The sequence below is a fragment of the uncultured Polaribacter sp. genome, from assembly GCF_947497125.1.
Taxonomy (GTDB): Bacteria; Bacteroidota; Bacteroidia; order Flavobacteriales; family Flavobacteriaceae; genus Polaribacter.
The window spans coordinates 115,343-173,013 of record NZ_CANMFI010000005.1; the positions used below are offsets into that span (position 1 = coordinate 115,343).

A 57,671-nucleotide genomic window follows, 5' to 3' on the forward strand; every position below is an offset into this window, starting at 1 on the left:
CAGCGGATTTTCGAGTAGAATTGGTGGTGGTTTAGGTTACAAGATTCCAGATATTTTTACAGAAGAGGCTGAATTTATCAATTTTGAAAATGTACTTGGCATTGATAAATCTTCATTAAAAGCAGAACGTTCTTATGGTGTAAATCTTGATTTCAATTATCAAACACGTTTATTTGAAACCATTGGTTTTTCAATTAATCAACTCTTTTATGTTACAGCAATTAACAACGGATTGTTATTAAATAGTACAAATAACGGTTTGTTTGCATTTGAAAATGCAACTAACGAAATTTTAAGCAAAGGAGCAGAAACAAATATTAAGTTTACTTATAAAGATTTTAGATGGTTTTTAAATTATGCTCTTATAGATACAAAATTGAACTATTTGGCAGGAAATCCACAAAAACCACTAACCGCAAAACACAATGCAGGAAGTGTATTAATGTACGAATCTGATAAATGGCGAATTGGTTACGAGACTTTCTATACAGGAAAACAGTTTTTATCAAACGGAACAGAAACCACAGATTTTGTAACTATGGGTTTACTTTTAATGAAAAATTTTAAATTTGGTAGTGCTTTTGTGAATTTTGAAAATTTCACAGACAGACGACAAAGTAGGTTTTCGCCTTTGGTTTTGCCACCACACGAAAACCCAGAATTTCCAGAAATTTATGCACCAACAGACGGATTTATTTTTAGCGTAGGAATTATTATTAAACCATTTGGCAATGAAGAACATTAAAAAATTATGCAAAAAATAGAACAATTTTTAGACTCAAAAGATATTCGAGTTACGGCAATGCGATTATTGATTTATAAGTTTCTTGCCGAAAAACAAGTTGCTGTTACATTAAGCGATATTGAAAATGCTTTCGAAAAAGCAGATAGAACAACTTTGTACAGAACGATAAAGACGTTTGAAGAAAAAGCAATTGTACATAAAGTAGATGATGGAACAGGAATTACGAAATATGCACTTTGCGAACAAGGATGCAATTGCGAGATTGAAACGGATTTACACTTGCATTTCCATTGCAATAATTGTAATGAAACTGTTTGTTTGACAGAGCATAAAATTCCTCAAATAAAAGTTCCTGACGGTTTTGTTTCAGAAAATGTAAACTTGGTTGTAAAAGGTATTTGCGATAAATGTAGTGGTCAATAAATGCACTTCCATTGCATTGGTTTTTATAGCATTTTTACATAAAATTAGAAATTATGTTGCTATTCGCTTTTCTCATATTATATTTTTTGTTGGTTTTTGTTTTAAGGTCTTTATTGCTTTGGAAAAAGACAGGAATAAATCCGTTAACGTTTAAAAAAACAGATAACGCTCACGATTATAATGGTAAGGTTTTCACTTTTATCACAGTTTTTGAGCTTATTGTAATTGGATTCTATGCTTTCAAAAATGAATGGTATGAATATTTACTTCCATTTTGGTATTTAGAAAATCTCATTTTACAAAAAATTGGTTGGATATTTTTGTTTGTATCGTTAATTTTAGTTTGGATTTCTCAAAGCCAAATGGCAAATTCTTGGAGAATAGGAATTGACGAAAAGAACAAAACTAAATTGGTAACAAAAGGTGTTTTTTCAATTTCAAGAAACCCAATATTTCTCGGAATTATGATTGCCAATATTGGATTATTCCTTGTCATTCCAAATGCGTTTACTTTACTAATAGTCTCATTATCTACTTTAAGCGTGAATACACAAATTAGATTAGAAGAAGAGTTTTTAAAGCGTGAATTCGGAAATGAATATATAGAATACTCTGAAAAAGTAAGACGCTGGATTTAGTTATAGAATTAAAATAGTTAATCGGAATTGCCAACGCACAAAGCCATACACATTTCCAGTCGCATCATCCACGCTTCGCCCAAACTGTAAAAGAGTATGTCTTGCCAACGCTCACATCTGAACTAAATAACAAACATCGGAAAACCAAGCTGAACGTGAAAAGCACTATGCACAACAATGTATATAAAACATAGCTAATATAGGCTTTCCGAGAGGTTTTTGTATATTTACTAAGTCCGCCAAATTTTTATTTTTGTATATTTAGAAATTAAAAGATAAATAGAAAAAATAAAAAATCGGCTCGTGTTTAATCCGAAACGATAGTGTCTTTTTACACGCTACGTTTCATATACGGAGACGTTGGCAGTAATTAAAAACCGAAAATCACGTTAGAAAATTAAGCTTTAAATAATAAAAATTGAAAATTATGAAAACCATTAAAAAAGTATCTCTAATTATTTGTATATCTCTTTTATTAGCTTCTTTTACAGAAGAGAAAGGTAATTCTTTTATTTTCCCAATTAACGAGAAATTTAATCCCAAAATTACCTCTGAATTTGGAATTAAAAAACATCCAATATTAAAAGTTGAGAAAATGCATAAAGGAATTGATATTATCGCAGATGAAAATGCGAACATTCAATCTGTGGGAAAAGGAAAAGTTATTGAAATATCTGAAAATGATAGCAAATATGGAAAATATGTGATTATTGAACATAAAAATAAACTTAAAACGTTTTACGCACATTTGAATTCAATTAGTGTTGAAAAAAATCAAACAGTAAATTCTGGAGAAAAAATTGGAATTATAGGAAAAAGTGGACGTACAATATCTGAACAGTTACATTTTGAAGTTTTGAAAAATGGAAAAAGCTTAAATCCATTAGAATTTATAGTTGTGAAAAAATAACTACTGCCAACAACATATATAATTTATTGCTGGCTTTTTGCTTACTTACGAAAATCCTCGCGGATTTTCTTTGTCTGTAATTATTTACTAAATTAGTGCTAAATTCACGCAACAAATCATATATAAACACGTTGGCATTCATTGATAAGCAAGATTCGGAAAAAAAATAGAATATAAATTTTAGAATTAAAATATGATAACTAAAAAAAAAATATTGCGAATAACTCTTTTGACAATGTTATTATTTTTCTTTTTGCTATTAAAAGGTTATCTAGTTGAGATTCCTTTTGGAACACATCAAGGAGGAATTATCACTATGAAATATGGAGGAATAATACTTTTTATGGGAATTATTTCAGGAATATTAATTAAGAAATATTATCCAGAAACTTCGGAATAATTTAGAATTCAAAATTCCAGAAATTGCGAAAATCTTACTCAAACGGAATTGAAAAATATTGCGGAATAAAACGTTGACTAAAAAAACTTTATAAAAATGAAAAAATACTTAATATTATTAACCTTTATTATATTCTATGGATGCACAGATAAAGATGAAATTTGTACATGTGAGTATGAAACACATGATGCGCACGGAAATACGTTTTTTCAACAAGTAGATTATCCTTGTGAAGTTTCTCCTTCTCCATGTGAATAAACTTCTAGTTGAATTTTAAAAAGATTAATGGCCGAAAAACAACGAAATGCCAACACCGTATATAATTTATTGCTAGTTCTAGCTTACTTACGAAAGTCCTCGCGGACTTTCTTTCCGGTTTTTATTTGCTAAATTAGGTGCTTAAAACACGCAACAAACCATATACAAGACCGTTGGCATTCATTGACGAACGAACTCAAAATAACATTATGAAAAATATAAAAGAACTAAATAAACTGACTAAAAAAGACCATTTAAAAATTCTGATTTTCGTTGTGACGGTCTTAATCGCTCGAACTATTTTTTCAGATTGGGAACATTTTAAAGCAGGATTATTTGGATTTTAAAATGACACCTTCGACTTTTAGTTCGCTTGCGGAATCAGAAACTGAATTGAAAGAAAAACGGGACTAAATGCGGAATTTAGCCAGTTGCGGAATTGCTCACTCAATCGGAATTGAAAAAGTTTACGGAATAAATCGCTGACCGAATTTACTCAAACGCAGGAAAATCTGAAAACGGAATTAAGCCTAATAATTAAAAGTCTGAATAAAACAACGAAATGCCAACACCGTGTATAAAAAATTGCTAAATTTAGCTTAATCAAAAGTTAGTGCTTTTTTATGTACTACTGATTTTCCGTTGGAAAATCCTCGCACATAAAATAGCAACTTTCTATACACAAACACGTTGCAAAACATTGTCGAGCAAGTTTTCGGAAACAACTCAAGTTCGTAAAATAAGGAGGAAAATGTTGAGTTTTTATGGTTTAAAAACTGAATTTCTGAAACACTCTCTCGCTAATCATAAATTTTATCATAATGTGGAATTGAGAAATTTTGTGGAATTAAGCAGCTTTCGAAATTGAGCAAGTTTGCGGAATTTTTACTCGAATGTAATGATCTGAATTTATGTTCCATTATTACGGAATTGAGCTACTTTCGGAATTAACAATCGCTCGGGAAATTAGCTGTATGGAAAATAAAAAAACAACGATTTTGCAACAACGTGTATAAAAAATTGCTAAATTTAGCTTAATTAAAAGTTAGTGCTTACTTGCAAACAACAATTTTCCTGCGGAAAATGGCCGTTTGCTTTAATCGCAACTTTCTATAACACAATCACGTTGTGCGTCATTAAACACTGAACCTATGAAAAACATTTTGAATATTTTATTTTGTGTATTAAGTTTAATTGGATATTCACAGGAAAATGAAAGTTTATTTTTAAAAAATGGAATTTATAAAACATTTTTTGACTTCAAATCAAAAATTGCAAATTCTGAAATTGAATTCTCTAAAAGTCAGTTAAAAAACAATCTATCTCCTGCATTTCAACTTAGATATAAAAATGGAAAAAGAGTAAAGAATATTTTTTGTGTTTCGAATGGAAAGGAATTATTTGTACGTGGAAAAGGAATAAAAAAGAACTTTAAGGAAAAAAAGCGTGGAAAAATAGTTATTGACCCCAATGATTATCTTTTAGCATATTTACAAAATAATAAATTCTTATATTTTGAGCACTTTTTCATGAGTACAGGAAGTGCATTTCTTCCTATAGGAAAAATGTATATGAGAGGAATAATATATGATTCTACAATCGAGAAATTTATCATTTTCAAATATGGAACTGATGTCAAAGAATTCTTGAATAGAAACAAAATCTCTCTATTAAAAAAATATAATCTGACAAAAGAAAAAATCGCCCTTGAAATAGTTAGAGAAATAATGTTAGAAATTTTTAATAAAGAAGGAAAATAAAACAATAACGAACGCACAACACCGTGTAAAATTAATTGCTAGTTCAAGCCTGCTTACGAAAATCCTCGCGGACTTTCTATCTGTGTTTTATTTACTAACTTTAGTGCTTAAAACACGCAACTAATCTTACACAAACACGTTAGCTGTAATATGCCCCAAACATTATGAATAAAGGAACAATTCAAACACTTTCTAATATTTTTCCTTCGTTTTTTGCGAAAAAATTCTATAATAGACTATTACATCCTCAAGTAAAAAAAATACGAACTAACGAACTTGAAACTTTAGAAAAAGCGGAAAAGGAAGTTTTATCAATCCAAAATAATAATATTCAATTATATAAATGGGGAAATGGAGAAAATAAAATTCTTCTTGTTCACGGATGGGAAGGTCAAGCTGGAAATTTTTCTGACATTATTGAAAAATTATTAGTTGAGAATTTTACCATTTATTCTTTTGACGGACCTGGACACGGAAATAGTTCTGGCGGAAAAAATATAATGTTTGAATATCTTGATACGGTTGACAAAGTAATTACAAAGTTAGACATCAAAAATATTGTAAGTCATTCATTTGGAAGTGTTGTAACTACATTTGCATTATCTCAAATACCAAATCATAAAATAGAGAAATATGTTCTTTTAACAACACCTCATACTTTTAGGAATTATGTATTAAATATTTCAGGGAAAATAGGAATTAGCAACAGAGCTATTAATATTTTTTTGAAAAAAATTGAAAAAGAAAGGAACGAAAAAATAGATGAACTTGATGTATGTAAATATGTGCAAAAAGCAAACGTAGAAAAAGCAATAATAATTCACGATATAAATGACCGAATAATACCAATTTCAGAAGCTAAAGAAGTTGCAAAAAAATGGAAAAAGGCTGAATTGGTTGAAATCACGAATACTGGACATTTTAAAATGTTAAGAACACCAGAAATTGCAGAAAAAATAATAGAATTTATAGGAAATAAAAATACTACAGCTAACACCGTGTAAAAAAAATTGCTGGTAAAAGCCTACTTACGAAAATCCTCTCGGATTTTCTTGGTTTGTGTTTTATTTACTAACTTTAGTGCTTAAACCACGCAACTTTCCTTACACAAACACGTTGTAAACAATTAAAATTGAATAATTATGAAAATAAATTTAAGTCTATTAGCAATTATAATGATTGTCTTTTCTTGTTCTACAAATGAAAATGGCTCGAACATAGAAGTTTTACCTGTACCTCCATCGAACTTATCAGGCGAACTTTCTGGAGACAATCAGGTTACACTTTTTTGGACTGACAATTCAACTAATGAAAATGGTTTTAAAATTGACCGTAAAGAAAATAATAATGACTATTCACTAATTGGAACTGTAAACACTGATATTACGAGTTTTATTGATAATGAACTTAATATCAGCACTTCCTATACCTATAGAATATATTCTTTTAACGATGTTGGAAGTTCATTGACCTATTCTAATCAGATCACTATTAATACTGACGAACCAATAGCATTACCTGTTGTTACAACCAATGAAGTAACAGAAATATCATACACTAATGCTTTATGTGGTGGTAATATTACTTCTGATGGAGGAGCTGTTATAACAGAAAGAGGTGTGGTTTGGAGTACTTCTACGAACCCAACGATTAATTTGGATACAAAAACTATTGACGGAAATGGAGATGGAGAGTTTACTAGTAATTTAACAGACTTAATCGATGGAACTATTTACTATATCAGAGCTTATGCTAGCAATAGTGAAGGGACTTCCTATGGTAATGAATTAACTTTTACAACTGTTGCTGTCACAATACCAGAATTAGCAACTAATGATGTCTCAGAAATCACTTCCACTACCGTAGTTTCTGGTGGTAATATTACTTCTGATGGAGGAGCTGCTATAACAGAAAGAGGTGTGGTTTGGAGTACTTCTACGAACCCAACGATTAATTTGGATACAAAAACTATTGACGGAAATGGAGATGGAGAGTTTACTAGTAATGTTTCGGGATTATCTTTTAATGTTGACTATTTCATTAGAGCATATGCAACTAATAGCACAGGTACAGCTTATGGCAATGAAATAGCCTTCACAACCACTTATGGCATAGGAGAAGTAGGACCTGCTGGTGGTTTTATTTTTTATGACAAAGGCTTTTATAGTGATGGATGGCGCTATTTGGAAGCAAACCAAACCGATTATTCTACAGAAGGTGTGGTTTGGTGGAATGGTACTTGGAATTATCAAAATGAAACAGGTATTTCTCCAAATTCTAATCTAGGAGATGGTAAAGCCAATACTCTGCTTATCATTGCAGCCAATAATAATCTAAATAATGCTGCAAAAGTTTGTAACGATTTTATAAATAATGGTTATAGTGATTGGTATTTGCCCTCAATTGGTGAATTAGAGTTAATGTGCCAAAATCTTTACAGTGAAGGGATTGGAAATTTTGCTGATAGTTTTTATTGGAGTTCAACAGATACTAATCAAATTCACAACGCACATTGGATCCAATTTCCACATTCACCTGAACCTAATTGTATTCTTCGAACTGATGTTGGTAGAAATATGGCAAATTTAGTGCGTCCTATAAGACAGTTTTAATTCACTCAATTATGAAAATCTACTTTTTATTTTTAGTCTATAGTTTTGAGTTCTTTCTGATTCAAACTTAATATAAGATAGGTTTAAAGCACAAATGAAACTACATAATAATGGCAGTTATTAGAAAAAATAATTACTAATTTTATAGAGAATACTAAATAGGCTATTTATGATGTTGTGTTTGAAAGAAAAAAATTAAATAAACTGTTTACAACAATGGCTATAAGTAATTGCTACAAATCGCTTACTTTGGACATTCCACAGGAATTTCCAACTTGGTGTGTACTTGCAAAGTTAAGTGCTAAAACACGCAACTACTCATAGCCGAGACCGTTGGCATTCATTAATAAAAATCGCGTAAAACAATCATGAAAAAAACACTACTTTATTTATTTCTGACAATAAATTTCATTGGAATTAGTCAAACTCTTGAGAAAAGTTATAGAACTGAAGGAGAAAGCAATAATCATATAAATTATTCTTTTATTAGTGAAAACAAACTTTATTATGTAACTTTTAATACTTCTAATCGGGGCATTAATATTTTTGATAGGAACCATTCTTACTATAAATCCATAAGCCCTTTGGAGTTACCTCAAAATTTTTTATTTGATAAATTTTATTTTATAACAGATAAATTATTTGACTTAAATCTAGAATTTGAAATTCTTTTGGGGGCTCGAAATAACACAACTGGCGAAAATAAAATGCTTTTATTTAATGAGAAGGGTAATATTATTTTTGATTTTGGAGATAAAAATGAGGCAAATGTATTTAAAGATGTTCAAGATAATTTCAAATTAATGACATCTTTATCACATTCACCCTACAGTGGATATCAAGTTGTTGATTATGACATATATTCTTTAGATGGAACTCTTTCAATAAGTCAAGAAAATTTTTTAGCAAAACAAAAAATTATTGGCTTCCCTAATCCAACGAAACAAAAAATAAATATTACAAATCCATTTAAAAATAATGAAAATGAAAAAATTGAAGTTTATGACATTAATGGAAGAAAAGTACTTGAAAAAGAATTTGTTGGAAATGGAAAAAGTATAGAATTAGATATTTCAAAATTAAGTAAAGGAATTTATAATTATAGAATTCGTGAATTTGGAAATAAATTTATAAAAAAGTAGAAATAACGAAATGCCAACACCATATATAATTTATTGCTAGCTTTTTGCTTACTTACGAAAATCCTCGCGGATTTTCTTTGTTAGTGCTTATTTATTAATTTAGTGCAAAACCCACGCAACAAACCATATATAAACACGTTGCAAGTAATAGCGGAAAACACTCAGACCGAAAAAATTGCGGTTTTAAACTCTTGAATTAACTGTTTCTAAATTTGGAGAAATTCGTGAAAAATGAGACACTCTCTCGCTAATGAAAATTTTATCAAAATGCGGAATTTCCAATATTATGGAATTTAGCTACATTCGGAATTGAGCAAGTTTGCGGAATTATCTCTCAAGCGAAAAACTTTTACTGTATTGCCTAAGTTTTCGGAATTAATCAGGTTTACGGAATTGAAAACTATTAAATTAATATGAAAAACAAAGAATGTAATGGGTGAAAAAACTACTACTTGCAACAACGTGTATAAAAAATTGCTATATTAGTCTTAAACTAAAACTAATTGCTTTTTTACAAACAACAATTTTCCTGCGGAAAATGGCCGTTTGCTTTAAACGCAACTTTCTATAACACAAACACGTTGTGCGTCATGTAAAACCAACCGCGAATGAAAATAGAATCTATACGAATAGAAAACTTTAGAGCATATAAAGAAGAATTTATTGAGTTTGATGACTATACTACATTTGTTGGTCCAAATGGAGTTGGAAAATCAACAGTATTTCATGCTCTAAACCTTTTTTTCAGACAAAATAAAGACAGTCAAACAGATTTATTAAAATTATCCGCAAATGACTTTCATCATTCTGATACAACGAAAGATATAAAAATAACTGTTACTTTTTCTTCTCTATCAGACGAAGCTAAAGAAGAATTAGCAGATTATGTAAGACAAGACAAATTAGTTGTAACTGCAATAGCAAAATATGATACAGTTACAGAAAGAGCTGACGTAAAACAGTTTGGTAATCGTCTAGGAATGGAAGAATTCAGAAAATTCTTTGAAGCCGATAAAAATGGAGCAAAAGCAACCGAATTAAAGGCTATATTCAAATCTTTTAAGGACAAATATCCTGAAATAGCTTCTGCTAGTTCTAAAGCTGATATGACTTCAGCTTTAAATACATTTGAGGCTAATAATCCAGAAAATTGTGTTTTAATCCCTAGCGAAGACCAATTTTATGGAGTTTCAAGAGGTGTAAATAAACTTGAATCACATGTTCAATGGATTTTTGTTCCTGCCATTAAAGATGCGACCGAAGAAAGTGAAGAATCATCAAAGTCTGCTCTTGGACAACTTTTAGCTAGAACAGTAAGGTCAAAAGTTTCTTTTGATGATAAAGTTAGAGATTTAAGAAACAATGTTCGTGCTGAATATCAAAAATTACTTGATGCTGAACAACAAACATTAGATGACATTTCTAGTTCACTTCAAAATCGATTAGCTAATTGGGCTCACCCAAATATAACCGCTTCAATTCAATGGAAACAAGACCCAGAAAAATCTATTAAAATTGAAGAACCATTAGCAGGACTAAAAGTTGGAGAAAGAGGTTTTGAAGGCGAGCTTTCGAGATTCGGACATGGTTTACAACGTTCATATATGTTAGCTTTATTACAAGAGTTAACAAGTTTTGAATCAGAAAATGTTCCGACTTTGATAATGGGTATTGAAGAGCCTGAATTATTTCAGCATCCACCACAGACAAGATACCTTGCAGAAACTCTTTTTGATTTATCTCAAACAAATTCACAAATAATAATTTGCACTCATAATCCATTATTTATACCAGGAGATAGCTTTGATAAAATTAGATTAGTTTGCGAAGTTGGAGAACCAAGTGAAACAAAAGTAAAAAGATTATTCTATCAAGAATTAGCAGACCAATTACATAATGTCGGAGAAAAACTAGTTAGCGAAAATGGTATGGTTGCAAAACTATACCCTTCCTTAAATCCAGTAATTAATGAAATGTTTTTCTGTAAAAAATTAATTTTAGTAGAGGGACATGAAGATATAGCACATATAAATTCATATTTACTACTTACGAATAAGATGATAGAGTTTAGACGACATGGTTGTCATATAGTTCCTGTTGAAGGTAAACACAAACTAATAAAGCCTTTAGCAATGGCAAAACTGCTAGATATTCCAACAATGGTTGTTTATGATAGTGATACAGATAAAACTAGAGAACATGAAATTATTCAACATAAGAAAGAAAATAAAGCGATATTAGAATTAATGAATCTTAATTCCGAAAGTAATTGGCCAGAAAACTCTATAATAAAGGAAAATTTAACTTCATGGAAAACTAATTTAACAGATGAAATCTCTGTTGAATTTGGAGAAAACTTAAGAAAATACGAGGATAAAGCTATTGCTTTTTATGGAAATGCTGGAGGACTTAAAAAAAATCCTTTAGCTATTGCTAAAATGTTGGAATATGCTTGGATTGATGGAATTAAGTCTCAACAATTATTAAACTTGACTGATAGAATAGTTGAATTTATAAATAAGTAGAAAACACGAACGCACAACACCGTATATAATTTATTGCTGGCTTCTCGCCTACTTACGAAAGTCCTCGCGGACTTTCTTGGTCGGTTTTTATTTACTAAATTAGTTGCTTAAACCACGCAACAAACCATATACAAACACGTTGCAAAACATTGTCGAGCAAGTTTGCGGAAACAACCCAAGCTCGAAAAATAAGGAGGAAAATGTTGAGTTTTTATGGTTTAAAAACTGAATTTCTGAAACACTCTCTCGCTAATCATAAATTTTATCATAATGTGGAATTGAGAAAGTTTGTGGAATTAAGCAGCTTTCGGAATTGAGCAAGGTTGAGGAATTTTCACTCAAATGTATGATCTGAATTTATGTTCCATTATTACGGAATTGAGCTACTTTCGGAATTAACAATAGCTCGGGTAATTAGCTGAATGGAAATAAAAAAACAACGATTTTGCAACAACGTGTATAAAAAATTGCTAAATTTAGCTTAATCAAAAGTAGTTGCTTTTTTATGTACTACTGATTTTCCGTTGGAAAATCCTCGCACATAAAATAGCAACTTTCTATACACAAACACGTTAGCAAACAGTTGACCACACCAACAAAATTAGGAAATACATTGAAATTTTTGCTTATTAAAAACTTGAAATAAACATAAATTGAGTAAACGCATTGTGTTGGAATTATTACTCAAACGGAATTAATAACGGAACAAGAAAAAATACTAAACAACGGAATTGTTACACACGAAAATTATAATCGGAATAGGAGTTCTAATTGGACTTTTGCTTTTCAATAAAACTAAACCTGATTTTCTAAAAGTTATTTTAATTGGACTTTCAATATGCTATGGACTTGGCTATTTTGCTGAATTTCCAATTGGAACTGTAGCCTTTATGTCATTCGGAATTTTAGCATTAGTGTTTGCAATTTGGTGCGGAAAGAATAATAAATGGATTGGTTTTATAATTGGTGCATTTACTTTTCTATCATATGTCTGGATGTTTTTGAGTTATCCATATGCGAACGAATTGAAATTAATGATGTTAATACCAATAATTTGTTACGTTTGGACTTTAATAAAATATAGGAATTATGCAAAGAAGATTTCTGTCTTGACAATATTAGTGAGTTATGAAATATCTGAATTTTTAATAATAATCGGAACTTGGATAAAATAAAACCGATTTGCTAACACCGTATATAATTTATTGCTGGTTTCTCGCCTACTTACGAAAGTCCTCGCGGACTTTCTTGGTCGGTAATTATTTACTAAATTAGTTGCTTGAAACACGCAACAAACCATATACAAACACGTTGTAGCCAATTAAAAAAAAACGTAGCGGAAAAATGAACATATTTGAAACCGAAAGATTGAGTGTTAGAAGTTTAGAAAATGTGGATAAAAAATATTTCGCTGAACTTTTTACTGACCCAAAAATTTTGGAACTAATTCCTCAAAAAGCATTTACAAAAGACCAAATAACAGATAGATTTAACAAAAGTCTGAATTTAAAATTGAGTGATTTAAAAGACCAAAAACGTGCTTGCGGAATATATGAAAAAGGGAAATCTGAAATGATTGGACTTGCCTTATTTCTAATTAACGAGGATGGTGAAAAGGAATTAGGATACCGATTTCGAGCGAATTTTTGGGGAAAAGGATACGGAACAGAAACTACGAAAGGAATGTTGAAATATTATTTTCAAGAAATGAACGTGGATAAAGTTATGGCTGATGTGAATATTGCGAATATTGGTTCGGTTAAAATTTTAAATAAATTTATGAAACCTGTGAGCGAATTTTTTAACGAAAGAGATAATTGTACAGATAGAAGATATGAACTTTGGAAAAATAACTGGCTACAACAATGTATATAAAACATAGCTAGCTTGTGCTAAATTCAAAGGTTCGTGCCTGTTTATGAAGTTCGCCAAATCTGCGATTTGGCATTTGAGAACAGAAAAAGAAAAATACCAAATCGCAGATTTGGCTAAGTGATAAACCCGAAATTTATCGTATTTTTATACGCTACGTTTCATATACTAACCGTTGTAGCTAATTTTGACCCGTCCTGAAATAAGGCTACATAATTTTAAACATTATGTATAGAAATGACAAGGTCTAAACTGGCAAAATTTGGAAAGAAATTGAAAACAAACATATAAATATGACTTCGACAAAATCCTTTGGAGTTGAGAGTTTTTAAGAGATGTAATGTCTTATAGGTAATGCGAGTAAAATATTACAAACCTGAATTTAAAAATATTCACAAAAAAGTAATTGAAATTTAAAAACGTGAATAAAAATATTTTCAAGTAGTCTTATTAAACCAAATATGATTTAATAAGTCTAAAAGATAAATATTTGGTCTGTAAATGAAATCTATCCATATAACTTTAACCATAATAATAACATTAAATTTCTCTTATGCTCAAAATAATAAATCTGCACCTGATTTAGTGAATATTAAATATGGGCAACATGAGCGAAATATTCTTGACATTTGGTTTGCAGACAAAAGCAAAATAACCCCTTTAGTAATTTATATTCATGGCGGAGGATTTAAAGTCGGTAGTAAAGAAAGAATAAAGGCAAACGAATTGACAGAACTATTAGAAGCAGGAATTTCGGTAGCATCTATTAATTATCGATTATTATCAAACGCTCCCTTGCCAGCGGCCCATTTAGATGCAAAGCTTGCGCTACAATTTATACGTTCAAAATCTTCTGAATGGAAAATCGACAAGAATAAAATAGGTTTATTTGGCGGATCTGCTGGTTCACAAATTTGTATGTGGTTAGCCTTTAGTAATGATATGGCTGATTCGAATAGTAACAACCCTATTGAGCATGAATCGACAAGAGTTACTTGTGTAGCTCCTATTGGTGGACAAACAACTATGAATTCTGAATTTTGGATACGCCTCGCTAGTAAACACTTGAAAGATGAAAATGGTTCAAATTATACCTCAAAAATTTTTGGAGATATTTCTAGAAGAGATAATATACGTATGGCAATGTATGATTCCAAAACACTTAACGAAGCCAATAAAATTGCTGATGAATTGTCTGCATTATCATTAATATCGGCTGATGACCCTCCTGTTTTTATGAGTTACTTTATGTCTCCTAAAGCAAAGACTCCCAGCAATCCAAAAAAAATTAGAGGTTGGCTTGTACATCATGTAGATTTTGGACTAGCACTTAAAGAGAAAATGGATGAATTAAATATTGAAGCCTACTTAAAATATCCAGGTAATAAAACAAAATACAATTCATTCGTTGAATTTTTTATAGATAAATTATTCGAAAATTAAAATTGTTTAGAATAGAAAAAATATTAGCAACTATTTTTTCGAGGTAAAGAGCCATTTAATTTTAGTGTAAAGTTTCTGTAAAAAAACTACTACAAAAGTAAAAAGCTTCAAAATTTAAATTTTGAAGCTTTTTTTGTTGGCCTACAAGGACTCGAACCTTGAATGTCGGTACCAAAAACCGGTGTGTTACCAATTACACCATAGGCCAATGCTTTAACGCGGGTGCAAATTTAATGTATTCTTTTAATCTTGCAAACATTTTTTAATAATTTTTATCTTTAACAAAGTTTTGTGATGAAAATCATACTTTTAAAAGTAAAACTCAACTATTTTTATTCATATTTATTAGTAAATTCGCCACATATTATTTTAAGACTATGACAGCAAACAATTTTAATAGATGGAACATCATTTTAGGATGGGCTACATTTACCATTGCTTTAATCACCTATTCACTAACGCTAGAACCAACAGTAAGCGCTTGGGATTGTGGCGAATATATTTCTACCTCAGTTAAATTAGAAGTTGGTCACCCACCTGGAGCTCCTTTATTTCAAATGTTAGGTGCCTTTTTTGCAATGTTTACATCAAGTTTAGATCAAATTGCTAAAATGGTAAACTTTATGTCGGCACTCGCAAGTGCATTTACCATATTATTCATGTTTTGGACCATTACCAACCTTGGAGAAAAATTAGCACTAAAAGCTAGTAAAATTTCCGAAGGTAGTTACATTGCCATTCTAGGCAGTAGTATTGTTGGTTCTTTAGCGTATACTTTTTCAGACAGTTTTTGGTTTAGCGCCGTAGAAGGAGAAGTGTATGCAATGTCTTCTTTTTTAATGGCTTTACTATTTTGGTTAGGTTTAAAATGGGAAAGTGAAATAAACACACCCAGAGGCAATAAGTGGTTACTAATAATCAGTTTTGTAGTAGGATTGTCTTTTGGCGTTCACATACTTTCTTTACTTGTAATACCAGCAATTGTTCTATTGTATTTCTTTAAAACCTATAAAAATATCAACTTAAAAACTACTGCAATTGCAACCGTTTTAGCAGTATTCATATTGGCTTTTGTATTCAAATTCTTATTTCCATTTACACTAAAGTTCTTTAGTGCGTCTGAGCTGTTTTTTATAAACACCATTGGCATGCCTTATAATTCTGGTAGTATCATTGCAGCCATCATTTTAGTTGGGTTGTTTTACTTCGGATTAAATTACACGCGTAAAAAAAATAAAATACATACAAATACACTTATATTATCTGTACTTTTTATAATGATTGGTTTTTCTTCTTGGATGATGCTACCAATTAGAGCCAATGCAAACACAACCATTAACGAAAATAATCCTTCTAGTGCACGCGAATTATTGGCATATTATGAGCGAGAACAATATGGTGATGCAAACGTTTTTTACGATACTTATTACTCAAATACATACGATAGAGAACAAGATGCAAATACTCCCTATAAAGATGACAAGCCAAAATACGAGAAGAGAAATGGAAAATATGAAATTGTAAATAACTACAAGAACGTTGTTCCTAACTGGTCTGGTAAACACAAAGGTTTTATTCCTAGAATGGTGAATCCTGCATCAGAAAAAATGTATAAAACGATTGCTGGCATTCCTCAAAATAGTAAAAGAAGACCAACCTTTGCAGAGAACATTACCTTTATGATGAGCTATCAATTTGGCTATATGTATGGGCGTTACTTTATGTGGAATTTTGTAGGAAGACAAAATGATATTCAAGGAAATTTAGATGTATTTAATGGAAATTGGATTAGCGGAATTAATTTTATTGATGAAGCAAGACTAGGTTCTCAAAAAGAATTACCAAGTCAAGTACTAGAAAACAAAGGAAGAAACACTTATTATTTTTTACCCTTAATTTTAGGACTTATCGGATTATTTTATCAAGTAAAATGGGATAAACAAAACTTCTTTACACTTTTTATATTTTTTGCATTTACAGGTTTTGCCATCATTTTTTACACAAATCCCAAACCTTTTGAACCCAGAGAAAGAGATTATGCTATTGTAGGTAGTTTTTACATTTTTGCCATCTGGATTGGCTTTGGAGTACTTGCACTTTACGAGTATTTAAAGAAGTTTGCAAATAAGAAAACCATTGCAATTGCTGTTACAATTGTATCCCTAATTGGCGTTCCTGCTTTAATGGCCTCAGAAAACTGGGATGATCATGACAGATCTAATAGATACACAACCCATTTAAATGCACAAGCCTATTTAGAAAGTTGCGACCAAAATGCCATTATGTTTACAATTGGTGACAATGACACCTTTCCGCTTTGGTACATGCAAGAAGTAGAAGGCATTAGAACAGATATAAAATTAGTAAACACCTCTTTATTTGCTACAGATTGGTACATCGATCAAATGAAAAGAGCAACCTATGATGCTCCTGCTATTCCATCGCAACTAAAACATGACCAATATAAATATGGTACACTAGACGTTGCTTATTCTATGGATCATCCTCGCTTTAAAGACTCTGTAATGACCATCAAAAACTTTATGCGCTGGATTGCTTCTGATAGTGATGCAACTTATGTAGAAACAGAAAATGGTAGCAGAGAAAAGTTTTATCCAACAAATAGAATTAGAATTCCTGTAAACAAAGAACAAGTATTAAAAAACGGAATTGTAGCTCAAAAAGATGCTGATAAAATTGTACCCTACATAGACATTACTATTGATGATAGAGCTCTTTTTAAGAATCGTATTTTAATGTTAGACATTCTTGCTAATAACAACTGGGAAAGACCTATTTACTTTACCGGAGGCGCAAATGCAGATGAAGAATATCTTTGGCTAAAAGACTATCTTCAACTAGACGGATTGTCATACAAATTAGTACCTATTAAAACACCAATGGCCAACAAGAGTTTGTTTGATATGGGACGAATTGATGCCGAAAAAATGTATGCAAATACTTTAAAATGGAACTGGAGAAACATTAACGACGGTAAAATTTATCTAGATGAACAAACCAAAAGAAATGCAATTTCTATGCGAAATTCTTTACTTCGTTTATCTGAAGCGTTTGAAAAAGAAGGAGACTCTGCCAAAGCTCTAGAAATTTTAGACCTTTCTTTAGATAAAATGCCTATTAAAGATTTTGACCATTATAGCCTCTCTTTAGGGTATCCTGAATCTTATTACCGTTTAAAAGATACTAAAAAAGCAAGAAAAACTTTAAGCACATTAAGTAACTTATTTAAAGAAAAATTAATTTGGTTAAGTACATTTTCTACAAACGACACCAATCTTATTTTCGATGAAATTGACACAACGTTATACATGTATAGAAATTTAATTACACAAGCAGAAGAAAATGAAGTTGATAAAGAATACTTAGATGCCTTACAAGAAGAGTTTATAAATATTGTAAAGTTATTTAACCATCTAATGCCCGAGGAATAATAACGGTTTTAAATGAAAACATACTTTGCAAAAATGCCACGCATACTAATGAGAATATTCTCTGGTTATACGTGGCATTTTCATACCGTAAAAGAAAAAGAAATTTTTTTAACTTTTGATGATGGCCCTACCCCAGAAATCACCCCTTTTGTACTTGCTCAATTAAAACAACACCAGGCGAAAGCTACTTTTTTTTGCATTGGTAAAAACATTGAAAAACACCCTGAAATTTATAATACAATTATTGCAGAAGGGCACTCTATTGGCAACCATACTCAAAATCACTTAAAAGGTTGGAAAAGCGATAACACTATATATATTGATGATTTTTTAGCCTGCGAAAAAACAATTACTCAGTTCAACAAATCAAAAATCAAACAGAAAATTTTTAGACCTCCTTACGGAAAAATTAAAAAATCGCAAGCAAAAGAGATCATAAAAAAAGGATATAAAATTATAATGTGGGATGTTCTATCTGGTGATTTCGACACAAAACTATCAAAAGAAAAATGTTTGCAAAACGTACTTCAAAATACACAAAAAGGAAGCATTATTGTTTTTCACGATAGTGTAAAAGCTGCAGAAAGAATGCAATATGCGCTGCCAAAAGTTTTAAATACCTTTAGTAAAAAAGGGTTTAGTTTTAAATCTATTTAACAACTTACATTTTTAAATAAAAATCTTTTGTTAAGTTGATATAATCTTCTGTGTATTGATGTCTATCAGTCTCAATTATTAAAGAAGATGTTTCAATTGCTGCTTTAACAAAAGAAAACGACAGCAAACTTCTTTTTATTTCAGAAGACTCATTTCCCTGCACTCTACAAACTTTTTGCAAGTAAAGATTATTGGTTTTTGCGATAGTTAAAAAGTTAGCTTCTTCTTTAAAAGGGATAATTGTAAAAAAATGTCCGTTTGAAGATAAAATTTTAGAAACACCTTCTAATAATTCTTCAAACTGTAAAGAAGAAGTAAATCGAGCTTTATTTCTAGAGGCACTCTCAGTTTCAAACGAGTCTGTATAAAAAGGCGGATTCGAAACTATAAGATCGTAGGTTTCTTCTTCTTCCGATATTTCAGTTGCAAATTCTTGAAAAGAAGCATTGTAACAATACAAACGGTCTCCCCAATCAGAATTTTCGAAATTGCTAACAGTTTGCTCGTAAGCATCTTCATCTAGCTCAACCGCATCAATTGTCATTGCATCAGATCGTTGCGCAAGCATTAAAGAAATTACACCTGTGCCAGCACCAATATCTAAAATAGTATCTGGGTAATTTTCTAAAGAACACCAAGCGCCTAGCAAAACACCATCAGTACCTACTTTCATTGCAGTTTTATCTTGATTTACTGTAAATTCTTTAAATTTAAAAGGTGTAGACATTGTATTTTTTATGAAACAAAAAATTCTGTGATTACACAGAATTTAAAATTTTTATTTTATTAAAATAAATCCCTCTTTGACAAAGTCAAAAAGTTTTCTTTTGCAGAAAGGAAGGGATTCGAACCCTCGATACCGTTGCCAGTATACTACCTTTCCAGGGTAGCTCTTTCGACCACTCAGACACCTTTCTAAATATTTTTAATCCCAAACTTAATTCAGAATCATAAAAACTAAATTCAAGAGTTTCTGAACTTATTTTATATTTAATTAAATATAAAGTGCAATCAACCCTTCAGGCGTCTCTACCTCTATTTGTTTGGTTTTTCGATTCACTTTTTTGATAAAATCATCTACCATCGGAATCAATATTTCTGTCCCGTTTCTATCAATCTCAAAAAGTGGTTGCGCGGCTTTGTCGTTTATATGAACAATTGTACCAACTTCTCCAAAATTAGCATCTACAACAGTAAAACCAATTACCTCGTGATAATAAAATTTATCATCGGTTAATTTTGGTAACATGGTGGTTGGTAAATACACCCCACATTTTAAAATTGATTCTGCCTCTTCTTCAGAATACACGTCTTCAAACTGCACTCGTAACTGATTGCCTTTGTGTAAAGAACTTTTATCAATAAAAAATGGAACCAAGTTTGTGCCAAATTCGACATAAACTGATTCCATTTCCGTGTACAACTCAGGTTCATCGGTATCTAATTTGATAACAACTTCCCCTTTAAAACTATACTTTGTTACAATTCTGCCTAAATAAAAACAATCTTCTTTACGCATTATCGTACAAATTTATAATTTATTCAGCTGCTTTTTCTTGAGCTTCATCAATTGTTTCAGGAGCTGCTTCTTCTGCCGCTGCTTCTTCTGCAACTGGCTCTGCTACTTCTTCTACAACTGGTTTTGCTGCTTCAATTCTTGCTTCGTTAACCGCTTTTTCTGCTGCCAATGCTGCTGCTTTCGCATCAGATTGTGCTTTAGATAAACCAGCTTCTTTATCAGAAATCTTTGCTGCTTTCTCTTCTAACCAAGCTGCAAATTTAGCATCTGCTTGTTCTTGGGTTAAAGCGCCTTTTCTTACACCACCAGCTAAATGATTCTTTAACATCGCACCTTTGTAAGATAAAATGTTTTTAGCAGTATCAGTTGGTTGCGCACCATTTTGTAACCATTCTACAGCTTTATCAACATTTAAATCGATAATTGCAGGGTTAACATTCGGGTTGTAAGTACCTATTTTTTCTAAGTATTTACCATCTCTTTTTGCACGAGCATCAGCGGCAACTATCCAATAGAATGGTTTCCCTTTTTTACCGTGTCTTTGTAGTCTAATTTTTACAGACATAATTTGTTAATTTTTTAAGGTTCTCGACCTTGGTTATTAAAAATCTTACCATCTCGTAGTAAGTGGGCGCAAAAATACAAAACCTTTTTGATACTAAAGAACTAATTTTCAATAATTTTTAGGGCGTTTTTACAGGCTTTCACTACTCGCTTCCCGATTAAAAAATCGGCAGAGCTCAAACACACCGTTCAATCCTTAACGCGAGTACCGTTAGTAAAAATAAAATAAGGAATAACCAACTCGATAATCGCATTAAATATCAAAACACCTATCACTTCGATTGTATTTAGAAAAGGAGATAGAGAAAAACTAGATATTAGAGTCTAGAAACAAGACTAAAACAAAACTAACTTTATGAGATTTCTCCTATCGTCGAAATGACAAAAATGATAGGAAATGAGAACACTTTACCCTTATTTTTAAACAAAACACCTGTCACTTCGATTACAAAGAGAAGTCGCATAACAGTGATAAAGAAATCGTGAGCTGCCTAATGTGATTTCTCCTATCGTCGAAATGACAATACTGAGTAGAAACATCAAAAAAGAGAATAGAGAAAACTGTGTACATTTTGTTGATAAATGAACCCAAAAACACCCCAATTCTTCATTACAAATTTCTATTTTTACACATCGTTTAAATAACTAAACGCTTCAACAATTTCTTGCAACAATGTACTTAATTTTCGATACTGAAACTACCGGTTTACCTAAAAGCTGGAACGCTCCTATTACAGACACAGACAACTGGCCTAGGTGTATTCAAATAGCTTGGCAATTGCACGATGCAATGGGAAACGTTGTAGAACATAACGATTTTTTAATACAACCAGACGGTTTTAATATTCCTTATGATGCAGAAAGAATTCATGGTATTTCTACAGAATTAGCAGAAGAACAAGGAATTGCATTAAACAAAGGATTGGCTTTATTTAACGAAGCCTTGCAAAAAACCAAATTTATTGTTGGTCAAAATGTAGGTTTTGACATTAATATCATGGGCTGTGAATTCCACCGATTAGGGGTAGAAAACAACTTAACCTCTCTTCCGCTCTTAGATACTTGTACCGAAAAAACGGCCTTAATGTGTCAGATTCCTGGAGGTCGTGGTGGTAAATTTAAACTACCAACCTTAACCGAATTACACAATCATTTATTTGGTGTTGGTTTTGGGGAAGCACACAATGCAACTGCAGATGTTGAGGCAACCACCCGTTGTTTTTTAGAATTAATTCGTTTAAGAGAATTTACCAAAGAGCAACTAGATGTAGATGCTGAGTATTTTAAAAATTTCTCTGAAGCCAATCCGAAGCCAATTCAGGTAATCGGGCTAAAACACATCAACCTAAAAAAAGAAAGTGAGAAAATTCGCAAACGTTTAGAGAAACTAAAAGACGTTGCAGAAACCAAATCTACTTCTGAAGGTTTGGCAGAATTAGAAGATGTACAGTTTGCGCATTTACACAATCACACTCAGTTTTCTGTACTGCAATCTACCATGCAAATTGCCAATATTGTAAATGCTGCGGCTAAAGACAATATGCCTGCAATTGCAATGACAGATACTGCAAATATGATGGCTTCTTTTCATTTTGTTAGTGCTATTTTAAATCACAATAAAAACGCAGAAAACCCTATAAAACCAATAATTGGGTGCGAATTTAATGTCTGTGAAGATCATAAAAACAAGTCTCAAAAAGACAATGGATATCAGATTGTTTTATTAGCAAAAAATAAAAAAGGGTATCACAATTTAGCAAAAATGTCTTCCATTGCATTTGTTGATGGTTTTTACTACGTTCCTAGAATTGACAGAGAAATTATCAAAAAATACAAAGAAGATATTATTGTTTTAACTGGTAATTTATATGGCGAAGTGCCTAGTAAAATTTTAAATCTTGGAGAAAAACAAGCTGAAGAAGCTTTACTTTGGTGGAAAGAGGAATTTAAAGACGATTTGTATATCGAATTGATGCGCCACAATCAACAAGATGAAAACATTGTAAATGAAACACTTCTAAAATTTTCTAAATCGCACAACGTTAAAATTGTTGCAACCAATAATACCTTTTATTTAGAAAAAAAAGATGCAAACGCACACGATATTTTATTATGTGTAAAAGATGGCGAAAAACAAGCTACTCCAAAAGGAAAAGGCCGCGGTTATAGATACGGATTGCCAAACGAGGAATATTATTTTAAGTCTACCGCAGAAATGAAATCGCTTTTTGCAGATCTGCCAGAAGCCATTATCAATATTCAAGAAATTGTAGATAAAATTGAAATTTTTACCCTCGCAAGAGATGTGTTATTACCTGCTTTTGATATTCCTGAAGAATTTGTTTCCGAAGAAGATAAAACAGATGGTGGTAAACGTGGTGAGAATAAATTTTTACGCCATTTAACTTATGTAGGTGCTAAAAAAAGATACGGAGAAATTACACCGTCTATTGAAGAACGATTAGATTTTGAGCTCTCTGTTATCGAAAAAACAGGTTATCCTGGATATTTTTTAATTGTTGAAGATTTTATTCGCGAAGCCAGAAATATGGATGTTGCTGTAGGACCAGGTCGTGGTTCTGCCGCCGGTTCTGTTGTGGCTTATTGTTTATGGATTACCAATATAGATCCTATAAAATACGATTTACTTTTTGAGCGTTTCTTAAATCCGGAACGTGTATCGATGCCCGATATTGATATAGATTTTGATGATGAAGGGCGAAGTAGAGTTATGGATTATGTAATTGACAAATACGGTGCAAACCAAGTGGCTCAAATTATTACATATGGTACCATGGCAGCAAAATCTTCTATTAGAGATACTGCTAGAGTATTAGATTTACCGCTTTTTGAAGCTGATAGAATTGCCAAACTAATTCCAGGAATCAAACTAAAAAATATTTTTGGTGATGATGAAAAAAGTAAGGGAAAAGTTGCTGGTTTAAGAGCAGAAGAAAAACAATTGGTAGAAGAATTGGTGCATATGTCTTTTGGAAACGATTTGGTTTCCGAAACCATTAATAAAGCTACTATTTTAGAGGGCTCTGTTCGTAATACAGGAATTCACGCCTGTGGTGTAATTATTACTCCGGGTGATATTACCAACTATGTTCCGGTTGCCTTGGCAAAAGATTCGGACATGTATGTAACTCAGTTTGACAACTCTGTGGTGGAATCTGCCGGATTGTTAAAAATGGATTTCTTAGGATTAAAAACACTTACTTTAATTAAGGATACAGTTAAAATTGTAAAGGCAAAACACAATGTAGATTTAGATCCTGAGAGTTTTCCGTTAGATGATGTAAAAACCTACGAACTTTTCCAAAGAGGAGAAACGGTTGGTATTTTTCAGTATGAATCTCCGGGAATGCAAAAACACATGCGCTCTTTAAAACCTACTGTTTTTGCAGATTTAATTGCCATGAATGCTTTGTACAGACCTGGCCCAATGGAATATATTCCGAGTTTTATCAACAGAAAACACGGTACCGAAGACATTGAGTATGATTTACCTGCCATGGAAGAGTATTTGGCAGAAACATACGGAATTACAGTTTACCAAGAGCAAGTAATGCTTTTATCTCAAAAACTTGCAGATTTTACCAAAGGTGAAGCCGATGTTTTACGTAAAGCAATGGGTAAAAAACAAATTGCGGTTTTAGATAAAATGAAACCAAAATTTGTTGAACAAGCTGCTGCAAACGGACATGATGCTGATAAATTAGAGAAAATCTGGAAAGATTGGGAAGCCTTTGCAAGTTATGCCTTTAACAAAAGTCACTCTACTTGTTACGCTTGGATTGCCTATCAAACAGCCTATTTAAAGGCGCATTATCCGGCAGAATATATGGCTTCTGTGTTGTCTAACAACATGAATGACATTAAAGCAGTTTCCTTTTTTATGGAAGAATGTAAGCGTATGGGCTTGGCTGTTTTAGGACCAGATTTAAATGAATCTTTCTTAAAGTTTTCTGTAAATAATGAAGGTGCTGTTCGTTTTGGGATGGCAGCAGTAAAAGGTGTTGGTGCATCTGCAGTAAGAGCCATCATTAAAGAACGTGAAGAAAACGGAAATTATTCGTCTATTTTTGATTTGGCAAAACGTGTAGATTTGCGTGCTGCCAACAAGAAATCTTTTGATAGCCTAATAAAAGCAGGTGCTTTTGACTCTTTTACAGATACGCACAGAGCACAATATTTTGCAACAGATGAAAAAGGATTGACCTTTTTAGAACGTGCCATGAAGTTTGGAAGTAAGTTTCAAGAAAACGAAAATTCTGCACAAGTATCGATGTTTGGGGAGGCCTCTACGGTTCAATTTCCTGAACCTGATATTCCTGAATGTGAAACTTGGGGCACAATGGAATTGTTATCACAAGAAAAAGAAGTCATTGGTATTTACATTTCTGCACATCCGCTAGATGATTTTAAAAACGAATTAAAATTCTGTAATGCTTCTGTAAAACATTTTAAAGGTGATTTAGAAAAATTTGTAAATGTAAATTTAGCATTTGCTGCCATTGTTACAGATGTACAACACAGAGTGTCTAAAGCAGGAAAAGGCTGGGCAATGTTTACGGTAGAAGATTATGGTGATAGTCATGAATTTAGAATTTTTGGCGAAGATTATCTAAAAATGAAACATTTTTTAGTACCTAATTCGTTTCTGTTTTTACGCGCAACAATTCAACCAGGTTGGATGAATAAAAATACAGGAGTTGTAGGAGAACCTCGATTAAAATTTACAGAGATGAAACTTTTACATGATATTATGGACGAGTTGTGTAAAAAAGTGACTATCCAAATTCCGTTAGAAGAAATTACAGCAAACACTATTTTAAATTTAGAGACCATTCTTAAAAACAAACCAGGCAAACAAAGTTTACATTTTACAGTTTGGGACGAAAAAGAAAAAATAGAGGTTAGTTTACCTAGCAGAAATACTAAGATTCATATTTCTAATGAATTATTGGCAACTTTAAAAGAGCAACAAATTAATTTTAAACTCAATTAAAAAAATTAATTACCTAAAAATATTGTCGAAAATAGATTTATGTTTACTTTTGTTTAATATTTTAAACAAAACATGAAACAAAATAAAAACGGTACTTGGACAAGCTGGAACGAGAATGTAATTTATAACTACAAATCTCTTTACACGATAACTTCAGAAAGTGAACTACAAGAGGTTATTAAAAACGCAAAAGAAGTGCGCCTTTTTGGAAGTAAACAATCCTCTGCAGACATCGCCTCTGGTACCACAACTCTTATCGATATTAAAAGTTACAACAAAATTCTAGCTTTTAATGATGAGCAACATACCGTAACTGTTCAATCTGGTGTAATTTTAAAAGATTTATTAGAAGCTATTGAAGCAAAAGGATGGTGTATACCGTGTTTGCCAGACATTAATACCATTACCGTTGGTGGAGCGTTAGCTACAGGTACTCATGGTACAAGTGGTAAATTATTATCTGAATACATGTCTAAATGCAGACTTGTTATGGCAGATGGTTCTATAAAAGAAATCACAGAAAAAGACGACTTAATGAACGCTGTTCGTGTTTCTTTAGGTGTTTTAGGAATGATGTCTGAAATTACTTTTACCTGTCAGCCAATTTATACATTGCACGTAAAAGAAAGACCAGAAAGCGATACAGAATGGTTGCCTAAAATTAAGGAGCGTTTAATAAAACACGATTTTTTAAGAATTTTATGGTTACCCCACACCGATAAAGGGTATGTAATTACAGGAGATAAAATTAATCCTGATACAGATATCGAAGAAAATATGGGCCCTGCCTTTTTGAAACATAGAAGAACAGCTTCGAAAATTTTATACAAATACACTCATATTTTTCCTTGGTTAACAGCCATTGCTAATAAAATTTTATACAAAGGTTTTTTTAGTTCAAGTAAAGAACACAAAGGCACTTTATACCAAGCGACTGTTACAAAATCTAGAGGTTCTACTCTAGAGTTAGCAGAATGGACAATAGGTTTGGATAAATTTGTAACTGTTTTTGAAGAGTTAAAAACAGAAATAAATAAATGGAGTAACAAATCATTTATACACATTCCTATGGATGTTCGTTTTATTCAAAAAGATAGCTCATGGCTAAGTTACGCTTATAATGAAGACACTGTTACTATGGGTTGTGTTTCTAGAAACGCAGCTACCGCAGATACCTATGAAGCCTTTAAAAGTATTGAAAAAATATTTTTAAAACATGGCGGAAAACCTCACTGGGGCAAACGTTTTGCTGCCAAAGACGAGGCTCTTTCTAAGGTATATAGTAAATGGGAAGATTTTAAATTATTAAGAAACAACTTAGACCCTAATAATAAGTTTTTAAACCCTTATTTAGCAAAAATATTTAATGAAAAACAATCTAAGAAAGTTGCCTAAAGGATTTTTATTCGATTTTGATGGCGTTGTTGTAAACAGTTTCGAAAGCCACCACTCTGCTTGGAGTAGTGCTTTCGAAGCTCTTTTCAATCAAAAAATTGCTCCTTTCCCAAAAAGTCATGCAGGTAAATCTCCCATGTTGATTGCAGAATATTATTGTAGTGTTATTGGTAAAGAAGCACAAACAGCAGAATTATTCTATCTAAAAGACAAACATCTAGACCTTTATTTTAAAACCCCAATACTATTGCCCGGTGTTAAGGAATTTACGCGTTTTTTATCAAAAGAAAACATCCCTTATGGCATTGCTAGTAACGCTACAAAACAATTTCTTAAAAATAGTATTCATCATTTAAAATTAGATTTTACAACTGTTTTTGGTGTAGAAGATTACATCAAACCAAAACCAGCACCAGAGGCCTATATTACATTAGCAAAAGCTTTGGGTTTTACAAGTAAAGACTTTAAAGACATTTGGGTTTTTGAGGATAGTTTAACTGGTACAAAAGCAGCAAAAGCAGCAGGTATGATTCCGATTGGAATTACCACACAATACAATGCAGCAGAATTACAAAATAGCGGAAGTGCCTTGGTTTTTCCAACACTATTAGAAGCGTATCAATACCTTACAGAAGACTAATTTATTTTAAATCTTTTAGTAGTAACTGAATAGATTTTCTACCGTTCCATTCATTTTCATCTAAAGAATATACAATATCAAAATCATTTTTCACTAAAGTTAATTTGTCCCCCAAATTAAAACCAATAGCGTTAAAGGTGTTTTTATTATCCCCTTGAAAAACATTTAATTTAAGATGATTTTTATCTGCACCAACTTGTTTACCATACCCATTATCTCTAACACAGGTAGTTTTAAAAGTTGGTTTCATATTCATAGGACCAAATGGCGCCATTTGCGCAATAATTCTAAAAAATTTAGGGGTAATTTCTGATAAATCAATTTCTGAATCAATAAAAACCTCTTCTGTTAATAATTTTTTATCGATTGTTTTGGCAACTACTTCTTCAAATTTAGCTTTAAATTTATCATAGTTTTCTGGCAACATTGTTAACCCTGCAGCATATTTATGACCACCAAACTGCTCTACATATTCGCTACAGGCTTCTAAAGCATTATACACATCAAAACCTTTTACAGATCTTGCAGAGGCGGCTAACTTAGTACCACTTTTTGTAAAAACAAGTGTTGGTCTGTAATATTTTTCTATCAATCTAGAGGCAACAATACCAATCACCCCTTTGTGCCAATCTTCTTGATAAACTACCGAAGAAAAACGTTCTTCTTCATCATTATCAATAATTTGTATTAAAGCTTCATTGGTTATTTTTTTATCTAAATCTTTTCTGTCTGCATTAAAAATCTCTATAGAAGCGGCAAAATCTAAAGCTGTTTCAAAATCCATTTCAGTTAATAGTTCAACAGCATAATTACCATGTTTCATTCTACCTGCAGCATTTATTCTTGGTGCTACTATAAAAACAACATCTGTTATTGTTAATACTGTTTTTTTAGTTTGATTAATTATTGCTTTAATACCATTTCTGGGCGCATCATTTATAACCTGTAAGCCAAAATAAGCCAATACCCTATTTTCTCCGTTCATTGGCACAATATCTGCAGCGATGGCAGTAGCAACCAAATCTAAATAAGGCAAAAAATGAGCAATGGATTGGTTTCTAGAAACCCCCAATGCCTGAATTAATTTAAACCCAACACCACAACCACATAATTCATCAAAAGGATAATTACAATCTACTCTTTTAGCATTTAAAACAGCAACTGCTTTAGGTAATGTTTCTCCTGGCTTATGATGATCGCAAATAATAAAATCTATATTTTTTTGAGAAGCATACGCTACTTTATCTATGGCTTTTATGCCACAATCTAAGGCAATAATTAACGAAAAATCATTGTCATGTGCATAATCGATACCCATATAAGAAATACCGTAACCTTCTGCATACCTATCTGGTATATAAGTAGATACTTGTGTATGAATTGTCTTTAAATAAGATGACACTAGAGAAACTGCAGTAGTGCCATCTACATCATAATCTCCATAAATTAAAATATTTTCTTTATTGGCAATTGCTTTTTCAATTCTTTCAACAGCCAAGTCCATATCTTTCATCAAAAAAGGATTGTGAATGGACTCTAAACTTGGTCTAAAATAATTTTTAGCAGCTTCGAAAGTGTCTATTTTTCGTTGGCAAAGTATTTTTGCTATCGCAGTGTCTACCTGAAGTTCTTTTGCTAATTGCTGTACTTTATTAGTATCTATATCTTCTTGAAAAGTCCATCTCATAGCAATTAAAATCGTTTTAATTAAAGCGTATTATGTAAAAATATTTCAGTTTTAACAGTTGCAAATTGACGAAACATTTCCATCACTCCACAATATTTGGTAACAGATAAGTTTACTGCTTTTTGTATTTTTTCTGGCTGTAAGTCGTCTGCTGTAAAGTGATAATCTACTTTTACTTCATTATAAAACTTAGGGTGTTCTTCTGTTAATTCTGCGGTAACAATAATTTTAAAATCTGCTACTTCTGCACGCATTTTCTTTAAAAGTGCTACTACATCTAACCCAGAACAGCCTGCTAAAGAAGATAACATTAATGCTTTGGGCGCAAAACCAACCAAACTACCATTATCATCTGCATTATTAAACATTGTTAACTTGTGTTCACTTGGGTTATTAGATTCAAATTCGTTATTTTTTACCCATGTTGTTGTTACTAAGTTTGATGCCATATAGAATCTTTTTTTGTAGATTTTTAAAAATTGTTATCGTATTTCGTACTTTTATACAAAAGTATGAAAACACGTTGAAGATACTACTTAAAATATGTAAAACTGTGCCCTCAAAAAAATGTTTATTTTTTTCATTAATATTATTGATCTCTAGTTTTGTGCAATCACAAACCAATAATCCTCCCTCTATTTCAGCTATTGGATAATCACTTTTTAAACAAGTACTGCATCAGAAGCTTGGAACGGAATATACCAAGGCAAATTACTACCTGCAAACACCTATTGGTTTCAAGTAATTATTAACGATGTTAATGGAAGTATAATTAACAAAAACGGAAGTTTTAGTTTGGTCCGCTAACCATTTTCTTCAATTTTATTTATTGTAAAGTTAAAAAATAGATATCTTTATAACCAACAATATACATAAAACTATGCCATTAGTAACACCTTTAGAAGCCACTCATGATTTAGAAACTAAGAAGTTAGCCGAATTTTTTAATGAAACACTGGGTTTTTGTCCCAATTCTGTTTTAACAATGCAACACAGGCCCGAAATATCGAAAGCATTTATCAACTTAAACAAAGCAGTTATGGCAAACCAAGGCCGAGTAACTTCTGCATTAAAGAGAATGATTGCTTGGGTTTCTAGTAATGCAACGGGTTGTAGATATTGCCAAGCACACGCAATTAGAGCTGCAGAACGTTATGGCGCAGAACAAGAAAAGTTAGATAATATTTGGAATTACAAAACACATTCAGCTTTTTCTGATGCCGAAAGAGCTGCTTTAAATTTTTCGCTAGCAGCATCTATGGTGCCTAATGCAGTAAATTTAGAAATAAAAGAAGCTCTTTACAAGTATTGGAATGAAGGTGAAATTGTAGAAATGTTAGGCGTAATTTCTCTCTTTGGATATTTAAATAGATGGAACGATTCTATGGGAACTACATTAGAAGAAGACGCTATTGATAGTGGTAACCAGTATTTAGGAAAACATGGTTTTAATGTTGGCAAACACAATGGCTCTAAATACTAATACAAACTAGTAAAGCTTGCTTTTTAAATATCACTTCTCTTTAACATTTATTTAAGAAAACCTCTTTTTAGTTTTCTTAAATTCGGAAACTCTTAATTTATAAATAATAATGATGATAAAAAACTTACTCTCTAAATTAGTTTTAGTTCTTTTTGTACTAGGTTTTTCTTCTGAAGTTGATGCTCAATTTTGGAAAAAAAAGAAAAAAGAACCGGTAAAATCTACCCAAAAACCAAAAGAAAAGCCAGAAAAAGGCGCTTTAAAACCTTACAGTAAAGTGGTTACAAAAGACCACAAAACAGACCAAGGACTTTTTAAAGTACATGTAAAAAATGATGAATACCTTTTCGAAATACCAGACTCTCTATTAAAAAGAGAAATGTTAATGGTTACTAGAATTGCTAAAACAGCCAATGGCATAGGCTTTGGCGGTGGAAAAACAAACACACAAGTACTTCGTTGGGAAAAGAAAAACAAACAAATTCTTTTAAGAATAGTTTCTCATGATATTGTTGCAGATACTATTTTACCTGTACACGAAGCAGTGGTAAACTCTAACTTAGAACCTATCTTATTTTCTTTTCCTATTAAAGCGATTAGTAAAGACTCTACAGCAACTGTAATAGATGCAACGTCTTTATTTGCTACAGACATTAAACCATTAGGTTTCCCTGGTTATTACAGAAAAAGATACGCTGTAACCAGAATGGACAAAGACCGCTCTTACATTGATAGAGTAAGCAGCTACCCAAAAAACATAGAAGTAAGACATGTAAAAACCTACTTTGCAAGCAAAGCACCTTCAAACAGCGCTCTAGGCTCTATTACACTAGAAATGAGTAATTCAATGATTTTATTACCTAAAGTACCTATGAAACGTAGGTATTTTGATGAACGTGTTGGATGGTTTGCTCGCGGACAAACTGATTATGGTTTAGAGGCTCAAAAAAGTAAAACTGTTACTTATTTAGATAGATATCGTTTAGAAGTTAAAGACGAAGACATCGAAAAGTTTAAACGAGGAGAATTGGTAGAACCTAAAAAACAAATTGTTTATTATGTAGATAGAGCAACACCAGAAGAATGGGTGCCATACATTATACAAGGTGTAAATGACTGGCAAGTTGCTTTTGAAGCTGCCGGATTTAAAAATGCAATTGTTGCTAAAAGAGCACCTACTAAAGAGGAAGATCCAGAATATAGCCCAGAAGATATTAGATATTCTGTAATTAGATATTTAGCATCGCCAATACCTAATGCAAACGGCCCTCACGTGAGTGACCCGCGTTCTGGTGAAATATTAGAATCAGATATTAACTGGTATCACAATGTAATGTCTTTATTGCACAATTGGTTTTTCATTCAAACGGCAGCGATCAATCCAGAGGCAAGAGGCAACAATTTTAAGACAGAAACCATGGGCGAATTAATTAAATTTGTTTCCTCTCATGAATTAGGTCATACTTTAGGATTACCCCATAACATGGGTAGCTCTACTGCTTACCCAGTAGATTCTTTACGTTCTGCTACTTTTACTAAAAAATATGGTACAGCGCCTTCTATTATGGATTACGCTCGTTTTAACTACATAGCACAACCAGAAGATAAAGGTGTTGCCTTAATGCCAAATATTGGTGTGTATGATAAATATGCCATTTCTTGGGGATACAGACCTATATTAGATACTGATGCCAAAGACGAAAAACCAATCTTAGATTCTTGGATTTTGAAACATGAGGGAGACTTAATGTATCGCTTTGGACACCAACAAGCTGGTGGCGTAGTAGACCCAAGTTCTCAAACAGAAGATTTAGGTGATGATGCTATGAAAGCTTCTTACTATGGAATTAAAAATTTGAAAAGAATTTTACCTCGATTGGAAGAATGGACTGCTGAAAAAGGAGAGAATTACGATGATTTATCTACTATGTACGGGCAAGTATTAAGTCAGTTTAACAGATACATGGGACATGTAACCGCAAATATTGGTGGTGTGTATGAATTTTATAAAACAACAGACCAAGAAGGTGCAGTTTACACTCATGTAAATAAAGCCAAGCAAAAGGAGGCTTTACAATTTGTTATTGCAGAGTTGTTTAAAACACCTACTTGGATGTTAGATAAAAATATCTTTAGCAAAACAGAGTTTTCTGGTTCTGTAGAAAGAGTAAGAGGCTTACAAGCAAGAACAGTAAACAATATTTTAGATGCTGGTAGAATGGCTCGTATGATTGAAAACGAAACCATTAATGGTTCTAAATCATATTCTTTAGTAAGTATGATGAATGATTTACGCCGTGGTATTTGGTCTGAAATTTATGCAGGTAAATCTTTAGACACCTACAGACGTAACCTACAAAGAGCATACCTAGACCGATTAGATTACTTGTTAAACACAGCAAAAGATCAAAGAGGCGCAAACAGTGGCTACTTCAAACAATCAGGTATTACGTTAAATCAATCAGATATTAAATCTGTTGTAAGAGGCGAACTTAAACGCTTACAAAAAGATGTAAAAGCAGCATCTAACAGAGGAAATACTTTAACGCGTTACCACTTAAAGGATGTTGTAGATAGAATAGATACAATTTTAGATCCTAAGTAATTAAAATAGAGCTTATATTAAAGCCCCTTGCTATTTTTAAAATAGCAAGGGGCTTTCTTTACATACAAACTTATAAAAAGTATACTATATTTACAGAATATTATTTTTTATGAATCCCACTTTACTATCTTCTCCTTTACAAGGTTTTACAGATTATAAATTTAGAAATGCTTTTCATCATTTTTTTGGTGGTATAGACACTTTTTACTCGCCATACATTAGATTGAATGGTAAGATGGTAATAAAAAACTCTTACCAAAAAGACCTTTTAATAGAAAACAATACTACTTTAGAAGTAATACCGCAAATAATAACTAATGATGTAGATGAATTTCTGTTTGTTGCAAAATACATAAGAGAATTAGGATACAAAGAATTAAACTGGAATCTTGGTTGCCCCTACCCAATGGTTACAAAACGCGGAATGGGCTCTGGATTAATTAATGATTTTGAAAAAATAGACAACATTCTAAATCGGGTACATAATGAATCTGATGTTTTAGTATCTATGAAAATGAGGATGGGCTATGAAAAAGCAGATGAAATTTTATCTGTATTGCCTGTTTTAGACAAATATCCTCTTAAAAACATTGCAATTCATGCTAGAATTGGAAAACAATTGTACAAAGGCGGAACCGATTTAGAAGCTTTTCAAAAATGTTTAGACAATAGCAAACATACAATGTATTACAACGGAGACATTACCTCTGTAACGGCTTTTAAAAAGTTACAAGATCGGTTTCCCAAAATAGATCACTGGATGATAGGACGCGGTCTTATTGCAGATCCTTTTTTACCAAGCATGATTAAAAACAATACCACCGACTACCCTAAAAATAGATTTGCTATTTTTAATGATTTTCACGATCGCATTTACCAAGAATATGATGCCGCTCTCTCTGGCCCAACACCCATAAAAATGAAAATGCTTGGTTTTTGGGAGTATTTTTCTAAAAGTTTTGCAAACCCACAAAAGACCTACAAAAAGATTAAAAAAGCTCAAAACCCAAAAAACTACTCTATTGCAGTAAAAGAAATTTTTAAGGAAGCACAAAACTAGTAGCTACTTAATCTTTTTATTTTGATGAAGATTCTGCATTAAACTCATTTAATACGGTTACAATTGCAGCATCTATTTTTTCTTTATCGATGTTGTAAGTCGGATTTAAACCTTTCTTATCAGGAAAATTCTCGATAGTTACTGTGGTTGAAGGGAAAGCAAAATCAACCCCTAAATTTTTGGCTAACTTAACAATGGCAATGTGCAATCTGTGTTTAGAGGATTGTTCTGTACCCCAAGCCAAACTTTTAAAATAGACATTTACCATTACTAATAAAGCAGAATCACCAAAGCCTGTAAACTCTACATTATAAGAATCAGACCTTGTTTCTGGATGTGCAATAATAATCTCTCTAACACCTGTTACAAAAGCTTCTATTAACTCTGGTGGTGTATCATAACGCAAGCCTAAATTTGTATTGTAACGTCTAAATAAACGCAAACCTTTATTATTTATAACAATCTCAGACAACCTACTATTTGGTATTTGATATACAGAAGTATCTGCTGCTCTAACCGTAGTAGACCTAAAACCAACTTTTTCTACGGTTCCAGAAAATTCAGATGCTTCTATCCAATCTTCTATATGAAAAGGCTTGTCTAAAAAAATCATAATGGTACCTATTAGATTCTTTACCGTGTCTTGAGACGCTAATGCAAAGGCCAAACCACCAATAGTAGCTCCTGCTAATAAGGTAGTTGTATCTACACCAAATAAAACCAATAATCTAAAAATACCAACCACTATTACTAAACCTTTAAACAGGCTGTTTAAAATAGGCACTAATTGATCGTCTAACCGACCATGCGTTCTTTCTGTAAAATCTGAATAAATTTGCATGATAACTTGCACTAATTTCAGAAAAACATAAATCCAAAAAACAGTTTTAGCAATGTTTAAAATTAAAAACACCCATGTATTGATTCCCAAACTAAATTGAAGTGATGGAAATATTTTGATGAAAAATGCAACCACAATTAATAAACTAATTGGGTGCGCTAACTTTTTTAACACCTTATTTACCTCTAAATTAGAATGTTTAGTTAATAACATCTGTATTTTTTTTAGCACAAAAAAGGCAACTCGCTTGCTAATAAAAAACAAAAAACCTGCAAAGACAAATAGCAATAATAAACCTAGCAATTGCCAAAATTCAAAGCCTCCAACTTTTTGATGACCAAACACAGGTATAATTTGCTGTAATTTTTGAATGTACCAAGGAAAAACCTCTTTGTACAATGCCTCTAAACTAGCTATTGTTTCTGCAGAATAATACCAGTTATCTTCTATTTTTTCTACATAAATAGAAGGCATTCTTTGCGGAAAAAGCACGTATTTAAAACTTGATGAATACCCAACACTATCTTTATAATTTGCAGTTTTAGGTATTTTATTTAAATCTACAAAGAGACCTCTACCATCTAAAATTCTTTTTATTTTAATGGCTTTTTCAATTGCCTTACTTTCTGATAACCCAAAAATGGTTTTGGCAGCATTTTTAGCATTGTAAGTTTCTTTTTGCAAGAAATATAAATGGGTATAAATAGTAGCTTGTGGTGTGCTTAAATCAACTTTAGTAGAATCTTGAGCAATTATAAAAGAAGGTAACAACAGTAGGCACCAAAAGAAATTTTTCATCTATTTATATTCTAATTATTTAACAAAGAACAAATTTAACTCTTTTCAATTAAAAGTTTGCCAAACAAATACAATTGTTAATTACCTGTTAAAGAAAACTAACTTGTTAAACCTTTTAAAAATAAACAAGTCAAAGAAGTATATCTAAAAAATTAAAACAAATAAATTATGAAAAAATTAGTAAGTATTTTAAGTTTAGTATTGGCAATAACATTTGGTGTTCAAGCACAAGAAAAGAAAGATGGTAAGCGTGTAAAATTATCTGAAGAGCAACAAACCAATTTAGCCATAAAAAAAATGACATTGGCTTTAGATTTATCTGAAAAACAACAAGCAGAAATTAAGCCTATTTTAATGGCAAAAGCAGCTGAAAGAAAAAGTATGATGGAGCAAAGAAAAGCTGACAGAGAAGCTAAAAAAAGACCAACAGACTCTGAGGTTTATAAGAAAAGAATGAGTCATTTAGACAATCAAATTGCTATGAAAAAGAAAATGAAGAGTATTTTGAATAAAGAGCAATTTGAAAAGTTTGAAAAAATGCAAAAACGCAGAAATTTAAAAGAAATGCATCAGAAAAAAAATAAGAAGAAAGGAAAAGGAGATAAAAGAGGTGCTGAACACAGAGAAAACAATTAGTAATCTTTTTTTAACTCAAACACAAATCCCAGTTTATTAATTAATAAGCTGGGGTTTTATTCTTTAACCCAACTTGAATATTCTACATAATTATCTGCAATTCTATTAATTTCTCCAGATATTAATGCTTCTGAAATATCTTTTACTTTTTTGGCAGGCACACCAGCATATATAGAACCACTTTTAACAATTGTATTTTTTGTAACTACCGCACCAGCAGCAATAATTGAATTTGATTCTACAATACAATCGTCCATTACAATAGCCCCCATACCCACTAAAACATTGTCTTTTATAGTACAACCATGCACAATGGCATTGTGTCCAATAGAAACATTATTACCAATTGTAGTAGCCGATTTTTTATAAGTAGCATGCACTACAGCACCATCTTGTATGTTTACCTTATTACCGATTTTTATGGCGTGTACATCTCCGCGAATTACTGCATTATACCAGACACTACACTGTTTACCTATTACAACATCACCAATAATTGTGGCATTTTCTGCAATAAAACAATCTGCTGATATAATTGGATGTTTGCCATTTACTGGCTTAATTATTTTCATGTTATTTTGTATGAATAAATATTAAAAAACTAAGATTCCATAGATAGTAAAACCATTCTTAACTCCATAAAAGTAAAAGATGTATCTACTTTTTCTTTTAACTCTGTTAGATTCTTATACTCAGTTTCTTCAATAGCTTTTACAATTTTTTTATACCTCTTAAGTTCTATCAACTCTAAAACATCAACATCGCCAGAAAGAATAAAACTAGCCAAATGACTTTCTATGGTACCAGTTGTTAAACTGCGTTCTTTGGCAATTTCTTTGATAGATAACCCCGATTTAAATAATTCTAAAGAAATTTGCTTGGTTGGTTTTTTGCTTTCTTTTTTCTGATTTTTTAAAGCATCAATTCCGTTTTCTTTACAATACGTTTCTATGGTTTCTAAAATCTCTGTTCCATATTTAGAAACTCTTGTTTTTCCCATACCTGCAATTTTAAGCAACTCTTTTTCGTTTCTCGGAAGCCCATCACAGATGGCATATAAAGTATCTTGGGTAAAAATTTGAAAATGTGGAATGCCAAGAGACTTCGAAATATCATCTCTTAACTCTCGTAATCTTAATGCTAAAATAGGATCTCTTTTAGAAGGTACTATTTTCTTTTTGGTAATTACAGTGTTTTGCAATACTGCTTTTGCTCTTATATTAAGATAGTTTTGGGTTTTAAACCCATCTGCCATTTTTTGTAAGGCAAATAATTTTTCTAAAACCTTTTCTTGTAAGGCATCAAATTGTTTAGAAAAATCTGCTTTTACAGTTTTATTATCCGAAGAAAAAGCTAGCGTATTTAATGGCTTTAGAATATTAGTTTTTGTTTGATTTACAAAATAATGAATTGCCTTTGCAAACCTTTCCTGAATTTGAGAATCGTTTTCTGGCAATATCGAATTGCTTTCTGCAATTGCTAATAATTGTTGTTTAAAACCATTAGATACTTTCATTAATGAAACTACACCATCATCTTTTATGGTTTGCAAATGATTGATAACATCACCTTTAATACTCGTTTTATTTTTATAAAAAATGTCTATCAATCTACTAATCGGATATAAGAACGCTTGGTAATTAAACAACTCTTCGATTAAATTTAACTGAAATTGCTTTTCAGAATTGTTTAAAATAGTTTCATCTGGATGATTTTCTTCTACACTTTCATTAAAAACACTTACGGTTCTATCATTAATAATTGCGTTGCTGGTAATTTTTGTTTTTAACACCAACCCATCTAAAGAAGTACATCTACTTAATGCTACATAGGTTTGGCCATGCGCAAATGACGCTTCTGCATCAATAATAGCTTTCTCAAAAGTTAAACCCTGACTTTTATGAATGGTAATTGCCCAGGCTAAACGCAACGGAATTTGAGTAAAAGCACCTATCAATTCTTCTTTAATGGCCTTTGTTTCTTCGTTAATTGAATAATTAATATTAGACCATGTTTCTTTTTCTGTAACAATCTCTTCTGTATCATTCGGACATTTAACTGTCACAGAATCTTTAGAAATTGAGGTAATAATCCCTATTTTTCCATTAAAATATCTTTTTTCTTGAGAAGAGTCATTTTTAATAAACATTACTTGTGCTCCTAATTTTAACTCTAAATTTTCGTCATTAGGAAAAGAATTTTCACTAAACTTTCCAGAAATTTCAGCCTTAAAAAAAGCACTTTTATTCGTTAGTTTATTTAATTCAGAATTGTTAATTAAATTCGCTCTATTATTGTGCGTTGTTAAGGTAATAAACCCCTCGTCTGAGGTTGGAGAAAAAGATGGATTGTAATTTCTATTTAATATTTCTGCAGATTCGTTTGATAAAGTATCGGTTCTAACTTCATTTAAAATCTTAATAAAATCCTCATTTTTTTGCCTGTAAATATGTTTCAATTCAATAGAAACTACATTTGCTTCTTGGTAGGCTTTAGCACTAAAAAAATAAACAGTATTGTAATGATTTTGCAATAAACTCCATTCATTAGGTTTAACAACCGGAGCTAACTGTTGCAAATCTCCAATCATTAAAATTTGAGCACCTCCAAAAACTTTATCTCTATTTTTATAACGCCTCATTACTTGGTCTATTCCGTCTAAAAGATCGGCTCTTACCATAGAAATCTCATCGATCACAACTAAATCTAACGATTTTATAATATCAATCTTAGTTTTAGAAAACCGACGTTGTTGGTTATTTGGTGGCTGATTGGGTAAAATAGGCCCAAATGGCATTTGAAAAAAAGAGTGAATAGTAACCCCTTTTGCATTAATTGCTGCTACACCAGTAGGTGCTACAATCACCATTCTTTTTAAAGAATCTTTTTTAATTTTATGTAAAAAAGTAGTTTTTCCTGTACCCGCTTTTCCTGTAATAAAAAGATTTCTATCTGTTTTATCTATAAACTGTAAAGCAAGTTCTAATTCAGGATTTTTTGACATTTTCACTTTTTAATGCAAGGTAATCAATCTGTAATTATTACATAAAAAATCCCAAGCAAAATGCTTAGGATTTTCAATATTTATAAGCCCAAATTTTGGGTTACATTTCTAAGGCTTTTGTTGGGTTGTTATCCATTAACAACTCTACCGGATTTTCTAACGCTTCTTTAACAGCAACTAAAAAACCAACAGACTCACGTCCGTCTACAATTCTATGATCGTAAGATAAAGCCACATACATAATTGGTTGTATTTCTACTTTACCGTTAACTGCCATTGGTCTATTAACTATATTATGCATCCCTAAAATACCACTCTGAGGAGGGTTTAAAATAGGTGTCGATAACATAGAACCAAAAACACCACCGTTGGTAATTGTAAAAGTACCACCCGTCATTTCATCAATAGTAATTTGCCCGTCTCTAGCTCTTATCGCTAAACGTTTTACTTCACTTTCTACCCCTCTAAAAGATAGGTTTTCTGCGTTTCTAATAACAGGTACCATTAGTCCTTTTGGCCCAGATACTGCGATTGATATATCTTGAAAATCGTTCTTTATTTGAAAATCTCCATCGATCATCGAGTTTACATCTGGGTATAATTTTAATGCTCTAACTACTGCTAAAGTAAAGAAAGACATAAAACCTAAACCTACTCCGTGTTTTGCTTTAAAAGCTTCTTTAAACTGACTTCTTAAATCGAAAATCGGCTGCATATTAACTTCGTTAAAAGTAGTTAACATAGCAGTTTCACTTTTTACAGCAACCAAACGCTCTGCTACTTTTCTACGCAACATAGACATTTTTTTACGCTCTGTATTTCTAGATCCGTTAGCTGGCTGGCTTCCCATAGATGGCACTGCTTTTACAGCATCTTCTTTAGTAATTCTTCCATCTTTACCGGTACCTACAATACCCGTAGTTTCCATTCCTTTTTCTGCTAAAACTTTCTTAGCAGCAGGAGAAGCAGTACCTGTAGCATAGGTAGTTGTTGGTTGTGCAGGTGCTGGTTTTGGTGCAGTAGGCTCTGCAACAGGTGCAGCAGCTTCTTTACTAGTCGCATCGCCAGCAGGCTTTGCAGCACTTGTATCAATTAAACAAACCACTTCGCCAACAGCAACAGCATCACCTTCTTCTGCTTTAAGCGTAATAATTCCGCTTTCTTCAGCAGGCAATTCTAAGGTTGCTTTGTCTGAATCTACCTCGGCAATCGGCTGATCTTTTTCTACATAATCACCATCTTCAACTAACCAAGTTGCAATTTCTACTTCTGTAATCGATTCTCCCGGAGAAGGAACTTTCATTTCTAAAATCATCAGTTCTTATTTTTCTTTCGTTAAATATTACTTTAACAACTAATTTATTACTTTTTTATGTTTGGGCGTTTTAACAGGCTTTCCACGATATCTTTTTGCAATAAAAGCAAAAAGGATGTTGTTTCAATCCTTAACGCAAATTACTCATTATCAAAAACACTATCAATTACGGCTCTATGACGTTTTTTAAATCTAGTACTAGAACCAGCAGCAGGCACTGCATAATATTTACGAGATCTTACATTAAGTTTTACCAACTCGAAACGTTGCAACATATAGCTCCAAGCACCCATGTTTTTAGGTTCTTCTTGTGCCCAAATATACTCTTCAACGTCTGTATATCTATCAATAACCGCTTGTATTTTTTCTTCGTGTAAAGGAAACAATTGCTCTATTCTAACCAAGGCAATATCGTTTCTATCTAAAAGCTCTCTTTCTTCTAATAAATCATAATAAAATTTACCCATACAGAAAACTAATTTCTTTACACCTTTTGGGTTAATCGTATCGTCTATTACTTCTTGAAACGTTCCTGTTGCTAATTCTTCAATAGAATTTACTGCTTTTGGATGACGCAACAAACTTTTTGGTGTAAAAACAATCAATGGTTTTCTATACTTTCTTATCATCTGTCTACGTAACAAATGGTAAAAGTTAGCGGGAGTTGTACAATTGGCAACCGTCATATTATCGGTAGCACACAATTGTAAATAACGTTCTATTCTTGCAGATGAATGCTCAGAACCTTGTCCTTCATAACCATGAGGTAATAAAACCACAATACCATTTTGTAGCTTCCATTTATCTTCGGCAGCAGATATGTACTGATCAAACATAATTTGAGCACCGTTAGAAAAATCGCCAAATTGCGCTTCCCAAACAGTTAATGTATTTGGGTTTGCCATCGCATACCCATAATCAAAACCTAAAACACCGTATTCAGACAACAACGAGTTGTAAATTATCATTTCTCCTTTGTTGTTAGGGTTTGTGTTTAATAAGTTAATTCTTTCTTCGGTTACCTCATCTCTTAAAATAGCATGTCTGTGAGAAAAAGTACCTCTTTCTACATCTTGTCCAGAAATACGAACATTATACCCTTCTTCCATTAAAGAACCGTAGGCTAAATTTTCTGCCATACCCCAATCTAATTGGTTGGTTTCAAAAGCCATTTTTGCTCTTCCGCTTAAAATTCGTTCTGCTTTACGAACAAATTTTACATTTGCGGGCACTGTAGATACTACTTTTGCAATATTCTTTAACTTTTCAACATCGTATTTTGTATCATCATTTAACAACATCGTGTCTAGTTGTTGACGCTCAAAACCTTCCCAGGTAGACTCCATAAACTCTCTTACCTTCGACGTTGTTACTTTTTTAGCTTCTTCAAACTCAACTTCAAGCATTTGCTTAAATTCTGTTGTAATAGTTGTTAAGTAACTTTTATCAATAGTACCTTCTGCAATTAATTTTGCAGCATAAATATCTTTCGGGTTTTGATGTTTTGAAATTGCTTTGTAAAGTTTTGGTTGTGTAAAACGTGGCTCATCACCTTCGTTATGACCGTACTTTCTATATCCCAATAAATCGATAAAAATATCGGTTTTAAACTTCATTCTAAATTCTAAAGCCATCTCCATTGCATGACATACAGCTTCTGTATCATCTGCGTTAACGTGCAAAACTGGCGATAATGTTACCTTGGCAACATCGGTACAATAGGTACTTGAACGAGCATCTAAATAATTGGTGGTAAAACCTATTTGATTATTTACCACAATATGAATTGTACCTCCTGTTTTGTAGCCATTCAATTTTGCCATCTGAACAATTTCATAAGCAATACCTTGGCCTGCTATGGCAGCATCTCCATGAATTATAATTGGTAAAATTTTACTAGAATCTCCGTTGTATTTTCTATCAATCTTAGCTCTTGTAATTCCTTCTGCAACCGCTGCAACAGTTTCTAAATGAGATGGATTTGGCACTAAATTCATTTTTATTTCATTGCCATCTCTAAAGGTTTTGCTTAATGTTAACCCTAAGTGATACTTAACGTCTCCATCGATGTTTTCATCTTCAAAATCTTTTCCTTCAAACTCACTAAAAAGCTCTCTTACAGGCTTCTTAAATATATTAACTAGTGTGTTTAAACGACCTCTATGCGCCATTCCTAAAACACATTCTTTAACACCAAATTTTTCTGCAGCATCTCTTAAAGCTACACTAATACCAGGTATTAAAGCCTCTCCACCTTCTAAAGAAAAACGTTTTTGTCCTACATATTTTGTTTGCAAAAAGCTTTCGAAAGTAACCGCTTGGTTTAATTTAGAAAGTATATACTTTTTTGCATCGGTAGAATAATTTGGATGATTGTCATTTGCGTTAATGCGTGTATGCCACCATTTTAATTTATCAGGGTTTCTCATGTACATGTATTCTACCCCAATAGAATCGCAATAAATAGTTTGTAAATGAGTAATAATTGTGGCAAGTGTAGCTTTCCCTAGGTTTAAAACTTCCCCTGCAGAAAACTCAACATCTAAATCTTCTTTAGACAACCCAAAATTCTCTATATCTAAACTTGGTTTGTATTGTCTTCTTTCTCTAACCGGATTTGTTCTTGTAAATAAATGACCACGAGTTTTGTAACCATTGATTAAATCTACCACTAGAAATTCTTTTCTAACTTCTTGAGGAATCTCTACAGAAACCTCTTCATCTTTTAAAGAATAATTTTCATTGGCCAAATCATACCCCTGAAAAAAGCTTCTCCAACTTGGTTCAACGGCATCCGGATTCACCAAATACTTATCATATAAATCAGCTATAAAGCCTGTGTGTGCTGCGTTTAAAAACGAAAATTTATCCATATTATAGTTTCTGCTTTTTTGGTAAGCTATACTAAAGAACAAAAATACAAATTTAGAAATGAAAGCGAAATTGTTTTCTGAAATAAAAAAATAAAAAAAATAAAAAAAACATTTGCCTATATTCTAAAAAGATATATATTTGCACTCGCTAATCACAAATGCGTGATGCAAACTCCTCTTTAGCTCAGTTGGTTAGAGCATCTGACTGTTAATCAGAGGGTCCAAGGTTCGAGTCCTTGAAGAGGAGCAAAAAAGTCTTATCATTCTTGATAAGACTTTTTTTATGTCTGAAATCCAGATATTTAAAACCAAAAAAAAGTCGGTAAATAAATTTTACCGACTTTCATTTTTCAAGAACTAAAGCTTTATTGCATTACCCTAAAAATGGGTATTTATAATCAGAAGGTGATACTAATGTTTCTTTAATTAGTCTTACCGAAGTCCAACGTAACAAGTTTTGTGCAGAACCTGCCTTATCATTTGTCCCCGATGCTCTAGCACCACCAAAAGGCTGCTGACCAACTACCGCACCCGAAGGCTTGTCATTAATATAAAAGTTACCTGCAGCATTTTCTAATGCTTTAGACGCCGCCTCTACAATATATCTATCTGTAGAAAAAATAGCGCCAGTTAAACCATATTCCGAAGTTTCATCAACTAACTTTAAAGAAGCTTCCCAAGCAGCATCTTCATACACATAAACCGTCATAACAGGGCCAAATAATTCTGTATGCATTGTAGCATACTTTGGCGATGTTGTAACAATTACAGTTGGCTCTATAAAATAACCTACAGATTTATCATGGTTTCCGCCAATAATAATCTCTGCATCTTTATCTGCTTTTGCAGCATCGATATAACTTGCTATTTTATCAAAAGAACCCTCATGAATAACTGCATTTACAAAGTTTGAAGTATCTTCTGGAGACCCCATTTTTAACTCGCTTGTTTGCGCTATTAGGTGTTTTTTAACTTCTGGCCATAAAGATGCCGGAATGTATGAACGAGAAGCGGCAGAACATTTTTGACCTTGATACTCAAAGGCTCCTCTTGTCATTGCCGTAGCAACCTGTAACGGATTTGATGAGTTATGAACCCAAATAAAATCTTTTCCACCAGTTTCTCCTACAATTCTTGGATATGTCTTATAAGTATGAATATTATTCCCTATTTGCTTCCACAATTCTTTAAAAACATGCGTAGATCCTGTAAAGTGCAATCCAGAAAAATCTGGAGACGCCAAGACAGTATCAGAAATCATTACTGGATCTCCGTAAACAACATTAATAACACCATCTGGCAAACCTGCTTCTTTAAAAAGATCTACAATTACCTGTGCAGAATATGCTTGATGATCAGAAGGTTTCCAAACCACAACATTACCCATTAAAGCGGCAGATGCTGGTAAATTTGCTGCAATAGATGTAAAGTTAAAAGGAGAAATTGCATACACAAAACCCTCTAAAGGTCTATACTCAACACGGTTCCAAACACCTGGTGAAGAGGCTGGCTGATCTTTAAAAATATCCGTCATGTACTCTACATTAAATCGGAAAAAATCTATCATTTCACAAGCAGCATCAATCTCTGCCTGAAATACATTTTTAGATTGCGCAATCATTGTTGCCGCATTCATTCTTGCTCTATATGGCCCTGCTAACAACTCTGCTGCTTTTAAGAAAATTGAAGCACGCTCCATCCAGCTAACATTAGACCACGCCTCTCTTGCTGCCAACGCAGAAGAAATAGCAGCACCTACATGACTTTTATCTGCGGTATGGTATTGCCCAACAACATGCTTATGATCATGTGGTGGTGTAATATTTTTTGTATTTCCGGTTCTTACCTCTTCTCCATTAATATGCATTGGCACATCAATATTGCTATTAAACATTGCCTTATAAGTAGCTATTAATGTCTCTTTTTCTGGTGATCCTGGTGCATAACTTTTTACAGGTTCGTTCACTGCTTTTGGAACATTAAAAAATCCTCTTGCCATATTGTCTGTTTTTAAATTTTATCAACTAATTTTTTGAGCCTCAAAGTTACAATTTTTGTTTCAATAATTTTAATTGACTTGAAACCTCTTTTATTAAAGAAAATTAAAAGAAATTATTATAAATTGCGCTTATTCATAATTATTAAGAGAATTTATGTGCACCGTTAGCTATTTACCTTTGGGAGAAAATAATTTCATTTTAACCTCTAACAGAGATGAAACTCCCCTAAGAAATACAATACCACCCAAAACATATACAGAAGAAAATACCGAACTTACCTACCCTAAAGATGCCTTGGCAGGAGGAACATGGATTGGCCTAAGTAATAAAAAAAGACTTGTTTGCTTGTTAAACGGCGGATTTAAAATTCATACAAAAAAAGCTACCTATAAAACAAGTAGAGGCATTATTGTAAAAAAAATACTAACTCAAGACAACGCTGTTTCATTCATAGAAAAGTTCAATTTTACCGAAATAGAGCCTTTTACCCTTATTTTAATTGACTGGCAAAACAATTTAAAAACCTATGAATTGGTTTGGGATGGCACTACAAAACACTTTAAACAGCTACCTCAAAAACCTATTATCTGGTCTTCTTCTACATTGTATACCGAAGAAATGAAAGCGTTAAGAAATGATTGGTTTATAAATTGGGCAAAAGAAAAAACTTCTTTTTTACAGGAAGATATTTTAGAATTTCATCAAAATGAAAATTTGGGAGACAAAGGAACATCACCTAAAATGAAAAGAGAACTTGTAGAGACCGTTAGCACCACTTCATTTATGAAAAAAAATAACACAATCGATTTTACATATTTAGATTTTATTGACAACTCTAAAACAATGCAAAAGAGACAGTTGTTAGAATAATAATTCCGATAACGGATAACAAAAGATACGTATAATTTAAGAGGATAAATTTTACAAATGTCTTAAAATATTGTTGCTCGTAGAATTTTTTCATAGCTAGAAATAAATACCCTAAAAACAGCAGTGTAAACACCCATAATTTTGGCTGAAAAGTGGCTATTTCTAAAATAAAATAAACAGACAATAACATAAAGAAAACAGTCTGCACATGAAATACAAACACTAAATGATGTACATAATTATATTTTCTTCGGATATAAAAAAGCTTTAAAAACAAGGTAAATAAAGGCAGAAACAAAAACAACGCTACAGAGCCATAAGACAACAACTGTGTTATAAACTCTTCTTGACTTTCTTTATTATCAAAAAATGAATTCAGCATTTTTGCTCTTGTAAACATAAATCTGTTTACAAAAGTTTTTTCTTTACCAATACTATCTAAAGCAGCATCAATAGGCATATTCGGATGTTTCTTCTGATACCTTATAAAAGAATTTATAGGAAAACCCATAAACTGCACATCACTTAATTTACTAATTTCTATAGAATCTCTGGCAACATCTTTAAATATATCATCTACAAATTGTGTTCTTTTTAAAGAATCTACAGACACCTCTGCACTTTGAATCTCTTGGTCAATTTCATCTCTAAGAGAATCTAATTCATCATTATCGATTACAATATTAAACACCCCTGAAGCAGCTGACTCTGATACTGAAACTCCATTTGTAAGCTTTTGAAACTTGTCTATATTTTTAGAAAGACTTAAAATTAAAAAGAATAGAATAGATACCGTTAAATAGAATCGAAACGGATTGGAGTAGCGAGCCCTTTTACCAGAAACATAATCTTTAGAAACCTTACCAGGCTTTATTAAAAGCGGTAAAATTGTAGTCCAAAATTTAGCATCCCAAGAAAAAAAACTGCCAAATATTTCTTTGATAAAATTAAGAAAATTAATGCGATCTCCTTTGTTTGCTTGTCCGCAATCTGGACAAAATTTTTCATCTCCAAAAAAAGGATGTCCACAATTTAAACATGCGTCATCTCTAACAATTATCTTATTTTCTTGATCTGCTAGTTTAATAAGTACGGTGTTATTAACTGAAAATTAGGAATTACTACTTTAAATTGCTCGAAAGTGTCTAGATTAATCATGGTATAAAAACCTTTCATTGCACCAATATTTGACGCTAAAAAACACCCAGAAGTATACGTATAACTGTCGTTTGGCGCTAAAACTGGTGTTTGACCCACAACCCCTTCTCCGCTAACAATTTCTGTAGCACTAAGAGAATCATATATCTGCCAAAAACGGTCTGTAAGTTTTACTGTATCTGATGAATTGTTTTCTATAGTAATTGCATAACTATACACATAAAAAGGTGTCTTATCTTTAAAACTAACTCCTTTGTTATTGGTTACTACCGAAATCTTTATGCCTTTTGTAATTTGATATATCATCTATCGTAAATGTACTTTTTTTAAAAACAATAAACAAGTTTTACAAAAAAGTAAAAACAAACTACCTGTTTTGATCAAAATAACCAACACCAACCGCTATTACACGATCATAAAAGCTACCAAAAGGCTTGTAATACGCAATAACTGTGTACTCGTTTTCAGTTTCAAAATAAGAACCCAAAATTTCGTTACTATCTACAACGTTATTTGCATCTAAAGTAGCATATGTATAATTATAAAAACCTTGTTTTAACAATATAGCTGCCTCATACGACTTTGTTACACTATTGTATGTCATTTTATTTTCTTCGGATATCGAAAAATCATTAAAAGCACCATAGACATAAACCTCTTTACCCTCAAAAGAATCATCAGTATTTAAAGTAAAATGCATCATAGCATAATCTGCCTCTGTATTAGAATCATTAGCCTCTAATGTTCTTATTAAAAATTGCCCATTAATATCTGGACTATATTTATAGGTCTGAAAAGGATTGTATGTGTGAGGATATATATAATGATGAAAAACATCATGCTTTTCAATTTTAACGATATTTAAACTGGTATTTCTTACAAATTTGCTGTCAAAATTTAAATATTCGTTACCTCCTTTAAAGTTTGTTTTATTAGCGTAAGTATAAAGCAATTGATTACTTTTAAAGAAAGTAGGCTGTAAATTTGTTATTTGTTCGTTCCAATTATTATTTTTTAAGAGCACAACATTAATTTCTTGACTTGGATTGTTGATGGAAATATTTGGATGATTCAACGAAAAGGAAATTGTTTGCTCTGTATTTAAAGTCTTCGTATTTCTACTTCTAACTACAGAAACCCCAACAATAGCAGCCGTTTCATACAAAACAAATCGTCTTGTAAAAACAACTTCATCATAGGCATCTAAAACAGAAAGAAGGTAGTTACCACTTTTGGTTATAATGGTGTTTATATTCGGAATTTGAACTGCATAATGCGTGTAATTCTGAAAAGTATTAAAAGAATTGGTAACATCTATTATTGTATTCTGATCAAAACCATCAATATACTGGCTAGAAAGCATTCTACTTGGCTGCCAATCATGCGTCATGTGCTTTATTTTGTATTGATAATCTTTACTATCTGCCTCTAAATCATCAAAAGAAAGCTCTAAAACAGTTCCTAAAGGCACGATTGCAGTATAATTGTTTTCATTCGAAGACCTTAATTGAATCGACTTAATGTTTTGCGAGAAAACATTAAATTTTAAAAGTAGAAAAATAGATAATAAATATAATGATCTCATAAGACAAACATAACCATTCGATTACAAAACAACACATTTATAACGAAAATTGTAAGGCGAAATTACGCAAATAAAATTTATTTATAATCATTATAAATAAGAATATTTAACAAATATAAAAGCAGAAATACATCTTAAATAAATGGCAAAATCATTAAATTTGCATGATTTTTATTAAGATAACTAACAATTCCAATTTACTATGTCAAAAGACATTCGTATTAAAAAAGGCTTAGATATTAAGCTTGTTGGCAGTGCAGAAAAAACAACTACTTCTATTTCTTTAAGTAGTTTTTATGCAATTAAGCCAGAAGATTTTCATGGAATTACACCTAAACTAATCGCAAAAGAAGGTACCGAAGTAAAAGCAGGTGAAGCACTTTTTTATTCTAAAAGTGATGAGCGTATTTTATTTCCTAGTCCTGTTTCCGGTAAAGTAGAAAGTATAATTCGTGGAGAAAGAAGAAAGGTATTAGCAATTAAAATTGCGGCAGATACAGATCAAAAACACCAAGATTTTGACGCTAAAGATGCAGCTACAATGTCTGCAGAAGAGGTAAGAAATCATTTATTAGCTTCTGGTTGTTGGCCATTTGTAAAACAACGTCCTTATGATGTAGTTGCAAATCCAAATCAAGCACCAAAAGCAATATTTGTGTCGGCTTATGCAAGCGCACCTTTAGCAGCAGATTTAGACTATACTTTAAATGGTAAAGAAGCAGAATTACAAGCAGCAATTACTGCTGTTAGTAAATTAACAGAAGGCAAAGTTCATGTTTCTGTTGGTAAAAATGCAAATTCACCTTTGGCAAGTTTAAAAGACGCAGAAATTCATAAAGTTTCTGGACCACATCCTTCAGGAAATGTTGGAACTCAAATAGCAAAAATAGATCCTATTAATAAAGGAGAAGTAGTTTGGGTAATTACACCTCAAGATTTGGTTGTTATTGGCGAGCTATTGCTAACAGGAAAGTTAAACATTACAAGAACGGTTGCTTTAACCGGCTCTAAGTTTAGCAAGCCACACTATGTAACTGCAATTGCTGGAGCTCAAATTTCTGATATTGCTACAGGCAACTTAGAAAACGACAATACAAGAGTAATTAGCGGAAACGTTTTATCTGGTAAAGAAGTTAAAGAAGATGGCTTTATCGGTTACTACGACAATCAAATTACTGCAATACCAGAAGGAGATGACTACGAATTCTTTGGATGGAACAAGCCAATTTTTAATAAAATTTCTACATCAAGAGCATTGACATTTTCTTGGTTAAATTCTAAAAAGAAATACGACTTAAATACCAATACAAATGGAGAACACAGAGCATTTGTAGTTACAGGTTCTTACGAAAAAGTATTTCCTTTAGATGTATACCCAATGCAATTATTAAAAGCTTGTATGTATAAAGATTTAGATGAAATGGAAGCTTTAGGAGCGTACGAAGTTGCTCCGGAAGATTTTGCACTAACAGAATTTATTTGTGTATCTAAACAACCACATCAAAAGATAATACGTGAAGGTTTAGATTTAATGAGAGAAGAATTAGGATAAGATTATGGGCTTAAAACAAAATTTACATAATTTAAAAGAGAAGTATAAAGGAACAAAAATGGCACCTGCGTTTAACGCAATCCATACCTTTTTATATTTACCAAATGAAGTGACTCACGGAGGAACTCATATAAAAGCAGCAGACGATTTAAAGCGTACAATGAATATTGTAATCATGTCTTTACTTCCAATATTGCTTTTCGGAATGTTTAATGCAGGTTATCAACATTATGCAGCTATAGATGCAGCAAAAGGGATTACAAAAGAATTTACAGTTTTAGGTTCTTTTTTAACCATGGATAATTTCTGGATTGGAATAGTAAAAGTTTTACCATTGGTAATTGTTTCTTATGGAGTTGGACTTATTGTTGAATTTATTTTCGCAGTAATTAAAGGCCACGAAGTAGAAGAAGGTTACTTAGTAACTGGTATGTTAGTGCCATTAATTGTGCCAATAGACACTCCTTTATGGATGTTGGCTGTTGCAGTAGTATTTGGTGTTGTTATTGGTAAAGAAGTATTTGGTGGTACAGGAATGAACATCTTAAACCCAGCATTAACAATTAGAGCATTTTTATTCTTTGCATATCCTACTTGGATGTCTGGAGATAAAGTTTGGGTTCACGATGCTGTGAATAGAGTTGGAACTGCAGATGCAATTTCTGGAGAAACAATACTAGGTAGTTACGCGCAAAATTTGACACCAAAATATGATTTATGGGATGCTTTCTTCGGATTTATTCCTGGTTCTGTAGGTGAAACATCTGCATTTTTAATCTTATTAGGCGCTGCATTTTTAATTTTTACAAAAATTGGAAGCTGGAGAATAATTGTTTCTACATTTATCGGAGCAGCAGTAATGGGAATCATTTTTAATGCAATTGCAGCCAACGGAATTATTACAGAAACTAGTAAGTTTTACGGATTAATGTCTGCTAATTGGTACGAACATTTAATTATTGGTGGTTTGGCATTTGGTGCTGTATTTATGGCAACAGATCCTGTAACAGCATCACAAACAAATAAAGGAAAATGGATTTACGGTTTCTTAATTGGTTTTATTTCAATTATGATTCGTGTATTTAACCCAGCATATCCAGAAGGCGTATTTTTAGCAATTTTGTTAATGAATGTATTTGCGCCAACAATAGACCATTATGTGGTTCAAGGAAACGTAAAAAGAAGATTAAAACGTACTAAAGTTAAAACTGCCTAATTATGAGTAAGAGAACAGATAGTAATGGATATACAATGATTTTCGCCATCGTAATGGTGTTAATCGTGGGTTCTTTGTTAGCCTTTCTTTCATCGTATCTAAAAGATAGGATTACAGAAAACAAAAGAATAGAAAAACAACAGAACATTTTATACGCAATGGGTGTTAACGAAAATGATGAATCGAGTGCTACATTTGTTTCGGCAAATGTTGCAGGTGCAGAATTTTCAAAATACATTAAAAAGCAATTGGTTATTGAAGGTGATAACACCACAGAAGATAACAATGCCTATTTAATTGATGTTAAAAAAGAACAAGCAAAAGCAAAAGATGGCGCTGTTAGAAGATTGCCATTATTTGTAGGCGAAAAAGAAGGCAAAACATTTTATGTAGCACCAATAAGAGGTAAAGGTCTTTGGGATGCTATTTGGGGTTATGTTGCTATGGATGCTGATATGATTGTTCAAGGTGCTTATTTTGATCATAAAGGAGAAACACCAGGTTTAGGTGCAAACATTAAACAACGTTATTTTATGGACGACTTTATTGGTGAGCATCTTTTAACCGAAACCGGAGAATTTAAAGGAATTACTGTAAAAAAAGGAAACAACGATGCAGTAAATGAAGATAAAACTGATTATGAAGTAGATGCAATTGCAGGAGCTACCATTACAGGTGATGGTGTATCTGCAATGATAAAGAAAGATTTAGCATTGTATTTGCCTTATTTTAAATCATTAAAAAAATAATTTATGGGACTTTTATCAAAAAAAGACGCAAAATTAATTACAGATCCATTATTAGACAATAACCCAATTACCATTCAGGTATTAGGTATTTGTTCTGCTTTGGCAATTACTGCAGAGTTAGAAGCATCAATAGTAATGTCTGTTTCTGTAATGTTTGTATTAGGTTTAGGGAACGTAGTTATCTCATTAATGAGAAATATTATTCCTTCAAAAATTAGAATTATTGTACAATTAATCGTTGTAGCAACATTGGTAATTATTGTAGATTTAGTGTTAAAAGCTTTTGCTTATGAGCTTAGTAAAACACTTTCTGTATTTGTTGGATTAATTATTACAAACTGTATTATTATGGGACGTTTTGAGGCCTTTGCTTTAGGAAACGGGCCATGGAGATCTTTCTTAGACGGAATAGGAAATTCAGTTGGTTATGGTTTGATTTTAATTGCAGTTGGTTTTTTTAGAGAATTGTTAGGTTCTGGTACTTTATTAGGAATTAAAGTTTTAGGAGACCCAATAGAAAAAACCGGATTATATGCAATAGGATATGAAAATAACGGTTTTATGTTATTATCTCCAATGGCACTTATTGTAGTGGGTATTATTATCTGGATACAGCGTACTAAGAATAAATCTTTAATAGAAGAAAATTAAAATTAGTTGTTAGTTTTTAGTTGTTGGTTTTTAAGACCAGTAACCAAAAACCAACAACCAACAACTAAAAAAATGGAACATATAGAATTATTTTTCAAATCGATATTTATAGACAACATGGTTTTTGCTACGTTCTTAGGAATGTGTTCTTACCTTGCAGTCTCTAAAAAAGTATCTACAGCAGTAGGTTTAGGAGCAGCCGTAATTTTTGTACTTGCAGTAACTGTGCCTTTAAACTGGTTGTTAGATCAATATATTTTACAAGAAGGCGCGTTGTCTTGGTTAGGTGAAGAGTATGCCGCTTACGATTTAAGTTTCTTATCTTTTATCATGTTTATTGCAACCATTGCAACCATGGTACAATTGGTAGAGATTATTGTTGAAAAATTTTCACCATCGTTATACAATTCATTAGGTATCTTTTTACCATTAATTGCTGTAAACTGTGCAATATTAGGAGGAAGTTTATTTATGCAATCTCGTGAAATTCCTACTTTAGGATTATCATTAACTTATGGTATTGGGTCTGGAATAGGATGGTTTTTAGCCATTTTAGCTATTGCAGCAATCCGTGAAAAAATTAGATATTCTAGCGTACCACCTGCATTAAGAGGTTTAGGTATTACGTTTATTATAACAGGATTAATGGCGATTGGTTTTATGAGTTTTGGTGGAATGTTAACTGGTGGAGATGAAGAGAAGAAAGAAACTCCGAAAGTAGAAGCAAAAATCGAAAAAGAAGAACTTAAGAAAGAAGAAGCTAAAGAAATTGTAGCCGATAATTTAAATACAAACAAGCAGTAATATGATATTAGCAGCAGGAACTACAGGTACTATTTTAGCAACAGTAGCAGCGTTTTTAGCTATTGTATTGTTATTAGTAACACTATTATTATTTGTAAAACAAAAATTATCTCCATCTGGTCCAGTAACTTTAACGATCAACGGAGAAAGAAAAATTGAAGTGGCTTCTGGTAGCACACTTTTAACAACTTTAGGTGCAGAAAAAATATTTTTACCATCCGCTTGTGGTGGTGGTGGTTCTTGTGTGCAATGTGAATGTCATGTAAACTCTGGTGGTGGCGAAGCGTTACCAACAGAAACACCTCACTTTACAAGAAAAGAATTACAACATGGTATCCGTTTAGCTTGTCAAGTAAAAGTAAAACAAGACATGGATATTTCGATACCAGAAGAGATTTTTGGAATTAAGAAATGGGATGCTGTTGTTGTAAGAAATTACAATGTAGCAACATTTATTAAAGAATTTGTAGTAGAAATTCCAGAAGATATGGGTTACAAAGCTGGTGGATACATACAAATTGAAATTCCGGCTTGTGAAATAAAATATGCTGATATGGATATTACAGCACATCCAGAAGAACATGATGTTGCTGATAAATTTGAAGCAGAATGGGATAAGTTTAACTTAAGACCATTGGTAATGAAAAATACCGAAACAGTAGAAAGAGCATATTCTATGGCTTCTTATCCTGCAGAAGGAAGAGAAATTATGTTGAATGTTCGTATTGCTACTCCTCCATTTGATAGAGCAAAAGGTGGATGGATGGATGTAAATCCTGGAGTTGCCTCTTCGTATATTTTCAATTTGAAAAAAGGAGATAAATGTGTAATTTCTGGACCTTATGGAGAGTTTTTTATCAACGAATCTGAAGCAGAAATGTTATATGTAGGTGGTGGTGCAGGTATGGCACCAATGCGATCTCATTTATATCACTTATTCAGAACCTTAAAAACGGGTAGAAAAGTAACCTATTGGTATGGTGGTCGTTCTAAAGCAGAATTATTCTATATCGAACACTTTAGAGCTTTAGAAAAAGATTTCCCGAACTTTAAGTTTTACATCGCATTATCTGATCCAACAGAAGCAGATAACTGGACGGTTAAAAAAGATATTAATGACGAGGCTGGTGATGGTTTTGTAGGATTTATACATAATTGTGTTATTGAAAACTACTTGAACGATCATGAAGCTCCAGAAGATTTAGAATTATATTTCTGTGGACCACCATTAATGAACAATGCGGTTCAGAAAATGGGAGAAGACTTTGGTCTTGCAGATGAAAATATTCGTTTTGATGATTTTGGTGGATAGAAATCTAACAAATCACAAAAACAATGTTAAACTAAAAACCGATACAAAATTTGTATCGGTTTTTTATTAAATAATAAGTATGCTAGGGTTTTATCTTCTATCTCTATTTGGTATTATAATCAGTATAACTGCATCCGCATTAATACTGTTATATGTATATCAAGAAAAATTAATTTTTATCAATGGTAAAAAAATAGAGAGCGATTATACATATCAATTTACAAATAATTTTGAAGAACTTTTTGTTAGTACTGATGGCAAAAACAGAATTAATGCACTTCATTTTAAATTAAAAAAACCTAAAGGGGTTGTTTTATATTGTCATGGCAATAAAGGGAACTTGAAAAAATGGGGAGAAAGAGTTTCTTATTTTCTAAAATACAATATAGAAGTATTGGTGTTTGATTATAGAAATTACGGTAAAAGTACCGGTAAGTTTAATGAAAAAGAGATGTACCAAGACGCACTAAAAGTCTATGATTATTTAAAAAAGAAGTATGATGAAGATAATATAATTGTGTATGGTTTTTCTCTTGGATGTACATTTGCAACTAAAATTGCAGTAAATAATAAGCCCAAAGAATTAGTGTTAGAAGCGCCATTTTACAATCTTAAAAGCGCTGTAAAGTATAAAAACAGCTACCTACCTACTTGGCTATTAAAATATAAGTTTGAAACCGAAAAAGAGCTAAAAAAAGTAGAAAGCCCTATCTCTGTGTTTCATGGTAATAAAGACAAGGTTACTTTTATAGAAGACTCTAAAAAGTTATTAGCAACCAATAAAAATGACAGCAATAGATATATAGAAATTAAAGAAGCCACACACAATAATTGCAGCACTTTTAATAGGTATCAAAAAAATCTTAAGGAAGTAATAGATAGATAGCATTTTATAAAATTGTATTTTTGTAATTCGTGAGTTATAGTATGGCAGCACTAAAAAAAATTTTAGAAGAAAAAAAATACTTTCAAATAAAGCTAAAAAGGATTGCTACCAATCATTTAGAGTTAAAGGCAAAAATAAACGGAATTAAAGGTCGTTTTATATTAGATACAGGCGCCTCTAATTCTTGTGTTGGGGTACATTTAATTGCTTATTTTAATTTGATTGCAGAAGAATGTGAAACCAAAGCAGCTGGCGCAGGTGCGATAGATATGGAAACACAAAAATCTGAAAACAACATTTTAAAAATTGGAAAATGGAAAACCAAAAAAAGCAACTTAGTACTTTTTGACTTATCGCATGTAAATACTGCTCTAGAACAACACAACGCAAAAAAAGTACATGGCATTATTGGTGCAGATATTTTGCAGAAAGGAAAAGCAATTATAGACTACAACAAACATATTTTATATTTAAAAAAGTAAAACATTAAAACTAAATTATATGAGTTTGCAAAAACAAGTAATGGAACAAATGAAAGCAGCTATGAAAGCAAAAGACACTGTTGCTTTACAAGCATTAAGAGCTGTAAAAGCGGCATTTTTATTAGCTAAAACTGC

47 protein-coding genes, 3 tRNA genes and 2 pseudogenes (2 of these 52 running past the window's edge) are annotated in these 57,671 nt (G+C 32.0%); 35 read left to right on the forward strand and 17 right to left on the reverse strand.

Annotated elements, in window-relative coordinates; all coding sequences use genetic code 11:
* From Q0678_RS09045 to Q0678_RS09110, 14 genes are all read left to right on the forward strand, one after another.
* Positions 1–745 carry the 3' end of a TonB-dependent receptor gene (locus Q0678_RS09045; RefSeq protein ID WP_299056899.1) on the forward strand. Its footprint begins 1,415 nt before the window's first position, so the window shows 745 of its 2,160 coding nt (coding positions 1,416–2,160); its start codon lies beyond the left edge, outside the window; the stop codon is at positions 743–745.
* 6 nt (positions 746–751) lie between these two features.
* Complete coding sequence (locus Q0678_RS09050; RefSeq protein WP_299056900.1) at positions 752–1,168, forward strand: Fur family transcriptional regulator; 417 nt, start codon at positions 752–754, stop codon at positions 1,166–1,168.
* A gap of 53 nt (positions 1,169–1,221) precedes the next feature.
* A complete protein-coding gene (locus Q0678_RS09055) occupies positions 1,222–1,806 on the forward strand; it encodes an isoprenylcysteine carboxylmethyltransferase family protein (RefSeq protein WP_299056902.1) in 585 nt (194 codons plus the stop codon).
* A 427-nt stretch (positions 1,807–2,233) separates the two neighbouring features.
* On the forward strand, positions 2,234–2,716 hold the full coding sequence (locus tag Q0678_RS09060; RefSeq protein ID WP_299056905.1) for a M23 family metallopeptidase: 483 nt from the start codon (positions 2,234–2,236) through the stop codon (positions 2,714–2,716).
* A 193-nt stretch (positions 2,717–2,909) separates the two neighbouring features.
* Entirely contained in the window at positions 2,910–3,116 is a 207-nt protein-coding gene (locus Q0678_RS09065; protein ID WP_299056907.1) for a hypothetical protein, read from the forward strand.
* Positions 3,117–3,583: 467 nt separating this feature from the next.
* Positions 3,584–3,721 carry a hypothetical protein gene (locus Q0678_RS09070; protein WP_299056909.1) on the forward strand — a complete coding sequence of 46 codons (138 nt, stop codon included), beginning with the start codon at positions 3,584–3,586 and terminating at the stop codon, positions 3,719–3,721.
* 804 nt (positions 3,722–4,525) lie between these two features.
* A complete protein-coding gene (locus Q0678_RS09075; RefSeq protein ID WP_299056912.1) occupies positions 4,526–5,134 on the forward strand; it encodes a hypothetical protein in 609 nt (202 codons plus the stop codon).
* Positions 5,135–5,298: 164 nt separating this feature from the next.
* Positions 5,299–6,138 (forward strand): alpha/beta hydrolase, encoded by an 840-nt coding sequence (locus Q0678_RS09080; RefSeq protein ID WP_299056914.1) that lies wholly within the window; start codon positions 5,299–5,301, stop codon positions 6,136–6,138.
* 138 nt (positions 6,139–6,276) lie between these two features.
* On the forward strand, positions 6,277–7,746 hold the full coding sequence (locus Q0678_RS09085) for a fibronectin type III domain-containing protein (protein WP_299056918.1): 1,470 nt from the start codon (positions 6,277–6,279) through the stop codon (positions 7,744–7,746).
* Positions 7,747–8,114: 368 nt separating this feature from the next.
* Positions 8,115–8,888, forward strand: a complete 774-nt coding sequence (locus Q0678_RS09090; protein ID WP_299056921.1) for a T9SS type A sorting domain-containing protein — start codon at positions 8,115–8,117, stop codon at positions 8,886–8,888.
* Between the two features lie 608 nt (positions 8,889–9,496).
* The gene (locus tag Q0678_RS09095; protein WP_299056924.1) at positions 9,497–11,413 is read left to right on the forward strand and encodes an AAA family ATPase; all 1,917 of its coding nucleotides are present in this window, start codon (positions 9,497–9,499) and stop codon (positions 11,411–11,413) included.
* Between the two features lie 731 nt (positions 11,414–12,144).
* Positions 12,145–12,588: a hypothetical protein gene (locus tag Q0678_RS09100; protein WP_299056928.1), complete on the forward strand. Its 444-nt coding sequence runs from the start codon at positions 12,145–12,147 to the stop codon at positions 12,586–12,588.
* A 169-nt stretch (positions 12,589–12,757) separates the two neighbouring features.
* A complete protein-coding gene (locus Q0678_RS09105) occupies positions 12,758–13,288 on the forward strand; it encodes a GNAT family N-acetyltransferase (RefSeq protein ID WP_299056931.1) in 531 nt (176 codons plus the stop codon).
* A 498-nt stretch (positions 13,289–13,786) separates the two neighbouring features.
* The gene (locus Q0678_RS09110; protein ID WP_299056933.1) at positions 13,787–14,728 is read left to right on the forward strand and encodes an alpha/beta hydrolase; all 942 of its coding nucleotides are present in this window, start codon (positions 13,787–13,789) and stop codon (positions 14,726–14,728) included.
* A gap of 136 nt (positions 14,729–14,864) precedes the next feature.
* Here Q0678_RS09110 and Q0678_RS09115 read toward each other — a convergent pair.
* Positions 14,865–14,936: transfer RNA gene (locus Q0678_RS09115), tRNA-Gln, on the reverse strand.
* Positions 14,937–15,105: 169 nt separating this feature from the next.
* On the opposite strand from Q0678_RS09115, the gene Q0678_RS09120 reads away from it, so the two are divergent.
* Positions 15,106–18,180 carry a DUF2723 domain-containing protein gene (locus Q0678_RS09120; protein ID WP_299056936.1) on the forward strand — a complete coding sequence of 1,025 codons (3,075 nt, stop codon included), beginning with the start codon at positions 15,106–15,108 and terminating at the stop codon, positions 18,178–18,180.
* 33 nt (positions 18,181–18,213) lie between these two features.
* Complete coding sequence (locus Q0678_RS09125) at positions 18,214–18,837, forward strand: polysaccharide deacetylase family protein (protein WP_299056939.1); 624 nt, start codon at positions 18,214–18,216, stop codon at positions 18,835–18,837.
* Positions 18,838–18,841: 4 nt separating this feature from the next.
* On the opposite strand, the gene Q0678_RS09130 is transcribed toward Q0678_RS09125, so the two are convergent.
* From Q0678_RS09130 to Q0678_RS09145, 4 genes are all read right to left on the reverse strand, one after another.
* Complete coding sequence (locus Q0678_RS09130; protein WP_299056942.1) at positions 18,842–19,564, reverse strand: methyltransferase; 723 nt, start codon at positions 19,562–19,564, stop codon at positions 18,842–18,844.
* Between the two features lie 103 nt (positions 19,565–19,667).
* Positions 19,668–19,754: transfer RNA gene (locus Q0678_RS09135), tRNA-Ser, on the reverse strand.
* Between the two features lie 77 nt (positions 19,755–19,831).
* A complete protein-coding gene (gene rimM, locus Q0678_RS09140) occupies positions 19,832–20,356 on the reverse strand; it encodes a ribosome maturation factor RimM (protein ID WP_299056945.1) in 525 nt (174 codons plus the stop codon).
* 19 nt (positions 20,357–20,375) lie between these two features.
* The gene (locus Q0678_RS09145) at positions 20,376–20,921 is read right to left on the reverse strand and encodes a 30S ribosomal protein S16 (protein ID WP_299056948.1); all 546 of its coding nucleotides are present in this window, start codon (positions 20,919–20,921) and stop codon (positions 20,376–20,378) included.
* Between the two features lie 672 nt (positions 20,922–21,593).
* On the opposite strand from Q0678_RS09145, the gene dnaE reads away from it, so the two are divergent.
* The 3 genes from dnaE (at position 21,594) to Q0678_RS09160 (ending at position 27,969) form a co-directional block, all read left to right on the forward strand.
* Positions 21,594–25,934: a DNA polymerase III subunit alpha gene (gene dnaE, locus Q0678_RS09150; RefSeq protein ID WP_299056950.1), complete on the forward strand. Its 4,341-nt coding sequence runs from the start codon at positions 21,594–21,596 to the stop codon at positions 25,932–25,934.
* A gap of 72 nt (positions 25,935–26,006) precedes the next feature.
* Positions 26,007–27,329 carry a D-arabinono-1,4-lactone oxidase gene (locus Q0678_RS09155; RefSeq protein WP_299056953.1) on the forward strand — a complete coding sequence of 441 codons (1,323 nt, stop codon included), beginning with the start codon at positions 26,007–26,009 and terminating at the stop codon, positions 27,327–27,329.
* Positions 27,301–27,969 carry an HAD family phosphatase gene (locus tag Q0678_RS09160; RefSeq protein WP_299056956.1) on the forward strand — a complete coding sequence of 223 codons (669 nt, stop codon included), beginning with the start codon at positions 27,301–27,303 and terminating at the stop codon, positions 27,967–27,969. Before Q0678_RS09155 ends, Q0678_RS09160 begins: the two co-directional genes overlap by 29 nt.
* Before the next feature lies 1 nt (position 27,970).
* On the opposite strand, the gene recJ is transcribed toward Q0678_RS09160, so the two are convergent.
* Both recJ and Q0678_RS09170 read right to left on the reverse strand, forming a co-directional pair.
* Positions 27,971–29,656 carry a single-stranded-DNA-specific exonuclease RecJ gene (recJ, locus tag Q0678_RS09165; protein ID WP_299056959.1) on the reverse strand — a complete coding sequence of 562 codons (1,686 nt, stop codon included), beginning with the start codon at positions 29,654–29,656 and terminating at the stop codon, positions 27,971–27,973.
* 20 nt (positions 29,657–29,676) lie between these two features.
* Positions 29,677–30,105 carry an OsmC family protein gene (locus Q0678_RS09170; RefSeq protein WP_299056962.1) on the reverse strand — a complete coding sequence of 143 codons (429 nt, stop codon included), beginning with the start codon at positions 30,103–30,105 and terminating at the stop codon, positions 29,677–29,679.
* Positions 30,106–30,340: 235 nt separating this feature from the next.
* Here Q0678_RS09170 and Q0678_RS09175 point away from each other — a divergent pair.
* From Q0678_RS09175 to Q0678_RS09190, 4 genes and pseudogenes are all read left to right on the forward strand, one after another.
* Positions 30,341–30,463, forward strand: a pseudogene (locus Q0678_RS09175) (hypothetical protein); the annotation flags it as partial.
* A 73-nt stretch (positions 30,464–30,536) separates the two neighbouring features.
* Positions 30,537–31,139, forward strand: coding sequence for a carboxymuconolactone decarboxylase family protein (locus Q0678_RS09180; protein WP_299056964.1), 603 nt, complete (start codon positions 30,537–30,539; stop codon positions 31,137–31,139).
* A gap of 112 nt (positions 31,140–31,251) precedes the next feature.
* Entirely contained in the window at positions 31,252–33,744 is a 2,493-nt protein-coding gene (locus Q0678_RS09185; protein ID WP_299057172.1) for a zinc-dependent metalloprotease, read from the forward strand.
* A gap of 109 nt (positions 33,745–33,853) precedes the next feature.
* On the forward strand, positions 33,854–34,804 hold the full coding sequence (locus Q0678_RS09190) for a tRNA-dihydrouridine synthase family protein (RefSeq protein ID WP_299056967.1): 951 nt from the start codon (positions 33,854–33,856) through the stop codon (positions 34,802–34,804).
* A 16-nt stretch (positions 34,805–34,820) separates the two neighbouring features.
* Here the strand turns inward: Q0678_RS09190 and Q0678_RS09195 are convergent, their stop codons facing one another.
* Positions 34,821–36,443 (reverse strand): mechanosensitive ion channel family protein, encoded by a 1,623-nt coding sequence (locus Q0678_RS09195; RefSeq protein WP_299056970.1) that lies wholly within the window; start codon positions 36,441–36,443, stop codon positions 34,821–34,823.
* Between the two features lie 168 nt (positions 36,444–36,611).
* Here Q0678_RS09195 and Q0678_RS09200 point away from each other — a divergent pair, with 168 nt between their 5' ends.
* Positions 36,612–37,079, forward strand: a complete 468-nt coding sequence (locus Q0678_RS09200; protein ID WP_299056972.1) for a Spy/CpxP family protein refolding chaperone — start codon at positions 36,612–36,614, stop codon at positions 37,077–37,079.
* Between the two features lie 56 nt (positions 37,080–37,135).
* Here the strand turns inward: Q0678_RS09200 and Q0678_RS09205 are convergent, their stop codons facing one another.
* The 4 genes from Q0678_RS09205 to Q0678_RS09220 form a co-directional block, all read right to left on the reverse strand.
* The gene (locus Q0678_RS09205; protein ID WP_299056974.1) at positions 37,136–37,651 is read right to left on the reverse strand and encodes a gamma carbonic anhydrase family protein; all 516 of its coding nucleotides are present in this window, start codon (positions 37,649–37,651) and stop codon (positions 37,136–37,138) included.
* A 29-nt stretch (positions 37,652–37,680) separates the two neighbouring features.
* Complete coding sequence (locus tag Q0678_RS09210; protein ID WP_299056976.1) at positions 37,681–40,083, reverse strand: helix-turn-helix domain-containing protein; 2,403 nt, start codon at positions 40,081–40,083, stop codon at positions 37,681–37,683.
* 100 nt (positions 40,084–40,183) lie between these two features.
* The gene (gene odhB, locus Q0678_RS09215; protein ID WP_299056978.1) at positions 40,184–41,398 is read right to left on the reverse strand and encodes a 2-oxoglutarate dehydrogenase complex dihydrolipoyllysine-residue succinyltransferase; all 1,215 of its coding nucleotides are present in this window, start codon (positions 41,396–41,398) and stop codon (positions 40,184–40,186) included.
* Between the two features lie 140 nt (positions 41,399–41,538).
* Positions 41,539–44,271: a 2-oxoglutarate dehydrogenase E1 component gene (locus Q0678_RS09220; RefSeq protein ID WP_299056980.1), complete on the reverse strand. Its 2,733-nt coding sequence runs from the start codon at positions 44,269–44,271 to the stop codon at positions 41,539–41,541.
* 173 nt (positions 44,272–44,444) lie between these two features.
* Here Q0678_RS09220 and Q0678_RS09225 point away from each other — a divergent pair.
* Positions 44,445–44,518, forward strand: a tRNA-Asn gene (locus tag Q0678_RS09225).
* Between the two features lie 126 nt (positions 44,519–44,644).
* On the opposite strand, the gene pruA is transcribed toward Q0678_RS09225, so the two are convergent.
* Positions 44,645–46,270 carry an L-glutamate gamma-semialdehyde dehydrogenase gene (pruA, locus tag Q0678_RS09230; RefSeq protein ID WP_299056983.1) on the reverse strand — a complete coding sequence of 542 codons (1,626 nt, stop codon included), beginning with the start codon at positions 46,268–46,270 and terminating at the stop codon, positions 44,645–44,647.
* 154 nt (positions 46,271–46,424) lie between these two features.
* Between pruA and Q0678_RS09235 the strand changes: the two genes are divergently transcribed.
* A complete protein-coding gene (locus Q0678_RS09235) occupies positions 46,425–47,141 on the forward strand; it encodes an NRDE family protein (RefSeq protein WP_299056986.1) in 717 nt (238 codons plus the stop codon).
* On the opposite strand, the gene Q0678_RS09240 is transcribed toward Q0678_RS09235, so the two are convergent.
* The 4 genes and pseudogenes from Q0678_RS09240 to Q0678_RS09250 form a co-directional block, all read right to left on the reverse strand.
* Entirely contained in the window at positions 47,107–47,832 is a 726-nt protein-coding gene (locus Q0678_RS09240; RefSeq protein ID WP_299057002.1) for a hypothetical protein, read from the reverse strand. The two genes, Q0678_RS09235 and Q0678_RS09240, sit on opposite strands and share 35 nt — an antisense overlap.
* 96 nt (positions 47,833–47,928) lie before the next feature.
* Positions 47,929–48,228: pseudogene (locus Q0678_RS11680) on the reverse strand (DUF3667 domain-containing protein); the annotation flags it as partial.
* Positions 48,219–48,605, reverse strand: a complete 387-nt coding sequence (apaG, locus tag Q0678_RS09245; protein WP_299057003.1) for a Co2+/Mg2+ efflux protein ApaG — start codon at positions 48,603–48,605, stop codon at positions 48,219–48,221. The pseudogene Q0678_RS11680 and the gene apaG, both read right to left, overlap by 10 nt.
* Before the next feature lie 61 nt (positions 48,606–48,666).
* Entirely contained in the window at positions 48,667–49,884 is a 1,218-nt protein-coding gene (locus Q0678_RS09250; RefSeq protein ID WP_299057004.1) for a DUF5103 domain-containing protein, read from the reverse strand.
* 202 nt (positions 49,885–50,086) lie between these two features.
* On the opposite strand from Q0678_RS09250, the gene Q0678_RS09255 reads away from it, so the two are divergent.
* The 9 genes from Q0678_RS09255 to Q0678_RS09295 form a co-directional block, all read left to right on the forward strand.
* A complete protein-coding gene (locus Q0678_RS09255; RefSeq protein WP_299057005.1) occupies positions 50,087–51,436 on the forward strand; it encodes a Na(+)-translocating NADH-quinone reductase subunit A in 1,350 nt (449 codons plus the stop codon).
* Positions 51,437–51,440: 4 nt separating this feature from the next.
* Positions 51,441–52,652, forward strand: coding sequence for an NADH:ubiquinone reductase (Na(+)-transporting) subunit B (locus tag Q0678_RS09260; protein ID WP_299057006.1), 1,212 nt, complete (start codon positions 51,441–51,443; stop codon positions 52,650–52,652).
* Between the two features lie 2 nt (positions 52,653–52,654).
* A complete protein-coding gene (locus tag Q0678_RS09265) occupies positions 52,655–53,401 on the forward strand; it encodes a Na(+)-translocating NADH-quinone reductase subunit C (RefSeq protein WP_299057007.1) in 747 nt (248 codons plus the stop codon).
* Positions 53,402–53,404: 3 nt separating this feature from the next.
* A complete protein-coding gene (locus Q0678_RS09270; protein WP_299057008.1) occupies positions 53,405–54,052 on the forward strand; it encodes an NADH:ubiquinone reductase (Na(+)-transporting) subunit D in 648 nt (215 codons plus the stop codon).
* 72 nt (positions 54,053–54,124) lie between these two features.
* Positions 54,125–54,856 (forward strand): NADH:ubiquinone reductase (Na(+)-transporting) subunit E, encoded by a 732-nt coding sequence (gene nqrE / locus Q0678_RS09275; protein WP_299057009.1) that lies wholly within the window; start codon positions 54,125–54,127, stop codon positions 54,854–54,856.
* Position 54,857: 1 nt separating this feature from the next.
* Positions 54,858–56,168 carry an NADH:ubiquinone reductase (Na(+)-transporting) subunit F gene (gene nqrF / locus Q0678_RS09280; protein WP_299057010.1) on the forward strand — a complete coding sequence of 437 codons (1,311 nt, stop codon included), beginning with the start codon at positions 54,858–54,860 and terminating at the stop codon, positions 56,166–56,168.
* A 79-nt stretch (positions 56,169–56,247) separates the two neighbouring features.
* Complete coding sequence (locus Q0678_RS09285; RefSeq protein ID WP_299057011.1) at positions 56,248–57,054, forward strand: alpha/beta hydrolase; 807 nt, start codon at positions 56,248–56,250, stop codon at positions 57,052–57,054.
* A 41-nt stretch (positions 57,055–57,095) separates the two neighbouring features.
* A complete protein-coding gene (locus tag Q0678_RS09290; protein ID WP_299057013.1) occupies positions 57,096–57,536 on the forward strand; it encodes a retropepsin-like aspartic protease in 441 nt (146 codons plus the stop codon).
* Positions 57,537–57,555: 19 nt separating this feature from the next.
* Positions 57,556–57,671: the start of a GatB/YqeY domain-containing protein gene (locus tag Q0678_RS09295; protein ID WP_299057015.1), read on the forward strand. 337 nt of this gene lie beyond the right edge of the window; the window shows 116 of its 453 coding nt (coding positions 1–116); it begins with the start codon at positions 57,556–57,558; the stop codon falls past the right edge of the window.

What these genes read in the sequence shown, in the direction of transcription:
- Q0678_RS09050 (WP_299056900.1), top strand. Translation starts at nt 752, where the DNA reads ATGCAAAAAATAGAACAATTTTTAGACTCAAAAGATATTCGAGTTACG.
- Q0678_RS09055 (WP_299056902.1), top strand. Translation starts at nt 1,222, where the DNA reads ATGTTGCTATTCGCTTTTCTCATATTATATTTTTTGTTGGTTTTTGTT.
- Q0678_RS09060 (WP_299056905.1), top strand. Translation starts at nt 2,234, where the DNA reads ATGAAAACCATTAAAAAAGTATCTCTAATTATTTGTATATCTCTTTTA.
- Q0678_RS09065 (WP_299056907.1), top strand. Translation starts at nt 2,910, where the DNA reads ATGATAACTAAAAAAAAAATATTGCGAATAACTCTTTTGACAATGTTA.
- Q0678_RS09070 (WP_299056909.1), top strand. Translation starts at nt 3,584, where the DNA reads ATGAAAAATATAAAAGAACTAAATAAACTGACTAAAAAAGACCATTTA.
- Q0678_RS09075 (WP_299056912.1), top strand. Translation starts at nt 4,526, where the DNA reads ATGAAAAACATTTTGAATATTTTATTTTGTGTATTAAGTTTAATTGGA.
- Q0678_RS09080 (WP_299056914.1), top strand. Translation starts at nt 5,299, where the DNA reads ATGAATAAAGGAACAATTCAAACACTTTCTAATATTTTTCCTTCGTTT.
- Q0678_RS09085 (WP_299056918.1), top strand. Translation starts at nt 6,277, where the DNA reads ATGAAAATAAATTTAAGTCTATTAGCAATTATAATGATTGTCTTTTCT.
- Q0678_RS09090 (WP_299056921.1), top strand. Translation starts at nt 8,115, where the DNA reads ATGAAAAAAACACTACTTTATTTATTTCTGACAATAAATTTCATTGGA.
- Q0678_RS09095 (WP_299056924.1), top strand. Translation starts at nt 9,497, where the DNA reads ATGAAAATAGAATCTATACGAATAGAAAACTTTAGAGCATATAAAGAA.
- Q0678_RS09105 (WP_299056931.1), top strand. Translation starts at nt 12,758, where the DNA reads ATGAACATATTTGAAACCGAAAGATTGAGTGTTAGAAGTTTAGAAAAT.
- Q0678_RS09110 (WP_299056933.1), top strand. Translation starts at nt 13,787, where the DNA reads ATGAAATCTATCCATATAACTTTAACCATAATAATAACATTAAATTTC.
- Q0678_RS09120 (WP_299056936.1), top strand. Translation starts at nt 15,106, where the DNA reads ATGACAGCAAACAATTTTAATAGATGGAACATCATTTTAGGATGGGCT.
- Q0678_RS09125 (WP_299056939.1), top strand. Translation starts at nt 18,214, where the DNA reads ATGCCACGCATACTAATGAGAATATTCTCTGGTTATACGTGGCATTTT.
- Q0678_RS09130 (WP_299056942.1), bottom strand. Translation starts at nt 19,564, where the DNA reads ATGTCTACACCTTTTAAATTTAAAGAATTTACAGTAAATCAAGATAAA.
- rimM (WP_299056945.1), bottom strand. Translation starts at nt 20,356, where the DNA reads ATGCGTAAAGAAGATTGTTTTTATTTAGGCAGAATTGTAACAAAGTAT.
- Q0678_RS09145 (WP_299056948.1), bottom strand. Translation starts at nt 20,921, where the DNA reads ATGTCTGTAAAAATTAGACTACAAAGACACGGTAAAAAAGGGAAACCA.
- dnaE (WP_299056950.1), top strand. Translation starts at nt 21,594, where the DNA reads ATGTACTTAATTTTCGATACTGAAACTACCGGTTTACCTAAAAGCTGG.
- Q0678_RS09155 (WP_299056953.1), top strand. Translation starts at nt 26,007, where the DNA reads ATGAAACAAAATAAAAACGGTACTTGGACAAGCTGGAACGAGAATGTA.
- Q0678_RS09160 (WP_299056956.1), top strand. Translation starts at nt 27,301, where the DNA reads ATGAAAAACAATCTAAGAAAGTTGCCTAAAGGATTTTTATTCGATTTT.
- recJ (WP_299056959.1), bottom strand. Translation starts at nt 29,656, where the DNA reads ATGAGATGGACTTTTCAAGAAGATATAGATACTAATAAAGTACAGCAA.
- Q0678_RS09170 (WP_299056962.1), bottom strand. Translation starts at nt 30,105, where the DNA reads ATGGCATCAAACTTAGTAACAACAACATGGGTAAAAAATAACGAATTT.
- Q0678_RS09180 (WP_299056964.1), top strand. Translation starts at nt 30,537, where the DNA reads ATGCCATTAGTAACACCTTTAGAAGCCACTCATGATTTAGAAACTAAG.
- Q0678_RS09185 (WP_299057172.1), top strand. Translation starts at nt 31,252, where the DNA reads ATGATAAAAAACTTACTCTCTAAATTAGTTTTAGTTCTTTTTGTACTA.
- Q0678_RS09190 (WP_299056967.1), top strand. Translation starts at nt 33,854, where the DNA reads ATGAATCCCACTTTACTATCTTCTCCTTTACAAGGTTTTACAGATTAT.
- Q0678_RS09195 (WP_299056970.1), bottom strand. Translation starts at nt 36,443, where the DNA reads ATGAAAAATTTCTTTTGGTGCCTACTGTTGTTACCTTCTTTTATAATT.
- Q0678_RS09200 (WP_299056972.1), top strand. Translation starts at nt 36,612, where the DNA reads ATGAAAAAATTAGTAAGTATTTTAAGTTTAGTATTGGCAATAACATTT.
- Q0678_RS09205 (WP_299056974.1), bottom strand. Translation starts at nt 37,651, where the DNA reads ATGAAAATAATTAAGCCAGTAAATGGCAAACATCCAATTATATCAGCA.
- Q0678_RS09210 (WP_299056976.1), bottom strand. Translation starts at nt 40,083, where the DNA reads ATGTCAAAAAATCCTGAATTAGAACTTGCTTTACAGTTTATAGATAAA.
- odhB (WP_299056978.1), bottom strand. Translation starts at nt 41,398, where the DNA reads ATGATTTTAGAAATGAAAGTTCCTTCTCCGGGAGAATCGATTACAGAA.
- Q0678_RS09220 (WP_299056980.1), bottom strand. Translation starts at nt 44,271, where the DNA reads ATGGATAAATTTTCGTTTTTAAACGCAGCACACACAGGCTTTATAGCT.
- pruA (WP_299056983.1), bottom strand. Translation starts at nt 46,270, where the DNA reads ATGGCAAGAGGATTTTTTAATGTTCCAAAAGCAGTGAACGAACCTGTA.
- Q0678_RS09235 (WP_299056986.1), top strand. Translation starts at nt 46,425, where the DNA reads ATGTGCACCGTTAGCTATTTACCTTTGGGAGAAAATAATTTCATTTTA.
- apaG (WP_299057003.1), bottom strand. Translation starts at nt 48,605, where the DNA reads ATGATATATCAAATTACAAAAGGCATAAAGATTTCGGTAGTAACCAAT.
- Q0678_RS09250 (WP_299057004.1), bottom strand. Translation starts at nt 49,884, where the DNA reads ATGAGATCATTATATTTATTATCTATTTTTCTACTTTTAAAATTTAAT.
- Q0678_RS09255 (WP_299057005.1), top strand. Translation starts at nt 50,087, where the DNA reads ATGTCAAAAGACATTCGTATTAAAAAAGGCTTAGATATTAAGCTTGTT.
- Q0678_RS09260 (WP_299057006.1), top strand. Translation starts at nt 51,441, where the DNA reads ATGGGCTTAAAACAAAATTTACATAATTTAAAAGAGAAGTATAAAGGA.
- Q0678_RS09265 (WP_299057007.1), top strand. Translation starts at nt 52,655, where the DNA reads ATGAGTAAGAGAACAGATAGTAATGGATATACAATGATTTTCGCCATC.
- Q0678_RS09270 (WP_299057008.1), top strand. Translation starts at nt 53,405, where the DNA reads ATGGGACTTTTATCAAAAAAAGACGCAAAATTAATTACAGATCCATTA.
- nqrE (WP_299057009.1), top strand. Translation starts at nt 54,125, where the DNA reads ATGGAACATATAGAATTATTTTTCAAATCGATATTTATAGACAACATG.
- nqrF (WP_299057010.1), top strand. Translation starts at nt 54,858, where the DNA reads ATGATATTAGCAGCAGGAACTACAGGTACTATTTTAGCAACAGTAGCA.
- Q0678_RS09285 (WP_299057011.1), top strand. Translation starts at nt 56,248, where the DNA reads ATGCTAGGGTTTTATCTTCTATCTCTATTTGGTATTATAATCAGTATA.
- Q0678_RS09290 (WP_299057013.1), top strand. Translation starts at nt 57,096, where the DNA reads ATGGCAGCACTAAAAAAAATTTTAGAAGAAAAAAAATACTTTCAAATA.